This window comes from Mucilaginibacter sp. UYCu711, assembly GCF_050433825.1.
Taxonomy (GTDB): Bacteria; Bacteroidota; Bacteroidia; order Sphingobacteriales; family Sphingobacteriaceae; genus Mucilaginibacter.
In genome coordinates this window covers 57672-115342 of sequence record NZ_JBNPWM010000010.1, presented here as the reverse complement: position 1 = coordinate 115342, position 57671 = coordinate 57672, and the positions used below count along the sequence as shown (strand labels likewise).

Annotated in this window: 47 protein-coding genes and 1 riboswitch (2 of these 48 cut by a window edge); of the genes, 33 read left to right on the top strand and 14 right to left on the bottom strand. The window is 43.2% G+C overall.

What is annotated here, in order from left to right; translation table 11 throughout:
* Positions 1-1243, bottom strand: partial view of a DUF885 domain-containing protein gene (locus ABIB50_RS20325; protein WP_429382757.1) — the 5' portion only. It extends 509 nt beyond the left edge of the window; 1243 of the gene's 1752 nt are visible here — the first part of the coding sequence; its start codon is at positions 1241-1243; the stop codon falls past the left edge of the window.
* Positions 1244-1317: 74 nt separating this feature from the next.
* Here ABIB50_RS20325 and ABIB50_RS20320 point away from each other — a divergent pair, with 74 nt between their 5' ends.
* Positions 1318-1788 carry a DinB family protein gene (locus tag ABIB50_RS20320; RefSeq protein WP_429382756.1) on the top strand — a complete coding sequence of 157 codons (471 nt, stop codon included), beginning with the start codon at positions 1318-1320 and terminating at the stop codon, positions 1786-1788.
* An 82-nt stretch (positions 1789-1870) separates the two neighbouring features.
* Here ABIB50_RS20320 and ABIB50_RS20315 read toward each other — a convergent pair whose 3' ends face one another.
* Positions 1871-3163 (bottom strand): serine aminopeptidase domain-containing protein, encoded by a 1293-nt coding sequence (locus tag ABIB50_RS20315; RefSeq protein WP_429382755.1) that lies wholly within the window; start codon positions 3161-3163, stop codon positions 1871-1873.
* A gap of 227 nt (positions 3164-3390) precedes the next feature.
* Here ABIB50_RS20315 and ABIB50_RS20310 point away from each other — a divergent pair, with 227 nt between their 5' ends.
* The gene (locus ABIB50_RS20310; protein WP_429382754.1) at positions 3391-5817 is read left to right on the top strand and encodes an outer membrane beta-barrel protein; all 2427 of its coding nucleotides are present in this window, start codon (positions 3391-3393) and stop codon (positions 5815-5817) included.
* Here ABIB50_RS20310 and ABIB50_RS20305 read toward each other — a convergent pair.
* The 5 genes from ABIB50_RS20305 to ABIB50_RS20285 all read right to left on the bottom strand — a co-directional run bounded on the left by ABIB50_RS20305 (position 5814) and on the right by ABIB50_RS20285 (position 8276).
* Complete coding sequence (locus ABIB50_RS20305) at positions 5814-6191, bottom strand: DUF1634 domain-containing protein (RefSeq protein WP_429382752.1); 378 nt, start codon at positions 6189-6191, stop codon at positions 5814-5816. The genes ABIB50_RS20310 and ABIB50_RS20305 overlap by 4 nt on opposite strands.
* Positions 6191-7027: a sulfite exporter TauE/SafE family protein gene (locus ABIB50_RS20300; RefSeq protein ID WP_429382750.1), complete on the bottom strand. Its 837-nt coding sequence runs from the start codon at positions 7025-7027 to the stop codon at positions 6191-6193. The genes ABIB50_RS20305 and ABIB50_RS20300 overlap by 1 nt, the downstream gene beginning before the upstream one ends.
* Before the next feature lie 95 nt (positions 7028-7122).
* Positions 7123-7458, bottom strand: a complete 336-nt coding sequence (locus ABIB50_RS20295; RefSeq protein ID WP_429382748.1) for a HepT-like ribonuclease domain-containing protein — start codon at positions 7456-7458, stop codon at positions 7123-7125.
* Positions 7430-7756: a nucleotidyltransferase family protein gene (locus ABIB50_RS20290; protein ID WP_429382747.1), complete on the bottom strand. Its 327-nt coding sequence runs from the start codon at positions 7754-7756 to the stop codon at positions 7430-7432. Before ABIB50_RS20290 ends, ABIB50_RS20295 begins: the two co-directional genes overlap by 29 nt.
* A 67-nt stretch (positions 7757-7823) precedes the next feature.
* Complete coding sequence (locus ABIB50_RS20285) at positions 7824-8276, bottom strand: DoxX family protein (RefSeq protein ID WP_429382746.1); 453 nt, start codon at positions 8274-8276, stop codon at positions 7824-7826.
* 82 nt (positions 8277-8358) lie between these two features.
* On the opposite strand from ABIB50_RS20285, the gene ABIB50_RS20280 reads away from it, so the two are divergent.
* On the top strand, positions 8359-10191 hold the full coding sequence (locus ABIB50_RS20280) for a UbiD family decarboxylase (RefSeq protein WP_429382744.1): 1833 nt from the start codon (positions 8359-8361) through the stop codon (positions 10189-10191).
* Between the two features lie 7 nt (positions 10192-10198).
* Here ABIB50_RS20280 and ABIB50_RS20275 read toward each other — a convergent pair whose 3' ends face one another.
* Positions 10199-10765 (bottom strand): hypothetical protein, encoded by a 567-nt coding sequence (locus ABIB50_RS20275; RefSeq protein ID WP_429382743.1) that lies wholly within the window; start codon positions 10763-10765, stop codon positions 10199-10201.
* A 240-nt stretch (positions 10766-11005) separates the two neighbouring features.
* Here ABIB50_RS20275 and mraZ point away from each other — a divergent pair, with 240 nt between their 5' ends.
* The 17 genes from mraZ (at position 11006) to ABIB50_RS20190 (ending at position 32023) form a co-directional block, all read left to right on the top strand.
* Entirely contained in the window at positions 11006-11470 is a 465-nt protein-coding gene (mraZ, locus tag ABIB50_RS20270; protein WP_429382742.1) for a division/cell wall cluster transcriptional repressor MraZ, read from the top strand.
* On the top strand, positions 11460-12365 hold the full coding sequence (gene rsmH / locus ABIB50_RS20265; protein ID WP_429382740.1) for a 16S rRNA (cytosine(1402)-N(4))-methyltransferase RsmH: 906 nt from the start codon (positions 11460-11462) through the stop codon (positions 12363-12365). The genes mraZ and rsmH overlap by 11 nt, the downstream gene beginning before the upstream one ends.
* Position 12366: 1 nt before the next feature.
* Positions 12367-12771: an FtsL-like putative cell division protein gene (locus ABIB50_RS20260; protein ID WP_429382739.1), complete on the top strand. Its 405-nt coding sequence runs from the start codon at positions 12367-12369 to the stop codon at positions 12769-12771.
* A complete protein-coding gene (locus ABIB50_RS20255; protein ID WP_429382738.1) occupies positions 12768-14894 on the top strand; it encodes a penicillin-binding transpeptidase domain-containing protein in 2127 nt (708 codons plus the stop codon). The genes ABIB50_RS20260 and ABIB50_RS20255 overlap by 4 nt, the downstream gene beginning before the upstream one ends.
* Positions 14891-16351, top strand: coding sequence for a UDP-N-acetylmuramoyl-L-alanyl-D-glutamate--2,6-diaminopimelate ligase (locus tag ABIB50_RS20250; protein WP_429382736.1), 1461 nt, complete (start codon positions 14891-14893; stop codon positions 16349-16351). Before ABIB50_RS20255 ends, ABIB50_RS20250 begins: the two co-directional genes overlap by 4 nt.
* Complete coding sequence (gene mraY / locus ABIB50_RS20245; RefSeq protein WP_429382734.1) at positions 16352-17593, top strand: phospho-N-acetylmuramoyl-pentapeptide-transferase; 1242 nt, start codon at positions 16352-16354, stop codon at positions 17591-17593. It begins immediately after the preceding gene.
* A gap of 31 nt (positions 17594-17624) precedes the next feature.
* Positions 17625-19013 (top strand): UDP-N-acetylmuramoyl-L-alanine--D-glutamate ligase, encoded by a 1389-nt coding sequence (gene murD, locus ABIB50_RS20240; protein ID WP_429382732.1) that lies wholly within the window; start codon positions 17625-17627, stop codon positions 19011-19013.
* A gap of 99 nt (positions 19014-19112) precedes the next feature.
* Positions 19113-20276, top strand: a complete 1164-nt coding sequence (locus ABIB50_RS20235) for an FtsW/RodA/SpoVE family cell cycle protein (protein WP_429382730.1) — start codon at positions 19113-19115, stop codon at positions 20274-20276.
* 43 nt (positions 20277-20319) lie between these two features.
* Complete coding sequence (gene murG, locus ABIB50_RS20230) at positions 20320-21480, top strand: undecaprenyldiphospho-muramoylpentapeptide beta-N-acetylglucosaminyltransferase (protein WP_429382728.1); 1161 nt, start codon at positions 20320-20322, stop codon at positions 21478-21480.
* A gap of 46 nt (positions 21481-21526) precedes the next feature.
* Entirely contained in the window at positions 21527-22882 is a 1356-nt protein-coding gene (gene murC, locus ABIB50_RS20225; RefSeq protein WP_429382726.1) for a UDP-N-acetylmuramate--L-alanine ligase, read from the top strand.
* Complete coding sequence (locus ABIB50_RS20220; protein WP_429382724.1) at positions 22875-23747, top strand: cell division protein FtsQ/DivIB; 873 nt, start codon at positions 22875-22877, stop codon at positions 23745-23747. Before murC ends, ABIB50_RS20220 begins: the two co-directional genes overlap by 8 nt.
* 1 nt (position 23748) lies before the next feature.
* Positions 23749-25092, top strand: coding sequence for a cell division protein FtsA (ftsA, locus tag ABIB50_RS20215; RefSeq protein WP_429382722.1), 1344 nt, complete (start codon positions 23749-23751; stop codon positions 25090-25092).
* A 137-nt stretch (positions 25093-25229) separates the two neighbouring features.
* Entirely contained in the window at positions 25230-26855 is a 1626-nt protein-coding gene (gene ftsZ, locus ABIB50_RS20210; RefSeq protein WP_429382720.1) for a cell division protein FtsZ, read from the top strand.
* A 162-nt stretch (positions 26856-27017) separates the two neighbouring features.
* Positions 27018-28259, top strand: coding sequence for an aminotransferase class I/II-fold pyridoxal phosphate-dependent enzyme (locus tag ABIB50_RS20205; RefSeq protein WP_429382718.1), 1242 nt, complete (start codon positions 27018-27020; stop codon positions 28257-28259).
* A gap of 150 nt (positions 28260-28409) precedes the next feature.
* Entirely contained in the window at positions 28410-29936 is a 1527-nt protein-coding gene (locus tag ABIB50_RS20200; protein WP_429382716.1) for an FG-GAP repeat domain-containing protein, read from the top strand.
* A gap of 119 nt (positions 29937-30055) precedes the next feature.
* The gene (locus tag ABIB50_RS20195; RefSeq protein WP_429382714.1) at positions 30056-31573 is read left to right on the top strand and encodes an FG-GAP repeat domain-containing protein; all 1518 of its coding nucleotides are present in this window, start codon (positions 30056-30058) and stop codon (positions 31571-31573) included.
* Positions 31574-31846: 273 nt separating this feature from the next.
* Positions 31847-32023, top strand: coding sequence for a histone H1 (locus ABIB50_RS20190; protein WP_429382712.1), 177 nt, complete (start codon positions 31847-31849; stop codon positions 32021-32023).
* A 77-nt stretch (positions 32024-32100) separates the two neighbouring features.
* Here ABIB50_RS20190 and dapA read toward each other — a convergent pair whose 3' ends face one another.
* From dapA to ligA, 3 genes are all read right to left on the bottom strand, one after another.
* Positions 32101-32982, bottom strand: coding sequence for a 4-hydroxy-tetrahydrodipicolinate synthase (dapA, locus tag ABIB50_RS20185; protein ID WP_429382710.1), 882 nt, complete (start codon positions 32980-32982; stop codon positions 32101-32103).
* Between the two features lie 88 nt (positions 32983-33070).
* A complete protein-coding gene (locus ABIB50_RS20180; RefSeq protein WP_429382708.1) occupies positions 33071-35515 on the bottom strand; it encodes a DUF5686 and carboxypeptidase regulatory-like domain-containing protein in 2445 nt (814 codons plus the stop codon).
* 121 nt (positions 35516-35636) lie between these two features.
* On the bottom strand, positions 35637-37646 hold the full coding sequence (gene ligA / locus ABIB50_RS20175; RefSeq protein ID WP_429382706.1) for an NAD-dependent DNA ligase LigA: 2010 nt from the start codon (positions 37644-37646) through the stop codon (positions 35637-35639).
* A 180-nt stretch (positions 37647-37826) separates the two neighbouring features.
* On the opposite strand from ligA, the gene ABIB50_RS20170 reads away from it, so the two are divergent.
* The 9 genes from ABIB50_RS20170 (at position 37827) to ABIB50_RS20130 (ending at position 48263) form a co-directional block, all read left to right on the top strand.
* On the top strand, positions 37827-38132 hold the full coding sequence (locus ABIB50_RS20170; RefSeq protein WP_429382705.1) for a hypothetical protein: 306 nt from the start codon (positions 37827-37829) through the stop codon (positions 38130-38132).
* A gap of 761 nt (positions 38133-38893) precedes the next feature.
* Positions 38894-40132: a C4-dicarboxylate transporter DctA gene (gene dctA, locus ABIB50_RS20165; protein ID WP_429382703.1), complete on the top strand. Its 1239-nt coding sequence runs from the start codon at positions 38894-38896 to the stop codon at positions 40130-40132.
* Between the two features lie 154 nt (positions 40133-40286).
* Positions 40287-41162 carry a succinate--CoA ligase subunit alpha gene (sucD, locus tag ABIB50_RS20160; protein WP_429382701.1) on the top strand — a complete coding sequence of 292 codons (876 nt, stop codon included), beginning with the start codon at positions 40287-40289 and terminating at the stop codon, positions 41160-41162.
* Between the two features lie 225 nt (positions 41163-41387).
* A complete protein-coding gene (locus ABIB50_RS20155; protein ID WP_429382699.1) occupies positions 41388-42923 on the top strand; it encodes a serine hydrolase domain-containing protein in 1536 nt (511 codons plus the stop codon).
* Positions 42924-43045: 122 nt separating this feature from the next.
* Positions 43046-43456 (top strand): methionine-R-sulfoxide reductase, encoded by a 411-nt coding sequence (locus ABIB50_RS20150; protein WP_429383089.1) that lies wholly within the window; start codon positions 43046-43048, stop codon positions 43454-43456.
* 426 nt (positions 43457-43882) lie between these two features.
* Positions 43883-44860, top strand: a complete 978-nt coding sequence (locus ABIB50_RS20145) for a ribonucleoside-diphosphate reductase small subunit (RefSeq protein WP_429382697.1) — start codon at positions 43883-43885, stop codon at positions 44858-44860.
* Between the two features lie 172 nt (positions 44861-45032).
* Complete coding sequence (locus tag ABIB50_RS20140) at positions 45033-47411, top strand: ribonucleoside-diphosphate reductase subunit alpha (protein ID WP_429382695.1); 2379 nt, start codon at positions 45033-45035, stop codon at positions 47409-47411.
* 121 nt (positions 47412-47532) lie between these two features.
* Positions 47533-47745 (top strand): cysteine-rich CWC family protein, encoded by a 213-nt coding sequence (locus ABIB50_RS20135; RefSeq protein WP_429382693.1) that lies wholly within the window; start codon positions 47533-47535, stop codon positions 47743-47745.
* Between the two features lie 116 nt (positions 47746-47861).
* Entirely contained in the window at positions 47862-48263 is a 402-nt protein-coding gene (locus ABIB50_RS20130; RefSeq protein WP_429382691.1) for a hypothetical protein, read from the top strand.
* Positions 48264-48486: 223 nt separating this feature from the next.
* On the opposite strand, the gene metE is transcribed toward ABIB50_RS20130, so the two are convergent.
* A complete protein-coding gene (gene metE, locus ABIB50_RS20125) occupies positions 48487-50796 on the bottom strand; it encodes a 5-methyltetrahydropteroyltriglutamate--homocysteine S-methyltransferase (RefSeq protein WP_429383087.1) in 2310 nt (769 codons plus the stop codon).
* 170 nt (positions 50797-50966) lie between these two features.
* Positions 50967-51171, bottom strand: a riboswitch (cobalamin riboswitch).
* A 77-nt stretch (positions 51172-51248) separates the two neighbouring features.
* Here metE and ABIB50_RS20120 point away from each other — a divergent pair.
* Both ABIB50_RS20120 and ABIB50_RS20115 read left to right on the top strand, forming a co-directional pair.
* Positions 51249-51851: an RDD family protein gene (locus ABIB50_RS20120; RefSeq protein WP_429382689.1), complete on the top strand. Its 603-nt coding sequence runs from the start codon at positions 51249-51251 to the stop codon at positions 51849-51851.
* Between the two features lie 109 nt (positions 51852-51960).
* Positions 51961-52911: a glycoside hydrolase family 43 protein gene (locus ABIB50_RS20115; protein ID WP_429382687.1), complete on the top strand. Its 951-nt coding sequence runs from the start codon at positions 51961-51963 to the stop codon at positions 52909-52911.
* Here the strand turns inward: ABIB50_RS20115 and ABIB50_RS20110 are convergent, their stop codons facing one another.
* The gene (locus ABIB50_RS20110) at positions 52912-53859 is read right to left on the bottom strand and encodes a sugar phosphate isomerase/epimerase family protein (protein WP_429382685.1); all 948 of its coding nucleotides are present in this window, start codon (positions 53857-53859) and stop codon (positions 52912-52914) included.
* A gap of 618 nt (positions 53860-54477) precedes the next feature.
* Between ABIB50_RS20110 and ABIB50_RS20105 the strand changes: the two genes are divergently transcribed.
* Both ABIB50_RS20105 and ABIB50_RS20100 read left to right on the top strand, forming a co-directional pair.
* Complete coding sequence (locus ABIB50_RS20105; RefSeq protein ID WP_429382683.1) at positions 54478-55659, top strand: formimidoylglutamase; 1182 nt, start codon at positions 54478-54480, stop codon at positions 55657-55659.
* 53 nt (positions 55660-55712) lie between these two features.
* Positions 55713-56858 (top strand): redoxin domain-containing protein, encoded by a 1146-nt coding sequence (locus ABIB50_RS20100; protein ID WP_429382681.1) that lies wholly within the window; start codon positions 55713-55715, stop codon positions 56856-56858.
* A gap of 123 nt (positions 56859-56981) precedes the next feature.
* On the opposite strand, the gene ABIB50_RS20095 is transcribed toward ABIB50_RS20100, so the two are convergent.
* On the bottom strand, positions 56982-57671 hold the 3' end of the coding sequence (locus tag ABIB50_RS20095) for an NAD+ synthase (protein WP_429382679.1). Its footprint extends 960 nt past the window's final position; only the last 690 of its 1650 coding nucleotides appear in the window; the start codon falls outside the window, past its right edge — the gene reads right to left on this strand; its stop codon occupies positions 56982-56984.

The following is a 57671-nucleotide window of genomic DNA, read 5'->3' as shown; positions in this document are numbered from 1 at the left end:
TTAAGATCTGCAGCGTGTAGTTATTGTATTCGCGCAGCAGGCTTTCGGCTTTTTCGGGTGCCATGCCTACCAGGTTCATGATGTTATAGTAGGAGTTGCCGTTTTTGTCGTACGGGCCCGGCGCGCTTAACGAAGCACCCGCCACATTGCCAAAATAGGCAGGGTTGCTGCGAATTAATAATGGCTTGGTAGGGTCCAGTGTCAGTAAGTTTTTTTCGGTGACAAAGGCTGATAGCTTCGGTATCAGTTTCTCAATGTCCGGTTTTAAATTAGCGGCTGTGGTATGCGTTGCAGATAGCGTATCCAATACTTTCGCAATCAGTTCAAGCGAATCGGCAGGCATTGCTTTTTTACCGTAGTATTTGGGCCATAGCTGCCTGCTTAGCTTAGCCATTTCTCTATGAACGATCTTTTTACGCTCAAACGCCATGTTGTATAACTGCTGGGCGCCGTAAGCCGATTGGATCTCGTACTTAAATTTATCCTCATACAGGGTTTTACCTAACCTAAAGCTGCGCGGATTAGTGCTCTTGATATTTTTTAACCAGGCAACATGCGCACGTATAGCATCCGCGGCAAGCTTAGCCCTATCTGTCATTTTAGTTTGTTCGGCAGCCGGAATTTTGGTTTTCTTTAACGAGTCGGCAAAATCTTTTTCTAAGATGGGCAACCCGCCGTTTAGCTGGTCGATAGCCAGGTTGGTCAGTTCGGGCACCGGGTCTTTAATTTGTTTTTCGGCCTCTTTGTAGTAAGCAGGCAGGTCGGCCATTTTTTGGTAGAAATTGCGCAGGCGCTTATCCAAAGGTGCGTAATGCTCATTCAGGATATGGGCAAATGTTGATATGGCAACGTATTGGGTTGGGTTCCATTGCCAGGCTTTTAACATAGTTATTTGCCAGTTGGTATATTCTAACTGGTTTTGCAGGATCTGGTAATCCATCTTGTTTAATTCGGACAGGTCCTTGATCTCAAACCGGCTCAGCGAATCCTGCTGTACCTTTACAAAATTTAAAATGGCTTCGCGGCTTTTATCACCGGGAATAATTAGCAAGCTATCGTATTTATGGTAACCTTCGCCGGTCGCTTTATCAGGATTTACTTTCCACAAAGCATCCAGGAAATGGCCTTCGTATGCAGTAAACGCTTCATCGCCTTGGGCGCCTAACATAGCACCGGGGCCGTCTTTCTGGCATCCCAATATAAAAAGAGTAAAAGCTATTAAAACGGATAGTTTACGTATCATGTACTTGATTTTTGTTGGATAAACTTAGAACATTTACAACAAAAAAGCTATTAACTATTAAAAAAGTGACGATTATGAATAGCGAACATAAAATTATTATTGACGAGATAGTGAAACTGCTGCGTGGCGGCAGCGCGCATATTGGTTTAAGCGATGCGCTAAAAGGATTACCTGCAGCTGCCCGTGGCGAAAAACCCGAAAAGCTACCCTATAGCATCTGGCAATTGGTGGAGCATATCCGTATCGCGCAATTGGATATGGTGCAGTTTAGTTTGGATGCTAACCATAAGTCGCCAAAATGGCCCAATGAATATTGGGTAAAAGAAACTGCGCCGGCTGACGATGCTGCCTGGAAAAATTCATTAGAACAAATAGAAACCGACCTGGAAGAGTTTATCGAACTTTTTAAAAAAGCAGATATCTACAAACCACTGGGCCACGGCAGCGGCCAAACCATTTTACGCGAAGCGCTGCAAATTGCAGATCATACAGCATACCATATTAGCGAGATAATTGTAATAAGGCGATTACAGGGAAATTATTAGCCCCACCCAACCCTCCCCGGTAGGGAGGGCTAAAATAGTATAATCAAAAGTCTCCCCTTCCGGGGAAGATTAGAGGGGGCTACTATTTCAGTCCGCGGATAAACTCCAGCACACCGGTAACAAACTCAGGTTTTAAAGGCAGCTCGGGTTGTTTGTAGGTTGCCATGTTTTTTTCCCGGTCAATAGGTGCTTCTTTAAGTATATGGTTCATATTAGGCACAATTGTTAAAGTAGCTGCCGATTTTGCCTTTTTTAAATTGGTGGCATCGGCAAGGCCCACTTGCAGATCTGTGCTGCCTTGTATGATCAGTACAGGTACTTTTACTTTTCGTAGTTCTTCCTTAGGCTCAAACTTAAACCAGCTCATCAGGTAATTTTGTATGCCCGGCCTGGCTAAGGCGTATAATGACGGGTCGACCTTTTTTTGGATCCTACCGCGTTTTAATGAATCTAATACTTTTTCAAAACCCTCGGTGACATATGCAGGCTGTGCTTTTAACTGCTCTTTTATAACCTCGTCTGCACGGCGGCCTGCCCCGGCAACGGATATAAAAGCGTTAACATTGCCTTCGGCGGCAACGGTGGTAAGCATACCTACCAACGATCCCTCGCTATGGCCAAGCACAATAATTTTAGAAAAGCGTTGGTCGTCCTTTAATAAATTTACCAGGCCTAAGGCATCATCAACATAATCATCAAAACGCAGGCTTTCTTCTTTCTGGCCGGTAGCGCTTTCGCCAACCATACGTTTATCGTAGCGTAACGATGCTATATTATCTTTGCCCAACGCCTCGGCTATCATTTTATAACTGTTGGTTATAACTCCCGCACCTGGCGTATTGCCATTGCGGTCGGTTGGGCCCGAGCCGGCTATAATTAACACCACCGGTATTTTGCCGGTTAGGTTTGCCGGCGTTGTTAATGTACCTGCAATTGTACCTGTAAGGGTTTTCAACAATACCGGCGACTCGGTTAATGATGGGTCAAGCTTTGTTTGCGTATTTACCGGCTGCTGGTAAGCTGTTAATACCAGCCCGGCTATCTGGTCTTTATCATTTAATGACAGGTTAAGCGTAAAAACCCCGTTTTGAAAACTTGCTTTATAAACCCCAAGCCCAGGACTATATTTCTGAAAATCGATGCTTACCAACTGGCCAAGCTGGGATTTTAACTGCTGTGTGGTTGTTTTAAACTTATCAGCAGGGACAGCAGCCAGCATTTCGGGGCTAAAGTCCTTTGATATGCTATCCGGCATATCAGCGTTGTAAAACTTTTTAAACTTAATAGTGGCAGCCGTATACTTTGCAGGCTCGGCCTGTGAAAACAGTTTTGCCGAAAAAAAAATAGCTATTATAAAAAAACAAATCCTCATCATTTACCCGAATTAATACGATAGTAATATTAATGCCGAAAATTAATAAAAATCAGGCAATACTTTTTAACATCATCCTTATATAATAAGTATTAATAACTTTTATATAAATAAACCGTAAAAAACGGTATTAATTAACCTATTATAAGCATATTTATGCTTTAGTAGTTAACTGATATAAATTTTTACTGACAATATAATTAATGAGGTTTTTAACGGGATGCCTATTAATGGCATTCTTATTTTGTGCGTATACCTTTTCGTATGCACAAACAGATGTTTCCGGCCTACACGGCAAAGTTACTGATGAAAAACATATAGGTGCAGAAGCGGCTACTGTTATTTTATTGGCCGCAGCCGACTCATCTATCATACGGTCAACCGCTTGTGATGTTAGTGGAATGTTTAAGGTTAGCGCCGACCCGGGTAAGTACCTGCTTTTGATAAGTAAAATAGGGTTTGACCAATCATTAACCGGCCCGTATACCATAGCACCAGGCAAAGATGTAGATATTAAAGAAATTAGCCTGGTACTCCATCTCCCGCAATTAAAAGAAGTTTCTATAACCGCACAACGTTCGTACGTTGAAGTAAGGCCCGGTAAGGTTGTGCTAAATGTACAAAGCAGTATCATAGCCGATGGTAATTCTGTCGCCGAAATATTAAAGCAGGCACCAGGGGTACATATAGACGACAGGGGGAATTTAAGCATTATTGGCCGGCAGGGCGCCCTGGTAATAATTGATGGCAAGCAGGTAAATGTAAGCGGGCAGGATCTGAGCGACCTTTTGCAGAGCATACCGGGCAATACCGTGCAGCAAATAGAATTAATTACCAATCCCCCGGCAAAATATGAAGCATCCGGCGGCGGGGTAATCAATATCATACTAAGAAAAGGTGTTAATGCCGGTACAAATTTTACGTTAAACGGCAGTGCGGGCTATGGTACCTATTACAAAGCAAGTGCAGGGCTGGCTTTTAATAACCGCATGGGCGACATCAATATTTTTGGCAATTACAATTATCTTGAAGATAAAAACTTTCATGATTTTATAACCGACCGTAATATTAATTACAAAGGTTTTTTAAGTAAGTATTATGCTGATTACCATTCGATCAGGGTAAAGAAAACGCACACTTTTAGATTGGGTACCGATATCGCCATATCGCGTAATCATAGCATTGGCCTGTTAATAAGCGGCACGGTTGATGATTTTGATTATTCTAAAAATAACACCCTCAACATCACCAACCAGGGGCATTTAGATTCTGTTATTTCAACCACGGCAAAAACCAACCAGGGAAAAAGCAATGTAAGCTACGATATCGATTATTCGGGCAAATTGGATAAAAAAGGCACACTGCTGTCAGCCGACCTGGTTTTTAACAATATCAACCGCCACACGTTCGAATATATTGACAATTACTTTAATACCGCGGCGGGTACAAGCTATCGACCGGCTTTGTTTTTGCAAAATCTATCCCCCTCGAGCATCAATATATGGGCGGCAAAGGTTGACTATACTAACCCCCTTTCCAAAAACTCGCAATTAGATGTAGGTGTAAAGTACAGTAACGTAAAAAGCAATAACGATTTAATATTCGGGCCTAAAATTAACGGCGTTTACACAAGCTCGCCGCAGTTTAGTAATACGTTTATTTACACCGAGAATATTAATTCGGCGTATGCTACTTATACCAACAAAATAGGTGAGGTAAATTTAATGGCCGGCTTGCGTGCCGAGCAAACCATATCAAACGGAAATTCATTGACAACGATGAGCACCGTTAAAAAAAGCTATGTAGATTGGTTTCCGCACGTGCAGCTAAACTATACGGTTAATGATAAAAACCAGCTTAACTTTAGTTATGACCGTGGTATAAACCGCGCATTGTATGAGCAAATAAACCCCTTCAGACGTTATGTAGATCTGTATGACTATACCGAGGGTAATCCCAATTTGCTGCCGCAATACACCGATAAAATAGAGCTAACCCATACCTACAATAAAACTTTGGTAACCAGCTTATATGGTATGACCACTACAAATTATTATAATCTAAACAACCTGCTGCAAAACGACTCGACCAAAGTAAGTATTACCACTAACAGCAATTTTGGCACTTATTCTATATTGGGGATAAGAGTATCAACGCCACTTGTGTTTACTTCGTGGTGGGATGCAAGCTTCGCTGTAGATGCCTCCTACCAGCGTATTAAAGCCTACCCGCAATACGGCAATTTAAATAAGGGTACGCAGGATATTTTATTTTCGGGTACGCAAAATTTTAAGATAAGCAATACACTTACCGCGCAGCTTTTGGGTAAATATGAGTCGCCCACATTTTTTGGGATAGGGCAGTTTAGGGCTGTTTACCGCATTGATGCAGCTGTAAGCAAACAGCTTTTCAATAAAAAGGCAACCCTGCGTTTAAACGTAAATGATATTTTTAACACGCAGCGCGATTATGATGTTATAAAGTACCAAAACCTTAACACTATTATAATTGACAAGGCAGAAAGCCGGTGGTTTAAACTTAGCTTTAGTTATAAGTTTGGTAATAATTCGCTAAAGGGCAATGCAAGGCATAGCGCGGGCAATGAAGATGAACAAAACAGGGCGGGTGGCGTTGCCGGATTAGGCAATAATAATTAGGCAGAATGCCCGCTGAGCATGCTTATAAATATAATAAGCAACACCAATAAAGTGATACCGGTATACAGGTAATCTTTTTCAATTATAAACCCTATCGCCGAAAATACAACCCTTATTATAGGTGTAGCTATCAGTAAAATAATGCCTGCTTGTATAATTGCCCTACCCCTAAAAGTTAGTATTCCGTTTATTATACCGCCTGGTTGTGCAAAATCAGGCACACCGGTAAAAGTTCTGTAATCCGGGACCATATGGCCGTGTCCATAGATGTATATTATTCCACCTAATAAGACGATAGCAACCGATGCAAGTACTCCTGTCCGCAGTACCCAGCCAATTGCTGATTTTATATCAGTGTCTTTTACGTTTGCCATTATACCTTGCCTTTTATACCACTATATATCATTTGGATAGCAATAACGCTAACTATTACAGAAAACATAATTCTAACCCATTTAGACGATGTGCTGTTTACCAATATTTTTGAACCTGTCATAGCGCCAAACAAAACACCTACCACAACCGGCATAGACAGCCCGGGATCTATGTATCCCCGCTGCAGGTAAACCACAGCACTTGCCGCCGCTGTAACACCTATCATAAAATTACTGGTAGTGGTTGATACTTTAAAGGGGATCCGCATCAGTCCATCCATTGCCACAACTTTTAACGCGCCCGAGCCAATGCCCAGTAACCCTGATATCACCCCGGCAAAAAGCATCATAAAAAAACCGCCGACCACATTGGTAACACTATATTCAACAATGCCATCTGCTGTAGGATAGCTGCTGTTTAGCTTAAGTTTATTGCCTAAGTAGCTTGTATGTTTAACCAGGTTGTCTTTTTTCTCGTACAGCGACATTACTGCCGATGATATGAGTATCATCCCAAATAATATGGCTATGTAATGTGTAGATGTATATATGGCTAATATGGCGCCTGCCATAGCGCCTGCGGTGGTGGCAATTTCTAAAAACATGCCCAGCCGCATATTGGTAATCCCCTCTTTTACATAAGCGGCTGCCGAGCCGGACGAAGTAGCAATAACCGATATTAAAGACGCGCCGATTGCATAATGGATATCAACATGCAGCACAAGGGTAAGCAGCGGGATAATTATAAAGCCACCACCCAAGCCGGTTAGTGAACCAAGCAGGCCCGCGAAATAGGAGCCGATGAGTATAATAATGGTAAGCTCGATAACCGACATACTAACACAAAACGTTTAAGCGCTAAAAGTAATAATAACTTTTTTTAAGCACGTTGTTTAATGTTCATCTATGGATTTAATCGGGATTTAGGCGGTTAACCATTTTTTAGTTTCGCGGTTATTTCGTTTTTTAAAGGCTGTAAATGTTTTTTGATTATCGCCCATACCATTTCATCATTAATGCTATCATATGAGTGTACCAATATATTTCTGAATCCTATTATGCTTGAATGATAACTGATGAGTTCGTTACCGTCTATTTCTTTGATTTTTTTAATTGCTTCGCCAATTATGGCAAGTTGTCTTTCTACCGCACTTTTGGTTTTTCGGTCAACCTGGTATTGTGAGAATAGATCTATATCGCCAAGAAATTCATCAATTAATGAAATGGCGAAAAGAATATCATCGTAATACTTCTTCTTTCGATCCATCGTAAATTAGTCGCTTGGTATTATTTATGCTTTCTATAAGATATGGGTTTCTTAATGAGGAAGATGTTAATAGGTCTACTTTTCTATCGCTGTAAAGCTCTAATTTATCCCAAAAGGAAAGTAATAATTCACCCCGGATTAGCGGATCTGGTTCGTCTATCTCAACCAAAACATCCAAATCGCTTTTATCTGTAAAATTTCCGTTTACAGCCGATCCAAAAAGGTATAATTCTTTAACCTTATGTGCTTTACATATGGAAATAAAGTTTTTTGAATATAGATCGGCCTGACCTGTCATAATATAAAGTTAGTCAAAATAAATAAATTAACGTATAGACGCAATGTTTGCGTCTATACAACTTCCTTCAATTCAACACCGCAAAATACCAAGCCCAGGCAATAAAAAATAATTGTAACGGTATGCGGAACCATAGATAGGGCAACCCTTTTCCACTATAATCTGCCTTTTCTAAATTGATCTTGTTTTGCGCAGCGTAAATATTTGACGGGATAAGCAATACAAAAAATATGATCAGCGCTATAGCAACAGTATAATGAATGGAGATAAATAATAAACCTATACCGGCTGCTATCTCCAGTATCGCCGTAAAATAAACCATAAAACCTTTAAATGGTACATAAGGTGGTATAGTCATTACCATGCCGTTGTAAAAAGCAAAATGCGCCACAGATGTAAATGCCAGCATAAAAGCCATGGCTATGCGCCCGCTTAAAATAAAATTAGCATCATGCTGCATAGCATAAAATACCAGGCAGCTAAGTGCAAAAGTGGCTATTAATACTATCAAAGGTTTCATAATATAAAGATAGCAGGATTGACGTAGAGACGCAATGCTTTGCGTCTCCTTTTGTACATTTGCTGTAGTTCAAATAAATAATATGGGTTACCCAAGTTTACAAGCCTGCATCACCGACCTTGAAAAACACGGTCATTTAATACGTATAAAAGAAGAGGTTGACCCCTATCTGCAAATGGCGCAGATCCACCTGCGGGTATTTGAAAAAGGCGGACCGGCAATTTTATTCGAAAACGTAAAGGGCAGTAAATTTCCGGCGGTATCAAACCTGTTTGGCACGCTGGAGCGGTCCAAATTTATTTTCCGCGATTCGCTGGATAAGGTTAAAACCCTGGTTGATGTAAAAACCGACCCGTTGCAGGCCATCAAACATCCGTTTAAATATGCCAATGTCGCGCTTACGGCGCTATCGGCTTTGCCCATGAAAAGCGGCAATATCTCCAACTTCAGTAAATGTAATATCAGCGACCTGCCGCAAATTGTAAACTGGCCCAAAGATGGCGGCCCGTTTGTAACCATGCCGCAGGTGTATACCGAGGATAGCGACAAACCCGGTGTAATGAACGCCAACCTGGGTATGTACCGTATCCAAATGGCCGGTAATGATTATATCTTAAATAAAGAAATTGGTTTGCACTACCAATTGCACCGTGGCATTGGCGTACATCAAACCAAAGCCAATGCAAAGGGCCAACCTTTAAAGGTGAGCATATTTGTAGGCGGGCCACCATCGCACCCCGTAGCGGCGGTAATGCCGCTGCCCGAGGGACTGTCAGAAATGACCTTTGCCGGCGCGCTGGGTAACCGCCGTTTCCGTTATTTTTATGATGACGAGGGCTTTTGTATTTCAACCGATGCCGATTTTGTGATAACAGGCACAGTAGAGCCGCATGAAAATAAATCAGAGGGCCCCTTTGGCGATCATTTGGGTTATTATAGCCTGGCGCATCCGTTCCCATTATTAAAAGTGCATCATGTTTATCATCGTAAAGATGCTATCTGGTCGTTTACCGTAGTGGGCCGGCCACCGCAGGAAGATACCAGTTTTGGCGCTTTGATCCATGAGCTAACCGGATCGGCCCTCCCACGGGAAATTCCGGGCCTGCACGCCGTTAACGCGGTTGATGCTGCCGGTGTGCACCCGTTGCTTTTTGCTATCGGCAGCGAGCGTTATACGCCTTATATAAAAGAACGCAAACCGCAGGAGATACTAACTATTGCCAACCATATATTAGGTAAGAATCAACTTAGCCTGGCCAAGTATCTTTTTATAGCTGCGCAGGAAGATGATCCGAACCTGAACGTAAACGATATAGCTCCCTTCCTGACCCATATTTTACAACGCATAGATCTAACCCGCGATCTCCATTTCCATACCCGCACCACCATTGATACGTTGGATTATAGCGGCAGCGGGCTTAACTCGGGCAGTAAGGTAGCAGTTACAGCTGCCGGTGATATTAAGCGTGAGTTGTGGGCCGATGTACCCGCAGGCTTTACCCTACCTAAGCCATTTATGAAATATCAAATGGTGATGCCGGGTGTGCTGGCGCTTGAAGTGCCAGCCAATATCCGCACCAGTGATATGCCGCTAATGCTGGAGATACTGCAAGAGCATTTTGGTGAGGTCGACTTAACAGGCATCCCCTTAATTGTTTTATGTGATGATGCTGCTTTCACCGCCGAAAATATCAACAACTTTGTTTGGGTAACCTTTACCCGCAGCAACCCATCGCACGATATTTATGGTATCAACGAGTTTACCGAACATAAACACTGGGGCTGTTACGGTCCTATGATTATTGACGCGCGGATTAAGCCGCACCATGCACCGGTATTGGTGAAAGATGCTGAGGTGGAGAAGATAGTGGATAGAATGGGTGAAGTCGGTGGGGAGTTGTATGGGGTTATTTAATTCTCGCTCATTTCTGTTTTATCGGCTCCAACCTCGCATAAGTTAGATCTATAAAATTGGTGAGTATTGGATAGCGTTGCTCAAATAAGCCCTGTGCATAAACCTTTTTAGTATTGTTATTATTGGTGATGGTAAATGTGCAGTCACCGGTGTCCATAACTAAATCTCTTTTCTCATGATTTTTTTCGAGCTTGACTTTGCTGGCTGTTGCTAGCAACTTAAGCATTCCATCGTATTGATGGTCTGTCTTTAAATCAATAGTAACAGTAGTAGTATCAAATTTAGAATACTGATCATAATATGCATTCAGCTTAATTACTGAATATTCTGATCGGTTTTTTTTAAGGTTTACAAATCCCGTATCCTTTTGTAGTCCTTCCTTATCCATACTTGCCCAAGTTATAGAAGATATAATAACATTCTTTGATTTTTTTGAAACCTCCAAAAAACGAGTTCGCCCCCAAGTGTCATCAAAGCTGATATGTACAATCACATCGTTTTTGTTGGTGGCATTTTGAGAAAACAGCGCCAATGGGGTCAACAATAGGATAATGGAAAGTAATTTGTCTTTCATGCTTGATTCGCGGTTAAATATAGCCTAATCTCATCAATACTTCTCGGGAAACCAATTGAAATCTTTGTCATGGACAGTTTGATCGCTTAAAAACTACTAATCAGGCAATTAAATCGCTATAGTGCCAAAAGTGGGAAAAAAGTACTATTAAATAATGTTGAAAACTTTTAGTGGGAAAAAGTGTTTAAAAGTGGTAAAAGCTATTTACTTTTACGTTACAATAATTGCCGAAGTGTAACTATGTCTAATTTTTTAGGAGAGTTTGATTGTAAACTGGATGCCAAAGGACGCATGATGATCCCTGTTGGCCTCAAAAAACAGCTTCCCGAAGCTGTTAATGAGGGCCTTGTGATCAATCGCGGCTTCGAAAAGCATTTGGTAATCTACACCCGAAAAGAATGGAATAAGATAGTTGAGGACCTGAGCAAGCTTAATCAATACGAAAAAAAGACGCGCGAATTTATCAGGTATTTCACCCGTGGCGCGTCAGAATTGAGTTTGGATAGTGCCGGCAGGGTGCTTTTGCCGAAGTCGTTATTGGAATATGCGGGCATTAATGCCGATGTGGTGCTATCATGTCAGTTCAATAAAATAGAGGTTTGGGCCGAAGAAGCGTATAATGCGCAGCTGGATAACGAGCCTGAAAATTTTGCAAACCTTGCCGAAGAGGTAATGGGTAGCGCAGGAAGGGGGAATGATGAGTAATTACCATAACCCTGTAATGCTGCAGGAATGTATTGATGGCCTGGATATTAAGAAAGATGGCACTTATGTAGATGTGACCTTTGGCGGAGGTGGCCATTCTAAAGAGATCTTAAAGCATTTAGGCCCTGATGGCAAGCTGCTGGCTTTTGACCAGGATGCAGATGCGCAGCAAAATTTAATTGACGATGAACGCTTTGTGTTTATCGATCAAAATTTCCGTTACCTGAAAAACTTTTGCCGCCTGCATGGCGCTATCCCGGTTAATGGGATACTGGCTGATCTTGGTGTATCATCCTACCAGTTTGATCAGGCCGAGCGTGGCTTCTCTATTCGCTTTGACGCGGAGTTGGATATGCGCATGAACCAGTCGGCAGAGCTGAGCGCCAAAGAAGTAGTAAATAACTATACGGAAGCCGAGCTGCACCGCATTTTCGGTATTTATGGTGAGATACAAAACGCTAAATCGCTGGCAAATACAATTGTAACCGCCCGGTTAAACGCACCGATTATAACCGTTGCCGATCTGAAAAATGTGATCTCGGCACGCATCCCCAAAGGGAAAGAAAATAAATACCTGGCGCAGGTTTTCCAGGCGCTGCGTATTGAAGTTAACCAGGAGTTGGAAGCTTTAAAGGATTTTTTGATCCAGACGGACGAGGTATTGGAAACAGGCGGCAGGCTGGTGGTAATGTCTTACCACTCGTTGGAGGACAGGCTGGTAAAGAATTTCATCGCCAAAGGCAAATTTAGCGGCGAGGTAGAGAAGGATTTTTTTGGTAACGACCAAAAGCCGTTTGATGCGGTAAGCCGCGGCGCGATAACCGCATCAGAAGAAGAAATATTTAGCAATAACAGGGCACGCAGTGCAAAATTAAGGATAGCAATTAAAAAGTAAGATGAATCGTTTACGCACAGAGATTCCGGAGGAGATAGAAGAGAGCGAATTGATCGTGGAGGAAAAAGCCGTAAAGGAGATTCCTGAGAACTTTTTGACCAAATTTTTAACCAAGGGCTTTATTAGTACTGATGAGGCCACGCGCGCTTTACCGTTTGTATTGTTTTTGGGTTTGCTGGGCATGATATACATAGGCAACCGCCACCTGGCCGAAAAAAATATCCGAGATATAGATAAGTTAACTAAGGAAGTACACGAGTTGACCTGGGAATATAAGGTAACCAAAGCCGACCTGGCCTATAAAAGCACACTATCAGAGGTGGCTAAACGGGTAGATACTTTGGGGATAAAAGAATCATTACAACCGGCGCAAAAAATTACCATCAGGGAGGATGCTGCACAATGAGTATCAGAACCAACATATTGCTTCGTGTTTACCTGGCCTTTGGCCTGATAGTGCTGTTCTCAGTAGCGGTAATTGTACAGATGTACCGCCTGCAGTTTGTACAGGGTGAAAAATGGAAGGCAATGGCGTCTAAAATGTCAACCCGGTACGAAAACGTAGAGGCTTCGCGCGGTAATATCCTTTCCGTTGATGGGAGCTTACTGGCAACGTCGGTGCCTGAGTATGAACTGCACATGGATATGTTTGCCGGCGGTATTGAAGATGATAAATCTTTTTATGGTAAGGTAGATTCGCTGGCGATGAAGCTGGCCGAGTTATATCCTGATAAATCAGAAACCCAATACTCGCGCATGTTGCGCGATGCCCGTAAGGATAGCTCGCGCTACCAGTTGATCCGCCGCAGGGTGACTTTTACCGAGTTGAAAAAGATCCGTAAGTTTCCGATCTTCAGGATGGGTAAATACAAAGGCGGATTAATTGTGATCCAGCAAAATAAACGGATCCTGCCGTTTCAATCGTTAGCAGCGCGTACCATAGGTTATGTAAATGAGAATGTTAAAAACCCGGTTGGTTTAGAAGGTGCTTATGCCAGCTATATCAACGGAGAAAATGGCAAACGCTTAATGCAGCGTATTGCCGGCGGCGTTTATGTACCGGTAAATGATGACGAAGATGAAGTAACCGCTAAAGATGGCGCTGATATCATATCAACCATAAACGTAAACTTCCAGGACGTTGCGCAAAAAGCTTTAAAGAAACAATTAGATAGCATACAGGCAGATTTTGGCACCGTAGTACTGATGGAAGTAGCTACCGGCGAGATTCGCGCCATAGCCAACTTTACCCGTACCAAAGAAGGTGATTATAAAGAGAAATTTAACTACGCCATTGGTGCCGAGGCGGAGCCCGGTTCGACATTTAAACTGGCATCGTACATGGCGATGCTGGATGATAAGAAAATAGATACCAGTACCCGGGTTGATATCCAACATGGCAGGTATGAAATAATGAACCCGCGTAACGGCAAGGTTGCCTTAAAGATAAAAGATGCCGAAGATGCCGGTGGTGTGATCAGCGCGCGCCGGGCATTTGAAGAATCATCAAACGTAGGTGCAGTAAAGCTGGTTACCGCGAGTTATAGAAACGATCCAAAAGCTTTCACTGATAAATTATACAGTTATCATTTAAACGAAAAAAACCAACTGCAAATACCGGGCGAAGGCCAGCCGCTGATTAAGACCCCAAATTCAAAAAGCTGGAATAAGCTGCAAAGTTTGGCGCAGATAGCCTACGGTTATGAGTCTAAATTATCGCCATTGCAGATGCTCACCTTCTATAACTCGGTAGCCAACAACGGTAAAATGATAGCGCCGATTTTTGTGCGCGAAATCCGCAGCATGGGTAATACTATCGAGCGTTTCCAGGCAAGGGTTATCAATCCTAAAGTATGTTCGGACGAAGCGTTGGCTAAAGTTAAAGGCTTGTTAGAAGGCGTGGTGTTAGAGGGTACCGGCAAATTAGTCATCAAAAATAAACTATATAGCGTTGCCGGTAAAACCGGTACCGCTCAAATAGCAAACGGTGCGTTGGGTTATGGTGCGAAGGATTCGCACCAGGCATCGTTCTGCGGTTATTTCCCGGCAGATCATCCTAAATATTCCATGATCGTGGTTATCAGTAACCCGCAGGTAGGTTCGCATTTGGCGGCTTGGGTTGCAGGGCCGGTATTCAGGAAAATAGCGGATAGAGTTTATGCCAGCGATATCGAAATAAAACACAATGCGCCGGTGCATTTTGTGGGCAATACCACCATGCCAAAAGTAAAGCAAGGCAATTTAGCCGCTTTAAAACAGGTGTTTGGCAAATTGGGTGTTAAGCCGTTGTATGCATCAACAGCCGCCGCCGGTTTAGATACCAGCGCGGGATTGCCGTTTGAAGAAAGTAAATATAAAACCGGCACCGTGCCAACAGTAACAGGTATGGGCTTAAGCGATGCGCTATATGTATTGGGTAATGCCGGTTATAAAGTAAGTGTTAAAGGTAGCGGGGTTGTTGTTGCACAATCTGTAACAGGCGGAAGTGTTATACCTAAAAAATCAAGAATAACCATAGCGTTGCAATGAGAAACCTGAGCGACATATTAACCGGACTACCATTCACCGAGTTGCAAGGCGCGGCGGATGTGGAGATCAGCGCTGTGGTGTTTGATTCGCGCAAAGTTGTGCCCGGTTGTTTATTTGTTGCGGTAAAAGGTACGCAGGTCGACGGCCATACTTATATTGAAAAAGCTATAAAGGACGGTGCTGTAGCAATAATTTGCGAAGAGCTGCCTGGCCATACCGTTGGTGAAGTTAATTTTATTATGGTGAAAGATTCGGCGGTTGCCTTAGGGATTACGGCTGCTAATTTTTACGATAACCCATCTAATAAATTAAAGCTGGTGGGCGTAACCGGTACCAACGGCAAAACTACTATTGCTACTTTATTATACCAGTTGTTCCGCGACCTGGGTTATAAATGCGGGTTGTTATCAACTGTCGAGAACCAGATCAACGGAAAGGTTATCCCATCAACCCATACCACGCCCGACCAGTTGGAGCTTAACCGTTTGTTAGACGATATGGTAACGCAGGGCTGCGATTATTGCTTTATGGAAGTAAGCTCGCATGCGGTAGCACAACACCGTATTGAAGGTTTGGTATTTGCCGGCGGCATATTCTCGAACCTGACTCACGATCATTTAGATTATCATAAAACATTTGATAACTACCTGAAAGCTAAAAAGGCATTCTTTGATGGGTTGTCTAAAAACGCTTTTGCCCTAACTAATAACGACGATAAGAACGGCAGCGTAATGCTGCAAAATACCAAAGCGCATAAAAAAACCTATGCCCTAAAAAGCATGGCCGACTATAAAGGTAAGATCCTTGAAAATCAATTCGGCGGTTTATTGTTGCTGATAGATAACGACGAGGTTTGGTTTAAAATGGTGGGCAGTTTTAATGCCTACAACCTTTTAGCCGTTTATGCTGCCGCGATGCTGTTAGACCAGGACCGCGCCAAAGTTTTAACCAGTTTGAGCAAGTTACACGGCGCCGAAGGCAGGTTCGATTATGTGATATCGCCAAACAAAATAATTGGCATTGTTGATTACGCGCATACGCCAGATGCGGTGCAGAATGTGTTAAGTACAATTCATAATATCCGCAAGGGAACAGAAAAAGTAATAACGGTTATAGGCTGTGGTGGCGACAGGGATAAAACCAAACGCCCGGTGATGGCAAAAGTAGCTTGCGAGTGGAGCGATAAAGTTATACTGACATCAGATAACCCACGCTCTGAGGACCCTGCGCAGATCATAAAGGATATGGAGGCCGGAGTTACACCAACCGCGCAACGCAATACCGTTAGTATTACCGATAGGCACGAGGCAATTAAAACCGCCTGCATGTTGGCCCAACCGGGAGATATCATTTTGCTTGCCGGCAAGGGCCATGAAAAATACCAGGAAATAAAAGGTGTGAAAAATCACTTCGATGATAAGGAAGAGTTACTGAACCAATTTAAACTGATGGCGTAAATGTTATACTATCTATTTACCTATTTAAACAAGAACTATAGCATACCGGGAAGCGGGGTGTTTCAATACATCACGTTTAGGATGGCTATGGCAGTAATTACGTCATTAATTGTGACCACCGTTTACGGTCGCCGGTTAATTGATTATCTGCGTTACAAACAGGTTGGCGAAACAGTAAGGAACCTTGGTTTAGAGGGCCAGATGCAAAAAGCCGGTACACCTACCATGGGTGGTTTAATTATTATCCTGGGTATTTTGGTGCCAACATTGTTATTTGCCAAGTTGGGTAACGTTTACATCATTATGATGCTGATAACAACCGTATGGCTGGGCGCCATTGGTTTCCTTGATGATTATATTAAGATCTTTAAGAAGAATAAAGAAGGCTTAGCCGGCAGGTTTAAAATAGTGGGCCAGGTAGGTTTAGCATTGATTATTGGTTTTATTATGTACAACAATAGTAATGTATTGATCCAGCAGGAAGTAAAACTACCGGTACAATATGATACCAAGATAGATTTCCACATGAAAGGTAATAAGCCTGTTTTAACGCAGGATGTAAAATCTACCAAAACCACTATACCTTTTTACAAGAACAATGAGTTTGATTATGCCAAAGTGCTTAAGTTTTTAGGTCCGGGGTATGAGAAATACACACTTCTTGTGTTCCTGTTTTTTGTTATTGTCATCATCACTGCTATATCCAACGGCGCTAATATAACCGATGGTATTGATGGCCTGGCAACAGGTACATCGGCAATTATAGGGATTACGCTGATGATCCTGGCTTATGTATCCAGTAACTATATTATTTCTGATTACCTGAATATTATGTATATCCCTAAGTCGGAGGAGCTGGTAATTTTTGCCGGCGCATTTGTGGGGGCCTGCGTTGGTTTTTTATGGTACAACGCTTACCCGGCCCAGGTATTTATGGGCGATACCGGTAGTTTAACTATCGGAGGTATTATAGCCGTATTTGCTATTCTGATTCGTAAAGAATTATTGCTGCCATTGTTATGCGGCATATTCCTGGTAGAGAATGTATCGGTAATGCTGCAGGTAGGCTGGTTTAAATATACAAGGAAGAGATTTGGCGAAGGCAGGCGGATATTTTTAATGTCGCCATTGCATCACCATTACCAAAAAAAGGGTTTTCATGAAGCTAAGATCGTAACCCGTTTTTGGATCCTGGGTATAATGCTGGCCATTTTAACATTTATAACATTAAAGCTTCGCTAAGTTAATTAGTGATTAGAGATTAGTAAAAAGAATGAACGAAAACATTAACATATCTGCTGCATCTCCCTCTCCTTTGGAGAGGGCGGGGGCGAGGCTTGCGATCCTTGGTGCCGGCGAAAGCGGAGTGGGTGCGGCATACCTTGCCCAACAGCAGGGGTATGATGTTTTTGTATCAGATTTTGGTGCTATCGCTCCTCATTATAAAGAACAATTGCAAGGCTGGAATATTCGTTTTGAGGAAAACCAACATACCGAAAGCGAGATCTTATCGGCTATTGAAGTGATAAAAAGCCCGGGTATCCCTGATAAGGCGCCTATCATCAAAAAAATAAAGGAAAAAGGCATGCCGGTAATCTCAGAAATTGAATTTGCCGGCAGATACACTAATGCGAAAATTATAGGTATAACCGGATCGAACGGGAAAACCACTACTACCAGTCTTACACATTTCATTCTTAAAAACGCAGGATTAAATGTTGGCCTGGCAGGTAATATAGGCAAAAGCTTTGCCTACCAGGTGGCTACCGAAAAGCACGATTGCTATGTGTTAGAGCTAAGCAGCTTTATGCTGGATGACATGTACCAGTTTAAAACAGATGTGGCCGTGTTGCTAAACATCACGCCCGATCATTTAGACAGGTATGATTACAAACTGGATAATTACGCGGCATCGAAGTTCCGTATCACGCAAAATCAAACAGCCGATGACGTGTTCATTTACTGTGCAGATGACGCGGAGACAATTAAAGGGATGCAAAGCCGCCAGTTTAAAGCGAGGCAATTGCCTTTCTCGATAGAAAAAAAAATTGCAACGGGAGCAGATCTCGAAAACGACAATATTGTCATAAACACACCTCAAGAACATTTTGAAATGTCAATTACAGAACTGGCCCTGCAAGGCAAGCACAACATCTACAACTCTATGGCATCAGGCATAGTAGCAAAAGTGCTGGAATTACGCAGTGATACGCTGCGCGAAAGCCTTGCTACGTTCAAAAATATTGAACACAGGCTGGAGTCGGTAGGCAAAATATCAGGCATTAGTTTTATAAACGATTCAAAGGCTACCAACGTTAACTCTACCTGGTACGCTTTGGAGAGCATGACCAGCGATGTAGTGCTGATACTTGGTGGTGTAGATAAAGGCAACGACTATTCGATGTTGAAAGATTTGGTTAAACAAAAGGTGAAAGCAATAGTTTGCCTGGGTAAGGACAACCAACGCATACATGAAGCTTTTGAAGATGTGGTTGACATTATAGTAAATACAGCATCGGCAACAGAAGCAGCACAAGCGGCATATCATTTAGCTACAAAAGGCGATACGGTATTATTATCACCCGCCTGTGCAAGTTTTGACTTGTTTAAAAATTACGAAGATAGAGGTAATCAATTTAAAGCGGCTGTGAAAGAGTTGTAAGCCCCCCGGCCCCCTAAAGGGGGAGCAACGGAGGGTGACTATATAAAAGAGATAAATAATAAGCTATTAATATTCCCCCTTGAGGGGGTTAGGGGGCAAATGAACCAGATACTACACAACATTAAAGGAGATCGCTGGATATGGCTTATCGTCATATTGCTGTCGTTAATATCGCTGTTGTCGGTGTATAGCGCTATTGGATCATTGGCGTATAAACGCGGGGTAGGTGTCGAGTCGATATTGATGAAGCATTTGGCGATGATAGTAGGTGGTATTGTGCTGATGTATATTTCGCATAAGCTGGATTACCGTTATTACTCGGGCATCTCAAAGCTATTAATGTATATCACCATACCATTGTTGTTATACACGCTTTTGTTTGGTAACCATGTAAACGATGCGAGTAGATGGATAGCTATCCCGGGTACAGGCTTAAGTTTCCAGACATCCGATTTGGCCAAACTGGCGCTTATCACTTTCCTGGCAAGGTCACTGTCGCGCAAGCAGGAGAATATTAAAGATGTTAAGCAATCATTTATCCCGATAATGGGCGCTGTTTGCTCGGTATTTATTTTGATAGCCCTGGCAAACCTTTCGACCGCATTAATGCTTTTTGGTGTAAGTGTGCTGTTGTTAATCATTGGCCGTATCAGCATAAAACAAATAGCCATAACCTGTTTAGCGGGAGCGATATTATTAACGGGAGTTATCTTCCTGGGTCCGCGTCGTAAAACTTACACCTCGAGGATCCATACATACCTGCATCCCGAAGCTGCTAATCCGGATAAATCCTTCCAGGCAGATCATGCTAAGATAGCTATAGCTACCGGTGGAGTATTTGGCAAAGGCCCGGGCAAAAGCAGCGAGGTAAACTATTTGCCCGAGGCATATTCTGATGAGATCTACGCCATTATAGTAGAAGAATATGGTATGGTAGGTGGTATAGTATTAATATGCATTTACCTGTTCTTACTTTATCGATGTGTAAAAATTGTCACGAAGGCGCCCAAGGCATTTGGCGCACTGTTGGCGGCAGGCTTAAGCTTTAGTTTAACTATACAGGCATTTGCAAACATGGCGGTAGCTGTTGGCTTAGGGCCGGTAACGGGTGTGCCTTTACCGTTTGTGAGTATGGGGGGTACATCCATGTTATTTACCAGTATAGCGTTTGGTATTATACTATCAGTAAGCAGGGATATAGAAGATCCGAAGAAAATTGTAGTAGGCGAAATAAAAGAAGTGGGAAACTTAGCAACAGTTTAGGCCCCCTAGCCCCCTAAAGGGGGAAAAATATATAAAAATTAAAATGGCAGGAAATAAAAGCATAGCTAATCAAAAGCGCCCCCTTCAGGGGGCGGGGGGGGCTAAGCGCATTATCATTAGCGGCGGCGGCACAGGGGGGCATATCTTCCCAGCTATTGCTATTGCCAATGCTTTGAAAAAACTTGACCCTGCCACCGAGATCTTATTTGTTGGCGCTAATGGCCGCATGGAAATGGAGAAAGTGCCGGCTGCCGGTTATAAAATTATTGGTTTAAATATCCAGGGCATCCAGCGTAAGTCGGTTTGGAAAAACCTGATGTTCCCGGTAAAGTTGTTTAACAGCGTGAACAAAGCGCTGCAAATTATAAAAGATTTTAAACCCGACGCCGCTGTTGGTGTGGGTGGTTATGCTTCTGGTCCGTTATTGTACGCGGCGTCGTTAAAAGGAATCCCGTATCTGATCCAGGAGCAAAATTCGTATGCCGGTATCACCAACAAATGGCTGGGTAAAAAAGCCAGGAAAATCTGTGTGGCGTTTGATGGCATGGAGCAGTTTTTCCCCGCAGCAAAGCTGATAAAAACAGGTAACCCTATCCGCCGTGAATCGGTTGATGTGGCCGGTAAAAAAATGCAGGCATTGGAGCTTTATAAGCTATCAACCGAAAAGAAAACGATAATGGTTACAGGCGGTAGTTTAGGCGCACGAACTTTAAATAACAGCGTATTAGCCGCGCTGGATAAAATAATAGCTGCCGATGTGCAACTGATCTGGCAAACGGGAAAGTTTTATTATAAAACCATTATTGAACAACTGGGCGAAAATTATCACCCCAACATTAAGATAATGGAGTTTGTAAACCGTATGGACCTGGCTTATGCCGCTGCCGATGTGATTATATCGCGGGCAGGTGCGGGCACTATTGCCGAGCTGTGCGTAGTGAAAAAGCCGGTTATATTGGTGCCTTCGCCAAACGTGGCCGAGGATCATCAAACCAAAAACGCGCTGGCATTGGTTAACGAGCAGGCAGCCATTTTTGTGGCCGACCGGGATGCCGAAGAGAAATTAATAAATAAAGCTTTAGAGCTTTTAAATGATAAAGCATTACAAAAAAAATTAAGCGATAACATTGGCAAAATGGCACTGCCAAATGCTGATGAAGTGATCGCGAAAGAGGTTATACAAATAACAATTAATAACAATTAAATCTTAGCTCTGTCCAGATGTAATCGGGACAGGGCTTTTTAAAAAGATGGAATTACGCAACGTACAACGGGTTTATTTGATTGGCATTGGCGGCATCGGCATGAGTGGCCTTGCACGCTATTTCTGTCATTTGGGCTGTATTGTTTGCGGCTATGATAAAACACCTACCGACCTTACCGACGCGCTGCGCCATGAGGGTATCCAGGTTGTTTTTGAAGATAATTGTGAACTTGTGCTAAAAAGTTTCCGCGACCTGGATGATAGTACGCTGGTAATTTACACGCCGGCTATCCCGAAAGATTCGGAGATCTTAGGCTTTTTCCAGAAGAAGAACTTTGTATTGTGGAAACGATCGCAGGTATTGGGGCTGATTAGCAAAGGCAAGTTTACTATTGGCGTAGCAGGTACGCATGGTAAAACCACTACCTCGTGCATGGTAGCGCATATCCTGAAAGATTCAGGTAAAGATTGCTCGGCATTTTTGGGTGGCATTGCTTCAAATTATGATACCAATGTATTGTTTGGCAATAATGATATTGTGGTTGTTGAAGCTGATGAGTATGACCGTTCGTTCCTGACCTTATACCCGGATATTGCTATTATAACATCAATGGATGCAGATCACCTGGATATTTATGGCGACCATGCACAACTGACCGAATCATTTAAACTGTACGCATCGCAAATAAAACCGGGCGGAACATTGATACATCGCCAGGGCTTACCGTTGGATGGCGGCTTTACCTACAGCATCAGTGAAACTGCCGATGCAATGGCGCAAAACATCCGTATTGAGAATGGTGATTTTTATTTCGATTTTAAAAGCGCCGGTGTAAGCATTGCCAACATTAAACTGGGTATTGCCGGTTTGCATAATATCGAAAATTCGGTTGCTGCTATTAAAGCGGCATTGCTGGTGGGTGTTTCTGCAGATGCTGTAAAAAGCGCGTTGGAATCATTCAGGGGTGTAAAACGCAGGTTTGAATATATCGTTAAAAATGATAACCATATTTATATAGATGATTACGCGCATCATCCGGAAGAGTTGAGGGCGGCTATTACATCGGTTAAAAAATTATATCCAAATAAAAAACTCACAACAATTTTTCAACCTCATTTATTTACCCGTACCCGCGATTTCGTGGACGGGTTTGCCGAGGTGTTGGATATGAGCGATGAACTAATACTGCTTGATATTTACCCGGCGCGCGAGCTGCCTATTGAAGGCGTATCCTCGGCCATGATAATGGACCGGATGAAATTAGCCAACAAACAAATATTAGGCAAGGAGGAAGCGATAGATAAAGTAAGATCAGATATGCCCGAACTGCTGCTAACAGTAGGGGCCGGCGATATTGATCAGTTAGTACAACCGTTAAAAAGTGCTTTAGAAAATGTTTAAGAAACCAATATGGCGCATACTCTTACTAAGCTTTACCTGGCTGATTTGCCTGGGTGGTTTGGTGGTGCTGATGAGTTTTATTGAAATTAAAAAAGCCGAAGTGGTTTGTAAGGACGTGAAAATTTACATCCCCGGCAGCCAGTATTTTATTGATAAAAAAGAGGTAGAGAACATTTTGCAGCTAAGCAGCTTTACGCTGGTGGGCCGCAAGATTGACAATATCAACCTGCATACTTTGGAAAACAGGCTAAAGGCTAACCCATTTATTGAGTATGCCAAAGTATATGCCGATATGGACGGAGTAGTTATGATAGAGATATCGCAGCGCCAACCTATTATGCGGGTTATGAACCAGTTTGATCAGGACTTTTATATTGATAAAAACGGGTTAAAAATCCCCCTGTCTGACAATTTTACCGCAAGGGTATTGGCCGTAAACGGATTTATTGACGAGCCTTTTGGTAATAAGGTAGATACTTTACACACGGCATTAGCGAAGGATCTTTTTAAAACGGTTTCGTTCATCAGGCAGGACTCCCTTTGGGATGCGCAGATCGCACAGATCTACGTAAATGCTGGCCATGAAATTGAATTGATCCCACGAGTTGGTAACCAACGCATCCTGTTAGGTAGCGCCGATTCGCTGGAGCTTAAATTTCATAACCTGATGGCATTTTACAAACAGGCATTACCGCAGGTTGGATGGGATGCTTATAAGGTGATTAATATTAAATACGCTAATCAAATAATAGGCATAAAAAATTCAAAGGCCGATTCACTAAGAATGAAAATAGCCGCCGACTCGCTTAAAATGCGGGCCGATACATCAAAAATTAAAAAAGACACATCTCTAATAAAACATTAATATGGATAAGAGTTCAACACAAGAAAAAAGTTCGCCAATTGTAGTGGGATTGGATATTGGTACCACAAAAATTTGCGCAATTGTTGGCCGCCGCAGCAAAAACGGTAAGATCGAAGTCCTGGGCATTGGCAAGGCCGAGTCTGCGGGTGTAACCCGTGGGGTAGTTTCAAATATCGACAAAACCGTACAGGGCATTACCGCTGCAGTTGATATCGCGGGTACGCAATCAAACGTAGAAATAAGGGTAGTTAATGTAGGTATTGCCGGGCAGCACATTAAAAGCTTGCAGCACCGCGGCCTAATAACGCGCAGGGACCTGCAATCAGAAATAAGCCGCAAGGATATCGATAAGCTTATTGAAGATATGTACAACCTGGTAATGCCTCCGGGCGAGGAGATCATCCACGTTTTACCGCAGGAGTTTACGGTTGATAGCGAACCGGGTGTTAAAGATCCTATTGGCATGGCGGGTGTGCGCCTTGAAGCCAATTTCCATATTATATCGGGACAGGTAACTGCCATTAAAAATATTGTTAAATGTGTTAACAAAGCCAATTTAGAGAGCCAGGAGCTAATCCTGGAGCCATTGGCATCATCTGAGTCGGTATTGAGCGATGAGGAAAAAGAAGCCGGTGTGGTATTGGTTGATATTGGTGGTGGTACTACAGATGTGGCCATCTTCCACGAAGGTATTATCCGCCATACTGCCGTTATCCCGTTTGGTGGTAACAGTGTTACCGAGGATATCCGCGAAGGCTGCTCGGTTATGCGAAACATTGCAGAGCAATTGAAAGTAAGGTTTGGATCAGCCTTAGCTGAAGAAAATAAGGAGAACGAAATTGTTTGTGTACCGGGTTTACGCGGACGCGAGCCAAAAGAGATCTCGATAAAAAACCTGGCCTTTGTTATCCAGGCAAGGATGGAGGAGATTGTAGAGCATGTGTATTATGAGATCAAATCATCCGGGTACGAAAAGAAATTAATTGCCGGTGTAGTTATAACCGGTGGTGGCGCGCAGCTTAAACATTTGCCGCAAATGGTTGAGTTTGTTACCGGGCTTGATTGCCGCGTAGGGTATCCTAATGAGCACCTGGCTAAAAACGAGGTGTTGCCTAAAAACGTTTACGAAGAGCTGCAAAGCCCAACTTTTGCTACAGGTATAGGCCTGTTGATAAAAGGTATCCAAAAAATGGAATACAACGGCCAGGTACAGGTACCTGTTGAAGCCCAGGAAGTAAAAGTAAAATACGGTGAGGATAAAAAGTTTGGTTTATTTGGTAAAATACTGGAAAGCGGAAAGAAATTTATTAAAGACGATATTAAGGACGAGGATTTTTTGAAGTAAAATAGCGGTACTTATCAACAACCTCTAACTTTTCCACATTATACACATTTGTGGAAAAAGGTTGTTGAAAAAGTGCTAATATTACAATGGTGAAATGTAAAATTCGTCAAATCACATATAGCTGAAAAACAAGGATTATGCAATTTGAGATGTTAAAAGAAAAGTCGTCAATCATCAAAGTTATTGGTGTTGGTGGCGGTGGTGGTAATGCAGTAAACCACATGTACAAGCAAGGTATTACGGGCGTAGACTTTATAATCTGTAACACTGATGCGCAAGCTTTGGAGTTAAGCCCTATCCCTAACAAAGTACAATTAGGTGCAAGTTTAACAGAAGGTATGGGCGCAGGCTCTATACCCGAGGTTGGTGCAAATTCGGCTATTGAAAATATTGACGATATAAAACAAATGCTTGGTGTAAATACCAAAATGTTGTTCATTACAGCAGGCATGGGTGGTGGTACCGGTACAGGCGCAAGCCCTATCATAGCCAAAGCCGCCCGCGAAATGGATATCCTTACCGTTGGTATTATAACTACCCCATTCTCTTTCGAAGGTAAACGCCGTAAAATGCAGGCTGATGCAGGTATGGAAGAGTTGAAAAAATATGTTGATTCATTCCTGGTAATATCAAACGACAGGCTGCGCCAGATCTTCGGTAACTTAACCTTAGGATCGGCATTTGCACAGGCTGATGATATTTTAACTACGGCAGCCAAAGGTATTGCAGAGATCATCACCTTACCGGGCTATATAAACGTCGACTTTAAAGATGTGCGCACTGTGATGAAAGACAGTGGCGTATCTATCATGGGCAGCAGCGCTGCCGAGGGCGAGAATCGTGCTTTACGTGCTGTGGAAGGTGCTTTATCATCACCATTATTGAAAGATAATGAGATAGAAGGCGCACGCTATATCCTGTTAAACATCAGCTCGGGCGAGAAGGAAGTAACTATGGATGAGGTAAGTATTATTACTGACTACATCCAGGAAGAAGCCGGCCTTGCCGCAGACCTGATATGGGGTAACTGCCGCGACGAGAATTTGGGTGATAAGCTATCAGTAACTATTATCGCTACCGGTTTCCAAACTAAAGACGAGCGCGAAAAAGAATACAGCAGCAAGAAAATTGTTAACATGCTGGTTCCTGATGCGCCGTTGGTTAGGCCTGTAAATGAGTTTATCAATCCTGTAAGTGAAGGCACTGCTGCCGAGCCTTACATGAAGGGCCAGCAGCCACAACCAAAAGAAGAGCAAAAACAAACCGGCTTATTCGATCTGTTTGCTGCCACACGTCCTGAAGACGCCGACGCTGAACCGGCAATGGTAAAATATAATTTCCAGGAAATAGATGAGCAGCCTATAGGCGAGCTTGAAAATGATTTGCCTGAATTTACCTTCAAGTTATCAGAACCTGAAATTGAAACTATAATAAATTTTGAAGCCGAGGTAGAGGAAGAAATAGTTGAGCCAACACCAGAGCCCGTTAGCGCCGACGAACATAAGACTGATGAGTCTATCGAAGAGCAATTGCGCAAATCCCGCGAACGCATTATGCGCTTAAAGGATCTGAGCATGAAATTGCGCAGCGGCAACATCCAGGAATTAGAGAATGTGCCGGCCTATAAACGTAAAGAAGTAGCTTTACAGGAAACCCCTGCATCAGACGAAAGCCAGGTATCGCGCTTTACTTTATTGCCCGACAGTGAAGGTAAAATAGAGATCCGCGACAGCAATTCATTCTTACACGATAATGTAGATTAATATCTGAGAGATGGTTTAGCGCATAGTTCATTATAAAAAGGAGATTCCGTTTGGTATCTCCTTTTTTATAAGATCATATCATGAACAATGATCTTCATCACTTAAAAAATCGTATAAAACCTTATATTTGCAAATTCGATAACGATAAATAGAGATAGTAGTTTGGATTTATTTGACAAAATTACGAGTAGCATGGGTGGTCCGTTGGGCCAGCATCAAAAATGGTCACATGGCTATTTTTCATACCCAAAGCTTGAGGGCGAGATTGGTCCGCACATGCAATTTAATGGTAAAGAGCATTTAGTGTGGAGTTTGAATAATTATTTAGGATTGGCAAATCATCCTGAAGTTAGAGCGGCTGATACACAAGCTGCTGCCGATTACGGAATGGCTTATCCAATGGGCGCCCGTATGATGTCGGGCAACTCAATCCACCACGAAGAATTGGAAGCCGACCTTGGAGAATTTGTAGGCAAGGAAGATGCCTACCTGTTAAATTATGGTTACCAGGGCATGGTGTCAATTATTGATTCTTTGGTTAACCGTAATGACGTTATTGTTTATGATGCCGAATCGCACGCCTGTATTATTGACGGCTTGCGGATGCATATGGGTAAACGTTTTGTTTACCAGCATAATGATTTGGAAAGCTGCCAAAAGCAACTGGAGCATGCAACACGTTTGGTTGAACAAAGCGGTGGCGGTATACTATTAATTACCGAGGGCGTGTTTGGCATGTCAGGCGCACAAGGTAAGTTAAAAGAAATCATCGCGCTTAAAGATAAATTTGATTTTAGGATACTGGTTGATGATGCGCATGGTTTTGGTACCATGGGTAAAACAGGCGCCGGTACGCACGAGGAGCAGGATTGCATTGAAGGTGTAGACGTGTACTTTGGCACCTTCGCTAAATCAATGGCGGGTATTGGTGCATTTGTTGCCGGCGATAAAACGGTGATTGATTATTTGCGCTATAACATGCGCTCGCAGATATTTGCTAAGGCATTGCCTATGCCAATGGTATTGGGCCTTAAAAAACGGTTTGAGCTGCTTAAATCGCAACCGCAACTGCGCAAAAATCTATGGAAGATCACTAAGGCTTTGCAAGCCGGATTAAAAGAGCGTGGGTTTGACTTAGGCGTTACCAATACCATGGTTACCCCTGTATTTTTAAAAGGCGACTTATACGAAGCCACCGCATTAACCCGCGACCTGCGCGAAAACTATGGTATATTTTGCTCAATTGTAATTTACCCGGTTATCCCTAAGGGGCTAATATTGTTAAGGTTGATCCCAACAGCAGCACATTCATTAGAAGATGTACAGCGCACCTTAGACGCGTACAGCGAAATGGGCGAGAAATTGAAAGCCGGTCACTATCGCGAAAATTTAACAGCGGTTTAGTTAAAATATCTTAACCCAAATAACCAATGCCATCTCTTACGGAGGTGGCATTTTTGTTAATATATTTTAAATATATTTATAATCAATTTCAATCAGAACCAATTTATGCGCTTATCTATTAAAACAACCATTATTACATGCCTTGTCTTGATGGTTGTATTACTTGTTCAATGCAATAGCTCAACCAATGATTCATCTTCATCAAATGCGTCCGGCCAATATAGTGCGGATGATGTAAGCAAAGGGCAAGCGCTGGCAGCTAACTACTGCCAAACCTGTCATAAATTGCCGGATCCTTCTTTATTAAGCAAAGCCACCTGGGAAAGACATGTGCTGCCTATTATGGGGATATACCTGGGCATTCCATCTGCTGCGCCTGCCAGCCTGGTAAATTCGCCGGATATTAATAAAGATTACATCCCGGTTACCCCCGTCATGGATGCTGAAAAATGGAAGCAAATAGTGGCCTATTACGTTACAAAATCTCCGGCACATATGCCCACGGTAAACAGGGCGGAGCCAATACACCAATTGCCTTTCTTTAAGATAGAGCCCGCAGCTGCCGAATGGGTTGGACCAAGAGCATTAACATCATATGTTAAAATAGATGAAAGTGTAAGCCCACACCGGCTTATTGTATTCGATGGCTTGGATAACAAACTGATTATCTTAAATGACAAGGCGCAAAAGTTAAATGCATTTAACTTAAATTACGCCATAGTAAATATGCTGTTCAAAAATAACCGGATTATTACAACTGTTATAGGGCCCAATTTGCAGGCAAATGATTTTAAGTACGGCAATATAACTGACATAGATATTGATAAGAAAGGGGTAGTTAGTTCAAAAGGTAAAGCTCTTTTTGAAGGATTGAACCGCCCGTTATCAGTTGATATAGCCGATCTTAACCATGATGGCAAACAAGATTACCTAATTACGCAGTTTGGTAAAATGGCCGGCAAACTAAGCTGGTTCGAGAAATCAGGAGATAAAATTGAGGAGCATGTATTAAGAAATAAGCCGGGGAGTTTAAAAACCATTTTTGATTATAGCAATAAGCTGGGCCCTGATATCTGGGCGCTTTTTGGCCAGGGTGATGAGGGTATTTTCTTATATACAAATGATGGCAAAGGCAACTTTGCCGAAAAAAAAGTATTAAGTTTCCCGCCATCATACGGCTCAATATCTTTTGATTTGGTTGATTTTAACGGCGACGGCTTTAAAGATATAATTTATGCTTGCGGCGATAATGCGGATTATAGCCAGATCTTAAAACCTTACCACGGTGTATATATTTATTTAAATGATGGCAAGAATAACTTTACCCAAAAGTATTTCTATCCAATTCGTGGGTGTAATAAAGTTATTGCTAAAGACTTTGACGGTGATGGAGACCCGGATATAGCTGCCATTAGCGAATACCCGGGCCACAAAACCCAGTGGGAGGCATTTGTGTACTTAGAGAATAAAGGAAACTTAAACTTCCAGGCTTATACCTTACCTAATGGTACTCCGTTTGCACGGGGGATGACTATGGATGCCGGGGATATAGACGGCGATGGAAAAACCGACCTGTTGCTGGGCGCCGGCTTTGCTGCCATGGATCCGGGTGATCCGCCTAAGCAGCCGTTATTTATAGTTTTAAAGAACATAAGCGGCAAGGCAAATAAAAAATAACAGGCAGAGCGCTAATAGCCCGGCTCAATTTGGTATCACTAACATATCAACCTAATAAAAGCAATATGCTATCATCTAATAAAGCAAACGTTATAGCATTACTTGTTTTGATGTGTATAATGCTTGTTCAATGCAATAGCTCAACTAATACATCCTCTTCACAAGGTACTTCCGGGCAATATAGTGCGGATGATATAAGTAAAGGGGAGGCGCTGGCCGCTACCTACTGTCAAACCTGCCATCAATTACCAAATCCTTCTTTATTAGGTAAAAACACCTGGCGAAATAGCGTATTGCCGCTTATGGGTTTATACCTGGGGGCTAAATACCATATCCCCGACAGTATTTTAACTTCTCAAACAGGTAATATGAGCTATCTGCCTCAAAAGCCTGGTATCGATTCTGTTGGGTGGCGGCAAATAGTTAGTTATTACGTTAGCAAAGCTCCCGAAAATTTACCTGTCCCGGATCGAGCTGAACCTAAAAGTGGATTGCCTTTTTTTAAGGTACTGCCTACACCTGCCGAATGGGTTTCTGGAAAATCATTAGCCTCATGTGTTAAAATTGACGAGAGCGTTACCCCCCACCGGCTTTTTGTAGCTGATGGTGTGCGCAACCGGTTAATAGTTTTAAATGATAAAATAAAAACAGTTAATTCATCGCTTATGGATGGCGCTATTGTAGATATGATGTTTAATAACAATAATATCACTGCAACATCTATTGGGGACGACTTATGGTCGACCAACGCGAAAAAAGGAACGGTTAAAGAAATCAACGTAGATAAAACCGGTAAGGTTGCAATGCAGGAAAGGCTTATTTTGGATAGGTTGGGCCGTCCGTTATCTACTGACATCGTAGATCTGAATATGGATGGAAAACTGGATTATCTGGTTACACAATTTGGTAAAATGACGGGCAGGCTAAGTTGGTTTGAAGAGCTGGGTGATAAGCATAAAGAACATATATTAAGAGAAAAGCCCGGTGCTATTCGTACGATCATTGATAATACTAACCCGGGCAAAATTCCATATATATGGGCGCTTTTTGCGCAGGGAGATGAGGGGATTTTTCAATATATAAACGATGGTAAGGGCAATTTTAAAGAAAAGCGGATATTAAGTTTCCCGCCATCATACGGTTCAAGCTATTTTGATATGATCGATTTTAATGGTGACGGATATAAAGATATTATTTACACCTGTGGCGACAATGGCGATTACAGCCAGACACCCAAACCCTATCACGGTATATATATCTATTTAAATGACGGGAAGGGCAATTTCGTAAATAAATTCTTCTATCCAATAAATGGATGCTACAAGGCTATAGCTAAAGATTTTGATGGTGACGGCGACCTTGATATAGCCACCATCAGCGCTTTCCCGGCAAGCAAATCAACCTGGGAGGCTTTTGTATATTTAGAAAATAAGGGAGGATTTAATTTTCAGGCTTATAAATTACCGCCCGGTACACCTTTCACCAAAGCATTAACGATGGATGCCGGGGATATAGATGGAGATGGAAAGACAGACCTGGTGCTGGGTAGCGGTTTTATCGCACCAGAGCCAGTTGGTGCCGCCCGGCAACCATTATTTATAGTTTTAAAGAACGTAAGTAAGGGCGGCAAAAAATAATGACTGTCGATTTTTATCATGATCGGTTGCCAATTATAACAGGCATTCTGTTAATTTAATAATATTATTTTTCAAGAAATTCTATTATAATATCAACAGGATAATAACCCTTAATCTTGTCCAAATGAGGGAATTATAAGTTTAACAGAAGTAGAAAAATGTGGAAAAAAACTCTGTTTAAACTATTTATAGGTATTTTTTTTTAAGCAAAAACATTTTAGCTTAGCTTTCGTATAACAATCACCCTAATAAAATATTAAAAGGAGCAATTAAATGAAAAAATTCAACGAAGTAAAATCTCTTATCGCGTCGCTTGAGGCGGATGCCGATAAGTTTTACAACAAGGGTAACAGTGCAGCCGGTACCCGCGTTCGCAAAGGGATGCAAGACCTTAAAAATCTGGCACAATCTATCCGCCTGGAAGTTCAGGAAGCTAAAAACAAAGCGTAGAGGCGTAGGCATTGCGTCTTTTACTACGCATGCAATATCTCTATTCATAAAACCCGGCTGCACGCAGCAGGGTTTTTTTATGCCGTAAATTTTTGGATCTCTTTAATAATTTGGCCGGCTGTATATTCGCTAACCTGTACCAATGGCAGGCGCACCGTATCTCCACAAATACCTAATTGTTTTAAGGCGGTTTTTACACCCGCGGGGCTGCTTTCAACAAAGCATAGGCGGGTAATGTCAATCAGGTCGAAGTGGCCTTTCTCTGCACCTTTAAAATCATGGTTTAAGCACTTGCGAATTACATCCGACGTTTGACGCGGCAAAGCGTTACCAACTACTGATATCACACCAACAGCGCCCAAAGCTATCATAGGCAAACTTATAGGGTCATCGCCTGATATCATCAGGAAATCCTGCGGCTTGTCGCGCATGATCTGGTTGATCTGGTCGAAATTGCCCGATGCTTCTTTGATGCCGATAATGTTTTTAAAATCGCGGGCCAGTCTAACCGTAGTATCGGCGCTTACGTTGCTGCCCGTACGGCTGGGCACGTTATAAAGTATAACAGGCAGTTTGGCATTTTGCGCAATGGCTTTATAATGCTGGTAAATACCTTCCTGCGTTGGTTTGTTATATTGCGGGCTTGCTGATAGTATAGCATTATAGCCGGGTATATCAAAAGCTTTAACCTGCTCAACTACCTCGGCGGTATTATTGCCGGCAATGCCGGCAACTAAATTTATACGGCCATTTACTACTTCGGCAGTAAATGCTAAAACCTTCTTCTTTTCGTCCTGACTTAATGTGGCGCTTTCGCCGGTTGTACCTAACGACACGATGTACTCCACACCGCCATCAATTAAATAATTGATCAGGGTTTTAAGCCCGTCATAATCCACTTGTCCGTCTGCAAGAAAAGGGGTAACAATAGCTATCCCGGTTCCGTAAAATTTGTTCATGTTTGTAGTAAAAGGCGCTAAGATAATATTTTTGGTCCATAGTCCATAGCCGATGGGCCGTAGCTGTTGGCAGCCGAGCCTGAATTATCTAAAACCCTATCCCCAATCTTATAGCCGAACGTACATTGTTACCGCTGTTATATGATTGACCGTAAAGTAGTTTTAAATTAAGATACTTAACGCCCACACCCATTTCATAATAATTTTTCAACTCTGGCGAGCTCAGGTAATTCAGATGAAAAATTTCCTGTAATTTAAGTTTCCTGAGCAATGGTATCTTGTTGGCAATAAAGCCCGAAAAATTGTGCTCGAAATGGGCCTCTATATATTCGGTACGGGTGCTGTAGGTATAATAATCAAGCAATAAGAAACTGGTTATACCACTACTGTAGAAAAGGCCCTCGTTGCCTTTAAAGTGGTTGTAATCTGTAAAATACAAACTATTACTGTTGATGAACTTACCTGCGCCAACATAGAACGAGGTGCGCCCGTACAACCCCATTGAGATATCTGTTTTGGAAATATCGGCAGAGATCTTGTCATAGTCCACATCCGATCCTAATACATTTTTTATACCCTTGGTGTAGGTAAAGCTAATGGTTGGATATTCTGACGGTAAGTAACGCCTGCCATTAGGGTAAGTCTCATAACGGTTGCTGAAATCATAGCTGCCATGCAAGCCTATTTTAAATGCCTGGTTTTGCTGAAACAAAGGCACATCTGCCGAAGGCACTAACGGGTTATTTGAGCTATAAGCCTTTGGGTTGTCCGAAAAACTATAAGACGACGTATTAGGCAACCAGTTACGGTTAGCGTATTCAACGCCGGCACTGGCCTTTAACCCGCCCGATATACGGCCCGATAATGACATCGATACAAATTGCTTTTGATATAGCTTTTGATAATTTTGCTTTGAAAACAAACTATGAACAGTGTTTGCCAGGGTGGTGATAGGCTGCAGGTTGTTCATATCCAATACTTCTGATCCCGCGTTAAAGCCAAATTGAAATTGTTTAACTGGGGCAATGATATTAATATCGCCGCTAAAAATATGGTTCGAAAAACCGTAACCGGCATTAGCTGCTAACCTAAAGAAACGGTTGTTTACCGTATCTATCATTTTGGTGAAGGCGGTTTTGTAGTAAAAAGCAAAACCCTGCACCGTGTTAAAGAAAATGTCGCTCAGCACCGGGTCTAAATGATAGTATTCCTTTTTATAACGATATCTTAGATCAACGCCGCCAAGCACCAGCGTAATAGGTTTAAACTTATTATTCACTTTATCTACCGAGTCGATATATTGCTTCGATTCTCGCTTTGCGGCCAGTACCTCTTTCTTTTTATAATCGGTTTTTTCTTCGGCGGTTAGCGGCACGGGGCGCTCCTGCTCCCAATAGGTGCTGTCTTTTTTGTTTACACCTTTACTGATACGCAGCACCTCGTTAAAATCCTTTTTGTTGAGCGTGGGCTCCAAGTTGTAATTTTTGTAAACCGATATAAAATAGCCACCAAACTTAAACCCCAAAAATCCCCCATTAAAATCAAAGCGAATGGTAGATGTCATCCACGCTTTATCGTTAACCGGTACAAACTGCTGGTTTATCCTTACGGTATCAACAATGCTGATATTAGCCTTTTTGGTGATGTATAAATTAAGGCCAACCAGGCGCCAGCTATCCTCCTGAATATAAATATACCCTTCGAAACAAGGATCATGCGCACGGCGTGGGATTACCTGAATCTTGTTAACCGTTTTGCCATTCTCCACACTCTCGCCTAACCATTTATAGTTGTAATAGAAAAAGGCATTTTCTGATAGCGGCGATATCAACGGCCTAAGGCTAATCTGGCCCCAGTCCTGGTAATTCTCATAAAAATTAACCTTCAGATCTGTAGCCCGGTTAAAGCTAAAGGCCCGGTTACTGCCCGATACTTTTGACGAGATCATTTCCTCGTGCACCTTATCAGGTGCCATGAAACTGTACTTTGATTGAGACTCTGACAGGTAAATTATCCCCCTGCGGTTCGAGTCGAGCCCCAGTTGTTTGCCTATCGAATTCATATCCCGCCCCAGGAATTTCCTGGGTGCATCCAATAGCTTTTGCAGACCCTTTATATAAACGTCAGCAGTATAAGCTTGTACTTCGTTAAGGTAAGTTTTACGCTTTTTTATAGCTTTGCGCATAATGGCAAAAGCAGGGTCCTTGCCGCCTATAACAACGGTTTGCAGCTGGTAAAACTCTATATTTAAAGTAACGTTTATGGTTTTAGACTGGCTGACATCAACCGTGCGGCTTTCCTGCTTATAACCAACGGCCTTGTATTGCAACACATATTTACCGGGTTTTAAGTTGATGGCATACTCGCCATCGCTGTTAGCCGATGCGCCCTGGGTAGTGTTTTGAATATACACGCTGGCAAACGGAACAGGCTTACCTACATCATCAATAACTTTACCGCTAACGGTAAATTGCTGTGCAAACGCACTGATATTAAAAGAGAGGAATAAGAGCCAGGTTAAAGCTAATCGCATACAGGAAACATGTTTGTACGAAGATGCATTTAATTAACAAAAGGTTGCAGGGCGATGATGTTAATTATTGTTAAAGTGTCCGTCCGCTAAGTAACCGGCACAAAACGGTAGACCAGACAAACTATCCAATCATCCCCATCAACTCTTCATCACTAATAATAGGGATGTTAAGCTTCTGCGCTTTCTCCAGCTTGGCCGGGCCCATATTGTCACCTGCTACAAGGTAGTTTAGCTTGGCTGATATACTGCTTAGTATCTTGCCACCGTTTTGCTCAATGATGTCTTTCAACTCATCGCGCGAGCGTTCAAAAGTGCCTGATATAACGAAGGTCTTGCCTGATAATGCTTCACTGGCTAATATAACCTCTTTTTCTTCGGCTACAAATTGAAGGCCCGAGGCTTTAAGCTTCTCTATCTCTTCGCGGTGTTGCGGGGTAGCAAAGTATTCGATTAAGCTGTGGGCAATACGTTCGCCAATTTCTTCGGCAACAATCAGCTCGTCAAGCGTGGCTGCCATCAGGTTGTCAATGGTTTTAAAATGGATGGTTAGCTTTTTGGCGACTGTTTCGCCAATATAGCGGATACCTAAGCCAAACAGCACTTTTTCGAAAGGCATTTGTTTAGATTTTTCTATACCCTCCAGCATATTGGTGATGGATTTCTCGCCGAATCGCTCCATCTGCTTCAACTCATCAATATGGTCGGCAAGTTTGTATAGGTCGCTTATATGGCGGATAAAGCCGCGTTGATATAAGGTTTCGATTGTCTCATCACCCAAACCATCAATATTCATGGCTTTGCGGCCAATGAAGTGCTGCATCTTGCCGGTTATCTGTGGCGGGCAGCCCTCATCGTTAGGGCAATAGAAAGCGGCTTCGCCTTCCTGGCGTTTAAGTGGTGTACCACAGGCAGGGCATTCGGTTATATAATCTATGGTAGCCGCTCCGGGTACGCGTTTCTCTAAATTTACCTCGATGATCTTTGGGATGATCTCGCCGCCTTTTTCAACAAAAACCCAGTCGCCTTTGTGCAGGTCAAGCCGCAGCATTTCGTTGGCGTTGTGCAGTGTGGCACGTTTTACGGTAGTGCCAGCAAGCAGTACGGGTTTAAGATTAGCTACAGGGGTAACCGCGCCGGTGCGGCCCACCTGGTAGGTTACGGCTAACAGCTCGGTTTGTACCTGCTCGGCTTTAAATTTATACGATATGGCCCAGCGTGGCGATTTGGCTGTGAAGCCCAATTCCTGCTGCTGGTTATAGCTGTTTACCTTAATAACAATGCCGTCTATATCATAGCTTAAGTGATGGCGCTTTTTATCCCACTCGGCTATAAAGCTTAATACGCAGTCTATATCGTTACACAGCCGGCTATGGTCATCAACATGGAAGCCCCATTGTTTAACGGCTTGCAGGCTCTCCCAATGCGTTTTAAACAAGGTCTTTTCGGTATATAAGCCGTATAGGAAGCAATCCAGCGGGCGCTTAGCTACCTCGGCGCTATCCTGCAGTTTAATGGTGCCCGATGCAAAGTTCCTCGGGTTGGCATAGGCAGGCTCGCCGTTATCTACGCGTTCCTGGTTCAGGCGTTCAAACGCTTTAAGGTGCATAAATACCTCGCCGCGGATCTCGAATTCGGCGGGGTAACCGCCGCCCTTTAGTTGTTTGGGGATGCTTTGTATGGTGCGTACGTTGGTGGTCACCTCGTCGCCCTGCACACCGTCACCACGGGTAACGGCGCGGGCAAGCTTACCGTCCTGGTACGTAAGGCTCATGGACAGGCCATCGAACTTCAGCTCACACACATACTCAAAATTGTCGCCTATAGCTTTGCGGATGCGTTGGTCGAAATCCAGCAGCTCCTGCTCGTTATAGGTATTACCTAACGATAACATGGGCCAGCGGTGCTTAACCGTTTTAAATTCTTTAGTGATAAAGCCGCCTACTTTTTGGGTGGGCGAATCAGGGTCCAGAAACTCGGGGAACTCTTTTTCGAGCGCCGTAAGGGCCTCTAATTTTTTATCGAACTCGAAATCAGATATAGCGGGCATAGCCAGTACATAGTAGTTGTAGCTATGCTGTTTAAGCGCTGCCGATAGGGTTTCTATTTGTTTTTTTGCTTCAGCCGGTGACATGCAACGAAGATAATAATTTGATTAATCTGCATAGCCCATTAGGCTAATATTATTATCGGTGGAAATTTTTTAGCCGAGATTTTAAACTTTTTTTATTTAAGGCTGTCTTTAGATTATAATTAACAGATACCATAGCGGCGGGTTTTAAACCCCATCGTTATAACTAAAACAAACACTATTATGAAAACATTAAGAAGAATTTTATTTGCATCGGCAGCATTAGTGCTGTTTGCAGCTGCCGACACCAGTGCACAAGTTGTAGTAAGAAGCCGTATGGTACATCACCGTACTGTAGTAACCACCCGCCCGGCACGCCCATCGGCCAATCATGTTTGGGTTGAAGGCGAATGGACCCCACAAGGCCGTACGTATGTTGAAAGCCGTGGCCATTGGGAACGTGCACCACGCCCGCGTGCGGTTTGGGTTGCCGGCCATTGGGACCGCCGCCCACGTGGTTATGTTTGGGTAGCCGGTCATTGGAATTAATAGACTGATTAATATTTAATAGAAGTGTCCGTCCGCTTCTGGAGCCTATGTGCTTCGGAGGGCGGACATTTTTTTTGTGGGTAACTTAATGATAGCTTATTAATGTTTGTCCGTTTTTCAAAACCTGTCCTGCCCCTTAGCGGACGGACAGATTTTTTAATAAGGGGATGTAAGCTAGAGTGTCCGACTGTTATTTTGGTGTCTGGGTCCCTTGCGGACGGACAAGCTTAATATATTAATTATTTGATAATCAATATATTATATGTATATTTGTATATAATTATTCTCACTTCCCGGTAATACAGCATTGCACAGCTAACCCTATATATAGTTATATAAGAAGGGGTGAAGGGGGGAGTGTATTTAAATTTCAAGATAAATTTAAAGTTTGAATTTTACCAGTGGGATGTATGGTTGATAGTTTTTACCACATAAAATACCACGTGGTAGGGAGTTATGATGGTAGACCTTGCGTTAAGGATGGAAGCGGATACTCCGAAGGAGTCCTTTGGACCGGCCTTGCGCTTAATGCCTGTGGCGTATAAGCGTACAGCCTGACCCGACAACGGAGGGTAACGCCCATGAAACCTTGTCCGTCCGCTAAGTTGCTGAACGCTAAAAAACGGATGGACAAGAGCTGGTAACCTTAAAAAGCATTTAAAAGTTTGTCTACTTGTCCTAACCTACAGCGGATACCTAACAGACGGACACCCACCATTATTAACTTATGAAATGTTTTTAATAATCGTATTATTGTTATAATGAAACGATTACTATCCAACCTAACCGTACAGGTTTTAATTGCAATTGTACTGGGCGTTATTGTAGGGCTTTATTTTAAGCCTTTTGCACCTACAGCGCAAATGATCAGCAAAATATTCATCAGCCTGATAACGATGCTGATCCCGTTTATCATATTCTTCACTATTGTGCTGGGTGTTGCCGGCATGAGCGATATGAAAAAGGTTGGCCGGGTAGGGGGTAAAGCGCTGCTTTACTTCGAGATAGTAACCACGTTTGCCTTGATAATTGGTGTAACCGTTGCCAACCTGGTTAAACCCGGCGCTGGCTTTAAGGCTACTGTTGCGTTTGATGACGCTAAACTGGCTACTTACCAAAAAGCGGCCTCTGAAATGCATTGGGGCGACTTTATCACCCACATTGTACCCAGCAATGCCATGAAAGCTTTTGCCGACGGCGATATTTTGCAGGTGCTTTTCTTCGCGATATTGTTTGGCTTCGGGCTAAGTAAAATGGGCGATAGCGGAAAGGTGGTTATTGATTTGTTTGATAAGATCTCGAAGGTATTCTTTAACATTATGCACATCGTAATGAAGGCTGCTCCTATAGGCGCCTTTGGCGGGATGGCGTATACCATAAGTACCTATGGCATAAAAACCCTGCAACCGCTGGCGTTGTTGATGGCATCGGTTTATATCACCATGGCGCTGTTTATTTTTGTGGTGCTTAACCTGGTATGCCGCATGTACAAATTTAGCTTATGGCAGTACTTAAAGCATATTAAGGAAGAGATACTGATCGTACTGGGTACCTCATCGTCTGAGCCTGCCCTGCCGGCCATGATGGAGAAGCTGGAGAAGTTTGGCTGCTCTAAGTCGGTAGTGGGGTTGGTTATTCCGGCAGGGTACTCGTTTAATTTGGATGGGACGACGATCTACCTGTCTATGTCGGTTATATTTTTGGCGCAGGTATTTAATATCCCGCTATCGTTAGGCCAGGAGCTAAGTATTATAGGTATATTAATGATAACCAGTAAAGGTGCGGCAGGTGTAACCGGCAGTGGCTTTATTGTACTAACATCAACCCTTGCCGCCATAAAGGTTATCCCGGTTGAGGGTGTGGCGATATTATTAGGGGTGGATAGGTTTATGTCGGAAGCAAGGGCGATTACTAACGTGATTGGGAATGGGGTGGCCACTATTGTTATTGCGAAGAGCGAGGGGGAGTTTAGCGCCCCTAACCCCCTAAAGGGGGAATAATAGTTTATTATTTAATAAGCGTATAAAAACTTTCGCTTTAAGCGGTTGGAGGAGCGAATTGTAAATTTTTTATAATAACTTAAAAAATTCCCCTTTAGAGGGTTAGGGGGCGAAAAATAATTTTAGCTTTGCGATATAAAAGAAAATCAAACCAATGAGTGTTCTCGTAAATAAAGATTCTAAAGTTATAGTTCAGGGTTTTACAGGTAATGAAGGTAGCTACCATGCATCGCAAATGATTGAGTATGGTACCCAGCTTGTTGGCGGTGTTACACCGGGCAAAGGTGGCCAAACTCACCTGGACCGCCCTGTATTTAACACCGTGGCCGATGCTGTTGCAAAAACCGGTGCCGATGTATCTATTATTTTCGTTCCGCCTGCATTTGCTGCCGACGCGATTATGGAAGCTGCCGAAGCGGGTATTAAAGTTATTGTATGTATCACCGAAGGTATCCCTACAAAGGATATGATAGCGGTTAAAGAATATTTGACAGACAAGGATAGCCGCTTAATAGGCCCTAACTGTCCGGGCATTATCACTGCCGACGAAAGCAAAATTGGTATTATGCCGGGCTTTATCTTTAAAAAAGGTAATGTGGGTGTAGTTTCAAAATCGGGCACGCTTACTTATGAGGCGGTTGACCAGGTTGTTAAAGCAGGTTTAGGTATCACCACTGCCATTGGTATAGGTGGCGACCCGATCATAGGCACGCCAACCAAAGAAGCGGTTGAACTGTTAATGAACGATCCTGAAACGCATGGCATTATTATGATAGGCGAGATAGGCGGCGGCATGGAAGCCGAAGCTGCACATTGGATTAAAGCAAATGGTACCAAACCTGTTGTGGGTTTCATCGCCGGCCAGACAGCGCCTCCGGGCCGCCGTATGGGCCACGCTGGTGCAATTGTTGGCGGTGCCGATGATACTGCCGCTGCAAAAATGAAGATCATGCGCGAGTGTGGTATCCGCGTTGTTGAGTCGCCAGCCGAGATAGGTGCTGCAATGGCAGAAGAACTGGCGAAGTTATAGTATGTCCCCTAACCCCTAAAGGGGAAAACCATATATATCATATATAAATCCTGGTCAGTTTGGCCGGGATTTTTTGTTGGCGGGAGATGAGGTAAGGTGTCCGTTGTTTCAAACTGTTTCATTCCCCGTGCGAACGAACACCCTTGTGATATTTTTTATTCACTTATTCACTTATTCAAAATCACTCATTAATTCCGTATCTTGGGTTATCCCAAACATGCAATCATGATCGCCAAAAAAATATCGCTCTATATCGCTTTATCAACCCTAAGTTGCTTAGCCTCTGCACAGTCTTACAGGCCCGCAAACTTTACGGACGCGGACAGGCTGGAAAAGATCGAATCGACCTACACTATAATAGATAAACTGTATAAAGACTTCGCCGAAGAAAACCACTGGCCGGGCATGGCTTATGGTATTGTGGTTGATGGTAAGCTGGTGCATAGCGGTGGCGTTGGCTATACCGATATCGCTGCTAAAATCCCGGCAGATAAGAGTTCTGATTTCCGGATAGCATCCATGACCAAAAGCTTAACCGCTATGGCTATATTAAAGCTGCGCGATGAAGGTAAATTAAAACTGGATGATCCGGCATATCTCTATATCCCCGAAATGAAGGGAATGAAATATTTAACTAAAGATGCTACCCCGGTTACCATTAAAAACCTGCTTACCCATACCGCAGGCTACCCCGAAGATAACCCCTGGGGCGACAGGCAACTGGCCGTTAGCGATGATGAATTGATAGCACTCTATAAAAAGGGGGTATCATTCTCTAATAATCCGGGGTTAAAATACGAGTACAGTAATTTAGGCTTCGCGACGCTGGGCTATATTATTAAAAAGGTATCGGGCAAAACTTACCAGGATTATATCACCCAATACATCTTAAACCCGCTGGGGATGACCCATACCTATTGGGAATATACCAAAGTGCCCAAAAATAAATTGGCTTTAGGCTATCGCTGGCTGGATGGCAAATGGGTTGAGCAGCCTTTACTGCACGACGGCGCTTATGGTGCCATGGGCGGCTTAATAACCACGATTGAGGATTTTAGTAAATACATGGCAGCGCATATGGATGCCTGGCCACCACGGGACGACGCGGAAACCCTACCTATAAAGCGCAGCTCTATCCGTGAAATGCAGTACCCGTGGGATGTAAATTATTTATCAGCTAATGCCAAAACCCCTACCGGCAGGCCATGCCCTAATGTTAGTGCCTATTGCTATGGTTTACGCTGGGCTAAAGATTGCGACAACCGAGTTTATGTAGGCCATACCGGTGGCTTACCGGGCTTTGGCAGCCAATGGAACATTATGCCCGATTATGGGGTAGGTGTAGTTGTTTTCGGTAATTTAACTTATGCCAATGCTGGTGCTATTAATAACCGGGTACTGGATACGCTGCTGGTGCTATCAGCTGTTAAGCCGCGCGCGCTGCCCGCATCAGCAATATTAAACCAACGCAAAGCCGACCTGCTGAAGGTGATCAGCAATTGGGATACGGCCAAGGCCAGCGGTATTTTTGCTGATAACTTCTTTATGGATTATTTCCCGGATAAGCTAAAAGCGGCTACCACAGAGGCTTTTGCCAAAGCAGGAAAGATAATAGCCGTAAGCGCTGTAGTTGCCGAGAACCAAATGCGTGGTTTCTTTATAATGCAGGGCGAAAGCGCCAACATTAAAGTAGCATTTACCCTGACGCCGGAAAGCCCGGGATTGATACAGGAATATCATTTGGATGGGGTGGTAAAATAGGTGGTTTCTTAACTTTTTGTAAAGACTTTTTCGGGTTGGTCAAACCTATGTAAACATCCATCTTCAAAACAAAATGTCCAGCCGTTTTGTCGTATCTTGTAGATAAGCGGACGGACAAAAGCATCCATCTGTGCAATCATAATAAAATCTGTGAAATCCAAACAATCATGAGCAACTACAATCAATTAACACCCGAAGAAGAATATATCATATTAAATAAAGGCACCGAGCGCCCTTTTACCGGCGAATTATTAAACAATAAAGCCGAAGGTTTATACGTTTGTAAACGCTGCGATACGCCGCTGTATACATCCGAAACTAAATTCGAATCGCATTGCGGCTGGCCAAGTTTTGATGACGAAATACCCGGTGCAGTAAAGCGCGTACCTGATGCGGACGGACACCGTGTTGAAATTGTGTGCAACAATTGCGGCGCCCACCTGGGCCACGTGTTTGAAGGCGAATATCTGACCCCAAAAAACACCCGCCACTGCGTTAATTCGTTATCGATGAAATTTGTCCCAAGGCCATAACAAAATTTTTCCCGATAAATTTAATTATTCGGCAATCTTGATTTAATGTGCTCTTAATCACCTATTTCTAATCTCCACAAAAAATTTGTTTATAACTTATAGGTGATGTGTATAACTATCACTAACAACCAAATTTTTCAAATCATATCTTTGAATTATAAGTTCTTTAAAGCTATCCAAATTATCGGCGATCCTTGTCGGTAAGAGCAAAAAAGAAGCCATTTACCAGCAGGTAAAAGGTGGATATATACACTGTTAAAAGTAGTCAAGTAGGGATTTGTGAGGGTGATTGTTTAGAGTAGTTAAGGTGATAATAATTTTTTATCATTCTTTAATAACAACTGCTCGGCGGCATTGTCGGCTAAAATTACCAGGGCAGCAAAAGAAAAAAAAGAAGAGTTAAAACAATAAAAGTTAATAAAACGCATGGCAGAAGAAACAGAATTATTATTAAAAGAGAACAAGGATCGTTTTGTTATTCTACCTATTAAGTATCCCGAAATTTGGGAGATGTATAAAAAATGCGAAGCAAGTTTCTGGACAGCCGAAGAAATTGACCTTTCTGATGATTTAAAACATTGGGAAGGCCTTAACCCGGGCGAAAAACATTTTATATCTCACATCCTGGCTTTCTTTGCTGCGAGTGACGGTATTGTAAATGAGAACCTTGCTGTGAACTTTATGAGCGAGGTGCAATTGCCTGAGGCCCGTTGCTTCTACGGTTTCCAGATCATGATGGAGAATATCCACTCTGAAACTTACGCTTTATTAATAGATACTTATATTAAAGATCCAACCGAAAAAGATCGTTTGTTCCACGCTATTGATACCGTGCCATGTGTAGGTAAAAAAGCGGAGTGGGCCTTACGCTGGATAAACAACGGATCGTTCGCCGAGCGCTTAATTGCTTTCGCGGCGGTTGAAGGGATCTTCTTCTCTGGCAGTTTCTGCTCTATCTTTTGGTTAAAGAAACGCGGCTTAATGCCGGGCTTAACTTTCAGCAACGAGTTAATATCCCGCGACGAAGGTATGCACTGCGAATTTGCCTGCTTGTTATACAGAATGTTGGATAACAAACTATCAAAAGAAGCTGCAACAGCTATCATTACCGATGCGGTTGAAATTGAAAAAGAATTTATCAGCGACGCGTTGCCGGTTAGTTTGATCGGGATGAATGCGAAGCTAATGAGCCAATATATTGAGTTTGTGGCCGACCGCTGGTTAGGCGAGCTGGGTTATGATAAAGTATACGGCGCAAGCAATCCGTTCGACTTTATGGAGATGATATCCCTGCAGGGCAAAACCAACTTCTTCGAGAAGCGGGTAGGTGATTACCAAAAAAGCGGTGTGTTAAACACAGGCGGGGGCGATAATAAAGGATTCTCGTTAGACGAAGATTTTTAGAAGAAGTATCAAGTAGTTAGTATCAAGTAACAAGAGTGATATTGCTACAACAGAACAAACAGCTAATGTCTTACTACTTGATCCTAGCTACTAAATACTAAAAGATAATATCCAGTTAAGTAAATAAATATTAAACCGGTTGGTTCCAGTCCAGCCATTAAATGCCAAAATTATGTTCGTAGTAAAAAGAGACGGTAAGCAAGAAACTGTAAAATTTGACAAAATAACCGCACGGATCGAGAAACTGTGCTATGGTTTAAATCCCGCGTTGGTTGACCCGGTTGATGTAGCTAAAAAAGTAATTGAAGGTTTATTTGATGGGGTAACCACATCAGAGCTGGATAACCTTGCTGCCGAGACGGCCGCGTCATTAACTACCAAGCACCCTGATTACGCGTTACTGGCATCGCGTATAGCTGTTTCTAATTTACATAAAAACACCATCAAATCGTTTTCAGAAACGATGCGCAACCTGCATCAATATGTCGACCCTAAAACCGGCAAAAATGCTGCTTTACTGGCTGACGATGTTTACGATATAATTCAAAGAAATGCTGAAGAACTGGATAGCAGCATTATTTACGATCGCGACTTTGGTTTTGATTATTTTGGCTTTAAAACCTTAGAGAAATCATACTTATTAAAACTGGATGGTAAAATTGCCGAACGCCCGCAGCATTTGTTTATGCGTGTATCGGTAGGTATCCATAAAGAAGATATTGCCAGCGCAATAAAAACTTATAACCTGATGAGCGAGCGTTGGTTCACCCACGCTACACCTACATTGTTTAACGCAGGTACGCCAAAACCACAAATGTCATCATGCTTTCTGTTAACCATGAAGGATGACAGCATCGATGGTATCTATGATACATTAAAACAAACTGCTAAAATTTCACAAAGCGCAGGTGGTATCGGCTTAAGTATCCACAATGTGCGTGCTACAGGTTCATACATCAGCGGTACTAATGGCACCAGCAATGGTATCATCCCAATGCTGCGTGTGTTTAATGATACTGCACGTTATGTAGACCAGGGCGGTGGCAAGCGTAAAGGCGCTTTCGCTATCTACTTAGAGCCTTGGCATGCTGATATATTCGAGTTCCTTGACCTGCGTAAAAACCACGGTAAAGAAGAAATGCGCGCACGCGATTTGTTCTACGCACTTTGGGTAAGCGATTTGTTTATGCAACGCGTTGAAGCTAACGAGGACTGGAGCTTATTCTGCCCACATGAAGCACCGGGATTAGCTGATTGCCATGGTAAAGAATTTGAAAAACTATACAAACGTTACGAGAAAGAGGGCCGTGCCCGCAAGGTGATAAAAGCACAGGAGCTTTGGTTTGCTGTACTGGACGCCCAGGTAGAAACCGGTACACCGTACTTGTTGTATAAAGATGCTGCCAACGCAAAATCGAACCAGCAAAACCTGGGTACTATAAAAAGTTCAAACTTATGTACCGAGATCCTGGAGTACACATCTAAGGATGAGATAGCTGTTTGTAATTTGGCATCATTAGCATTGCCACGTTATGTACGTGACGGCTCTTTTGATCACGAGAAATTGTATGAAGTAACTTACCAGGCTACTTTAAACCTGAACAAGATCATCGATAATAACTACTACCCGGTTAAAGAGGCTGAGTACTCAAACCTGCGTCACCGCCCTATTGGTTTAGGTGTACAAGGTTTGGCTGATGCTTTCATACTATTGCGTATGCCGTTTGAAAGCCCAGAGGCTAAACAACTGAACATAGAGATCTTTGAAACCATTTACTTTGCTGCCATGACCGCGTCTAAAGACCTGGCTATTGCAGAAGGTGCTTACGAAACCTTTAAAGGTTCACCACTATCAAAAGGACAATTTCAGTTTGATTTATGGAAAGTAAAACCTACAAGCGGCCGTTGGGATTGGGAAAACCTGCGCTTAGATGTAATGAACCATGGCGTGCGTAACTCGTTATTAGTAGCGCCTATGCCAACTGCATCAACTTCACAGATATTGGGTAACAACGAGTGCTTTGAGCCATATACCTCAAACATTTACACCCGCCGTGTATTAAGCGGCGAGTTTGTGATTGTAAACAAACACTTGCTGCGCGATTTAGTAAACCTTGGTTTATGGGATGGCAGCATGAAAGATAAGATCATCACTGCAAATGGTTCGGTACAAGACATTGCCGAAATTCCGCAGGAATTGAAGGACCTGTACAAAACTGTTTGGGAGATCAAGATGCGCGATATCATTGATATGGCTGCTGATCGTGGCGCTTACATTTGCCAGTCGCAATCGCTTAACCTGTTCATCAACTCGCCAAATGCTTCTAAATTGACTTCAATGCACTTCTACGCATGGAAAAAAGGTTTAAAAACAGGCATGTACTATCTGCGTACACAAGCAGCATCGCAAGCGGTTAAATTTACAGTTGAGAACCAGGGCGGTAAAAACATGGATGCAGTAATACCGGAAATAGTTAACCAGGTAGCGGACGAAATACCTGCCGGCCCATCTTGCTCAATGGAAGAAGGCTGCGTTACTTGCTCGGCATAAGTCGGGAAGTCCGAAAGACCGGAAGTCCGAAAGTTTGACATTGTGTCAAGCTTTCGGACTTTTTTATTTTCTACCTTTATGCTTTCGGACTTCCGGTCTTCCCGACTTCCGGACTATAAAAATGAACACCAAACACGAAATAATATCCTGCGACCGCTGCGGTACCGGCATTGAATGTAAGGCAAATTCTTACACCAAATGCCAGTGCAGCGTAGTACAGTTGAGTTTAAACGAGGTGCAATACATCAGCGAGAATTATGAAGGTTGTATGTGTGCCAAGTGTTTGTTGGAATTGCAGGGGGAATATAGGGAAGCGATGGGGATAAGCGCTTAACAAACCCAACCCCGCCTTGTCATCTCGACGAGGAACGAGGAGAGATCCATACACGCGTTTCGCCTTGCATATGTATAGATTTCTCACTATGTTCGAAATGACAACTAATAAAACCTATGTCAACATTTTCTTTACAAGTACCCTGCGAGTTTGACCGCCATTACTCCGTAGTAATAAAAGACGACGGCCGTGTAGCTTACGCCTATTTATATGAGGGCGAAGACGTCATTGGCGATGTATGGCTCTATAACCAACAACAAGCACCGGCCACCTCTTTCTGGCGTACCGAAGACATGCCTTTTTTAAACCCAACCGAATACCTGGCAAAAGACGCGACCATAAAACCCATAGCCGACGAAAGCGATATCAGATGCGAATGGACAGAATCAAAAGATGATGGTTTGATAGAAGTTGGGATTTATATCCGCGATAAATTTATTGCTGCTGTAGCTTCGGGGTCCAAGCCTGGTTGGTCGGTATTGGTAGCTAAGGACGGGCCTTTGGCTTATGTGTATTAAAATTAATTAATGAGAACCAACCTATCAACCCGTCATCGCGAGGAACGAAGCGATCTCTGCGTAGGACATTCAAAAAGATAATTCTCATTTGGCGATAGCCAGCACGATCAATCTGCACATTGATTTGCAAGTGAAGAGATCGTTTCGTTCCTCGCGATGACGGGTGGAATAATAAAAAAGCCGCACGGATCTCTCCGTACGGCCTCCTATTAACTTGCAATTATTAACTAACAGGCTGCTTGCTAAAAATTTCGCGGGCGGCTTTGGCGGCGTCAACCATGTTTTGCAAGGCGACCTTAGTTTCGGGCCATTTGCGGGTCTTCAATCCGCAATCCGGGTTAACCCAGATATTACCTACCGGTAACAGGTCGGCAGCTTTTTCAAGCAGGCTAACCATTTCTTCGGTAGTAGGCACGCGTGGCGAGTGGATATCATAAACACCCGGGCCAATTTCGGCAGGGTATTTAAAGTCAGCAAAAGCTTCCAACAGTTCCATTTGCGAGCGCGAAGTTTCAATGGTGATCACATCGGCATCCATATCGGCAATGTGCTTGATGATGTCATTAAACTCGCTGTAGCACATGTGGGTGTGGATCTGTGTTTCGTCCTTTACGCCTGCGGCCGAGATGCGGAACGCTTTAACCGCCCAGTCTAAATAGGTAGCCCAATCCGCTTTGCGTAAAGGTAAACCCTCTCGTATGGCAGGCTCATCAATTTGGATCACTTTAATGCCTGCCTGCTCCAGCGCAACCACCTCGTCGCGGATAGCCAAAGCTATCTGGTTGGTTGTAACAGACCGCGGCTGATCATCGCGCACAAAGCTCCATTGCAGTATAGTAACCGGGCCGGTTAACATGCCCTTCATCAATTTGCCGGTGTTGGCTTGCGCGAAGCTGGTCCATTTAACGGTCATATCTGCCGGGCGGCTTACATCGCCATAAATAACCGGCGGTTTAACGCAACGGCTGCCATAGCTTTGCACCCAACCGTTTTTGGTGAACAGGAACCCATCCAGCAATTCGCCGAAATACTCCACCATATCATTGCGTTCAAACTCGCCATGTACCAACACATCCAGGCCAATTTCTTCCTGCCAGCGGATGGCGTCGATGGTGGCTTTTGCTATTTCGGTATCATATTGATCCTGGTCAAGGTCGCCTTTTTTTAGTTTGGCACGTAGCTGGCGGATATCATCCGTTTGCGGGAAAGACCCAATGGTAGTTGTAGGGAAGAGTGGCAGCCCAAAAGTTTGCTGCTGTATTTTCTGTCTTTCGGCAAATTTGCTAACGCGATCGGCATCCGCAGCAGTAATAGCAGCGGTGCGCTGTTTAACCTCTTGTTTGTGGATGAGCTGAGAAACATTACGGCTTGATATGGCTTTTAAATTTTCAAGGAGCAAGTCGTTATTATTACCCTCAATTATCCCGGCCAGTTCATTTATCTCGTTCAGTTTTTGTTTAGCAAACGCCATCCAGCTTTTGATGAAAGGGTTGATGGCGGTTTCCAGGTCGAGGTCGAAAGGCGTATGTAATAACGAGCAACTCGGTGCTATCATTACCCTGTCGCTGCCAATAGCTGCAATTACGTTTTTGATATAGCCTATAGACCTCACGTAATCGTTCTTCCAGATGTTCCGGCCGTCAACCACACCTAATGATAAGATCAGGTTATCAGGGATCAAACTCAACACCTTGTCCAGCTGCTGCGGCGCGCGCACCAGGTCAATATGTAAAGCATTAATTGGAAGACTTAAAGCCAGCGGTGTGTTTTCATGCAGGCTCTCAAAATAAGTTGCCACCATCAGGTTTAAGCCGGCAGTCGCTTTCCTTATCTCTTTATACGCATAGGTATAGGCATCCTTTTCCTTTTGGGTCAAATCCAACGCCAGGAAAGGCTCGTCTAACTGCACCCATTCGGCACCATAGCTTTTAAGTTTTTTAAGGATTTCGATATAAACCGGTACCAGGTTTTTAATAAGGTCGATCTTTTCAAAACCCTGCTCTTTTTCTTTGCCTAAAAGCAGGTAAGTAACCGGGCCCAGCAATACTGTCTTAGGGCTTTTGCCGATAGCCTTTTTAGCTAAATGAAATTCTTCGAATACGTTTTCAGAGAATACTTTAAACTGCTGGTTAGCTGTAAACTCGGGCACAATGTAATGGTAATTGGTGTCAAACCACTTGGTCATTTCCATGGCGGTAATGTCCAGCCCATCTTTTTGGTAACCGCGGGCCATGGCGAAGTACAGGTCGATCTCCGAGTTGTCCGGGTTCTTGCTTAGCACCTGGGTGTACCGTTGCGGGATAACACCCAGCATTAACGAGGTATCCAGCACCTGGTCATAATAACTGAAATCATTGCAGGGGATAAGGTCGATACCGGCCTCTTGCTGCAGTTTCCAGTTTTGCCCGCGGATAGCGTGGGCAGCTGCAAATAATTCTTGTTTACCGGTTTTGCCGGCCCAGTATTGTTCACTGGCTTTTTTGAGTTCACGATTGGCGCCCACACGTGGGTAGCCGAGATTGTTTTTGAGCATACGCATAAAACTTTTTTGGTTAAACATTAATTTGACTTAATGCTCCTTACGGTTTTCGGTATGCTTTCGTGGGAATGGTAATAAAAGACACGCGCAGCAAAATATACGGGCATACAACACCCATATAAATTCCTTTTTTGTGCTCTGACTACTGCTTCATTACGCGAAAGCATTGTCTTAAACAAATGGCAAGTATCCTGGCTTGTAACGTTAATGCCGTCCTTCTCATCCCTGCTGCGGACAATGGACATATTTTGGAGTTAAGGCATCAACTTTGGTGTGTTACTTACAGTTGCGCGACAGCCCGTGATTTACACACGGTTCCTTTTTAATCGCGGTCATCATAACCGCGAACCTATCTGTTGAAATAAAGTAAAGAACTTAGGCAAATATATGGAAGTTGAGACTAATCCTAATCAGGTATTAAAGATTAATCTTAATTTTAAGTCGCGATGAGCATGTACACCCTGGTAATAAACGGTAAACCCGAAGGCCCTTATACTTTAGATGAGCTAAAAGCACTAAAGATAAAACCAGGCGATTTTGTGAAAACCGACGCGATGGACGACTACAAAGAGGTCCATGAGGTTGCAGAATTGCGCCAGCTTTTCGGTTTCCAGAAACAGGCTTTGCTGCAATACTTTGGCAGTTTTGACCAGCGCGCCACTGCAGCGGTTATAGATTGGTTCCTGGTGTCGACAGCTTGTGCCGTACTGGCATTTATAGTAACCATATTTTTAAGTAATAAGATAGCCTTAATAGCCGTAGCATTGAGCTTATTGGTTATCATACCAATTGTAAACCTGGTTTATCATATTGTTATGGAAAGCTCGGCAAAGCAAGGTACCTACGGTAAGCAAATACTAAAGATCAGGGTTTGCGATATGCAGGGCGATCGGATCTCGACGAGCCATGCCGCCGGGAGGAATTTCGCCAAGGTATTGTCCGTGCTTACGTTGGGTATTGGCTACCTGTATTGCTTTTTCAATAAACAGCAGCAATGCCTGCATGATAGAGTTGCCGAAACACTGGTGATTAAGGATAGGATTGATTAGGTTGTCATTCTGCGCGCGATAAGCCGACAGGCTACCTGTCAATTTTAGAAGATCCTGAGCGTAGAGAAGGATGACAAAAAACTATATCTTAGTTTCAAATTATAAACCAATGAAATACCTGTACCTGCTCTGCGCATTGCTAACTGCAATAGCTGTAAAAGCGCAAACCAAAGACACCCTTTTATTAGCCGACCCAACTATGTTTTATGAGGACGGGCAATACTATGTTTATGGCACAGGCAGCAATAAAGGCTTCCCCGTTTATCAATCATCCGATCTGGTAAACTGGCGCAGTAATGTAGGCAAAGCCGCGGACGGGCTTGCTTTAGCAATGGGTGATAGCTATGGTACCAATAAGTTTTGGGCACCACAGGTATTTAAAAATAAAGGTAAATACTATATGGCCTATGCTGCTAACGAATATGTAGCTATTGCCGAAGGCGATAGTCCGCTTGGGCCATTTAAGCAGCAAACAATTAAAGCCATATCCGGGCCGGTACACCAGATAGACCCTTATATTTTTAAAGATACCGATGGTAAACTGTACCTGTACTTTGTACGGCTGCAAAAAGGTAACCGTATATTTGTGGCACCGCTAAAAGACGACCTGTCGGATATTGACACAGCCGCTGCCAAAGAATGTGTAAACTCGATCCTCCCATGGGAGAATACCGCTAACAGCCGCTGGCTGGTATGCGAGGGTCCAACCGTAGTTAAACATGGTAACTTATACTACCTGCTTTACTCAAGCAATGACTATCAGAATATTGATTACGCCATAGGTTATGCCACTGCTACCTCGCCTATGGGGCCATGGACAAAAAACCCAACCAACCCTATTATAGACCGCCACCTGGTGGGCTTTAACGGTACCGGCCATGGCGATGTATTTACGGGTAAGGACGGGCAGTTATATTACGTAATGCATACCCACAACAGTAATACCAAAGTGCAGCGGCGCAAAACGGCCGTCATCAAACTAAACTTTACCAAAACAAAACCGGCCACATTAGTGGCCGATAAGGATAGTTTCCGTTTTTTAACTATTGATCAAAAATAATTAGGCGCTTAGTATCGCCGCCATATACTCGCGGCATTTGGCAACCTCTTTTACGTCGGTCGAGTCGGCCGGCACTTTGTATTCCAGCTCGATAGTCGCGGGGAACTTGTACCTGTTTTTCTTCATCAACTGCAGTACATCTTTTATTGGCGTATCGCCTAATCCAAACTCGGTGTTAGGCCCGTTGTTTACTTTACGGTCCTTAATGTGCATGCTGGTAATACGGGCATGGTTTTTCTCAATAAACTCGATAGTGTTGGTGTTATTACCGGCTATATAGTGGCCAATATCCAGGTTTATGCAATTATATTCAGACTGTGCCATCGCAGTATCCCATAATTGCGGGGTAGCCTGGGTATGGGCATGATAACCTACCCGGATTTTATGTTTGGTGGCTATATCGCCGATACGTTGGGTTTGAGCATCGTTATGCTCGGGCATTTCGCAGTTACAATGGTTTGCACCTAATGCTTTGGCTGCTTTAAAAGCGTAGTTTATCTCTTCGTCGGTATTACCTGTGCCAAACACTACCGGCTTATAGGCATATATGGTAACGCCGGCATCTTTAAACATTTTACCTATCTCTTTAAATTTATCTATGGGGAAATTTGCGCGCCACTCGGCCATTGCCTTGTTAAAATCAGCCGCGGATTGTCCCGCTACCTTTTTTGGAGCGCCTGCCGATAATTCGGTAGCATCACCACGTAACTCAACTCCACTAATGTTATCCTGTAAACAATATTGCAGCATATCCTCGGCAGTAACATTCTTCATGTGGCCGTACGAGTAAGTGGTAACACCTATCAGCACCCCGCCAACAACCGAATTTGGTTTATCAGCCTTAAAAAAAGAATTAGCTAATGCCATTTTAGGCAGAATTAATGCCCCTGCTGCGGCAATTGCACTGCTGCCGATAAATCCGCGGCGCGATAGGTTATTAATGTTCATAATGCGTTGTTATAATGGTTGATGCCAAATTAGTAAAATTTAATAAGATAAAAACCTGCTTATAAAATTGTTACAGGATGGTTCCGCTTTGATGTGCGGGAGTGGCTGGATTTTGATGGCGAGGATGCGCGCCGTTGACTCACCCGATCATCGCTGCGCTCGACCACCCTCTCTTCACCTTCGGTGGAAAGAGGGTTAATCAAAAGAAAAGAAACAACCCTCTTTCCGCGCAGCGAAGAGAGGGTCGCGCACGAAGTGCCGCGGGGTGAGTCGACGGCGCGCGTTATTGCCATTATCGATGCTGACTGCTGTTGTTTCATTTTTGTTTCATAAGTGTGTTTTATCGCTGCTAAAACACGAAAATTGTAATTGATTGATAAACAAGATGATAATTAAGATTTATTCAGAAAAACACCTACTGATAAGTTGTTTCATTTTGTTTCACTCTTTTTTGTAAATTATTATTTTTTAGATAGTTAACCAAAAATCCTGTTTCACTTGTTTCATCTGGTTCATGTTTTTGTGAAACAAACATTATTTATCATCTGCTTATTCACACACTTGCACATCTGCATAGCTATCTGCATATTTGCACATCCACATATTTGCACATCAAAAATGTCCTTATCCGATTTCTTTACGCCTGTTGATCTGAATACTATCGCCCCAAAAAACGGCTATTACAGCAGTCATTTCGGTAGTAAGATAGCGTGCTATACCGATAGTTTCCCGGACCTGGACCAACCCGCAGATATCGCCATAATTGGTGTGCAGGAAGACCGTAATGCCGTAAACAATCCGGGTTGTGCATTAGCTCCTGATTATGTCAGGGAGAAACTATACCAGCTGCATGAAGGCGCGTACACCACAAAAATTGTCGACCTTGGCAATATCAAACAGGGGCAGACCGTAACAGATACCTATTACGCGCTTAAAACTGTAGTTGCCGAGCTGATCAAAAAGGATATCATCCCGGTAATTATTGGTGGCGGGCAGGACCTTACCTACGCGCAATACCTGGGTTATGAAACTTTAGAGCAAAAGGTGGACCTGGTGGTGGTAGACTCGCACTTTGACCTGGAGGATGATGACAATACCGAAACTATTGAAACTACCTCGGCATCCTACCTCAATAAAATATTTCTGCATGAGCCTAATTACCTGTTTAATTACAGCAACCTTGGCTACCAAACTTTTTTTGCCAGCCAGGATAGTCTGCGCGTAATGGAGAAGCTATATTTTGACGTGAACCGGCTGGGTAACTTAAGCAGCAATATAGCTGTAGCCGAACCTACCATCCGCAATGCCAATATGGTAAGCTTTGATATCAGCGCCATCCGCTCGGCCGACGCGGTGGCTAATGCCAACGCCACACCAAATGGCTTGTACGGCGAAGAAGCCTGCCAGATATGCCGCTACGCGGGATTTAACGACAAGCTAACCTCGATAGGTTTTTACGAGTTTAACCCGGCTTATGACAGCAACGGGCAAACCGCCATGCTGCTATCGCAAATGATCTGGTATTTTATTGATGGCGTATATAACCGTAAAAAAGATTTTCCGCTCCATCCAAAATCACAGTACCTTATTTATAAAACCAGCTTAAAGCACGATGACCATGAACTGGTGTTTGTAAAAAGCAAAAAATCAGACCGTTGGTGGATGCAGGTGCCTTACCCAACCGGCGGCTCAAAAAACGAACGCTTCCATTTAGTACCCTGCCAGTACGAAGATTATAAAACTGCGGTAAGCGGCGAAATGCCTGATCTTTGGTGGCGCACTTATCAAAAATTAACTTAGATACAATTGCAGCAGCTATTATCCGTTATAACTCCTGTATCTTTTAAAAATAAATGAAGAAATTACTTTTTATCCTATCGGCATTATTGCCGGCACTTGCATTTGCACAGGCACCTGCTACTAACTTTACTATAAATGGAAAGGTGGGCAAAGTTGGCCCGCCGGCATGGGCCTATTTATTTTACCAGGTTGGTGCCAATAAGGTTGTAGATTCTGCCCAGGTTACTAACGGTAGTTTTTTGATCAGTGGCTTCCTTGCCGATCCATCATACGCCATGTTGGTTATAGATCACCAGGGAACCGGCGTTGCCAAATTGGGGAACACACCTGATATGGTAACTTTTTTCCTGGACAAAGGCAGTATTAATGTAACCACTACTAAAGACTCCGTTAAAACCGCAGCCGTTACCGGTTCGGTCATGAATGATGATAATAAGGCGCTAACCTTACAATTAAAGCCTATTAATGACGATGCTAAAAAATTAAACGACGAAAAAAACGCAGCGACAACAACTCAGCAGGCATCGGCCGAGTACCAGCACGACTTACAAGGCAAGTACAAAGCTTTGCAGGACAGGCAACGCAACGTTTTTATAACTTTTATAAAGGGCCACCCGGCAAGCTATTTAAGTTTAATGGTTTTGGGGCAGATGAGTAAACAGGGCATTGACCCGGTAGAATTAGATAAACTATTTGTCGGCTTAGATGCCACTGTGCAAAATATGGAGGTTGCAAAAATCCTGAAAAAATCGCTCGACGAACTGCGTGCCACAGCTGTTGGCAGTATGGCACCTGATTTTACACAGAATGATGTAAATGGCACCCCGGTTAAATTATCCTCATTCAGGGGTAAGTACGTGTTGCTTGATTTTTGGGCATCATGGTGTGGCCCTTGCAGGCAAGAGAACCCAAATGTTGTAAGGGCTTACAATAAATATAAAGATAAAAACTTTACCATACTCGGGGTTTCATTAGACAGGCCCGATGGTAAGGCCGACTGGCAAAAGGCCATAAAAACAGACGGCTTAACCTGGACACAGGTATCCGACCTTAAATATGGCGACAACGAGGCCGCGATTTTATATTATGTACAAGCAATACCGGCTAACTTTTTACTGGACCCGTCAGGTAAAATAATAGCCAAAAACCTTCGTGGCAGTGATCTGGATGATAAGCTGGCAGAGTTGCTTGGGAAATAAAATTCTTAAACAAACATGTCATTTCGAAACGAGGAACGAGTGAGAAATCTTATACGCTTTGCTAATTCGCTCGTATAAGATTTCTCGCTACGCTTCGAAATGACAACGTTTATTAATATATTCCTACTGCAAATACTTTCCAACTATAGGCATCCTTCTGCCCATGCCAAATGCTTTTGGCGATACCCGTAATATTGGTGGTGTTTGATAGCGCTTATGCTCGGCAAGGTTTATCAGTTTTATAGCACGATGTACCGTTGCTTCGTCATAACCCATTTTAATGATCTGGGCAGCCGAGCAGCGATGCTCAATATATTCGGCTAAGATCTTATCCAGTATATCGTACTCAGGTAATGAGTCTGAATCTTTTTGTCCCGGCCTTAATTCGGCTGAGGGTGGTTTGACGATGGAATTTTCAGGGATGACCTCTTTATCGCGGTTAATATATCGCGCCAGCTCAAAAACCTGCGTTTTATAAACATCGCCAATAACAGAAATACCGCCGCACATATCGCCATATAAAGTACCATACCCTACCGCAGCCTCACTTTTGTTTGAAGTGTTGAGCAGGATAAACCCGAATTTATTACACATCGCCATCAGTAATATGGCGCGGCTACGCGATTGTATATTCTCTTCGGCTATATTAAATGGCAGATCTTTAAATTGCGGGTGCAGTGCCGTTTCAAATGCTTCGGTAATATTTTTTATGGCGATGGTTTCGCTCATGCAGCCCAGGTTAGCTACCAGGTCCTCAGCATCCTTTAGCGAGTGGTCGCTTGAGAATTTTGATGGCAACAGTACCGCCATCAC

Excerpts from the sequence above, each read along its gene's own strand:
- ABIB50_RS20200 (WP_429382716.1), top strand. The coding sequence starts at position 28,410 with ATGGTTGTATTACTTGTTCAATGCAATAGCTCAACCAATGATTCATCT.
- ABIB50_RS20315 (WP_429382755.1), bottom strand. The coding sequence starts at position 3,163 with ATGATGAGGATTTGTTTTTTTATAATAGCTATTTTTTTTTCGGCAAAA.
- ABIB50_RS20115 (WP_429382687.1), top strand. The coding sequence starts at position 51,961 with ATGAAATACCTGTACCTGCTCTGCGCATTGCTAACTGCAATAGCTGTA.
- ABIB50_RS20130 (WP_429382691.1), top strand. The coding sequence starts at position 47,862 with ATGTCAACATTTTCTTTACAAGTACCCTGCGAGTTTGACCGCCATTAC.
- rsmH (WP_429382740.1), top strand. The coding sequence starts at position 11,460 with ATGATGAGTAATTACCATAACCCTGTAATGCTGCAGGAATGTATTGAT.
- ABIB50_RS20290 (WP_429382747.1), bottom strand. The coding sequence starts at position 7,756 with ATGACAGGTCAGGCCGATCTATATTCAAAAAACTTTATTTCCATATGT.
- ABIB50_RS20140 (WP_429382695.1), top strand. The coding sequence starts at position 45,033 with ATGTTCGTAGTAAAAAGAGACGGTAAGCAAGAAACTGTAAAATTTGAC.
- ABIB50_RS20300 (WP_429382750.1), bottom strand. The coding sequence starts at position 7,027 with ATGTCGGTTATCGAGCTTACCATTATTATACTCATCGGCTCCTATTTC.
- ABIB50_RS20105 (WP_429382683.1), top strand. The coding sequence starts at position 54,478 with ATGTCCTTATCCGATTTCTTTACGCCTGTTGATCTGAATACTATCGCC.
- ABIB50_RS20280 (WP_429382744.1), top strand. The coding sequence starts at position 8,359 with ATGGGTTACCCAAGTTTACAAGCCTGCATCACCGACCTTGAAAAACAC.
- ABIB50_RS20220 (WP_429382724.1), top strand. The coding sequence starts at position 22,875 with ATGTTTAAGAAACCAATATGGCGCATACTCTTACTAAGCTTTACCTGG.
- mraZ (WP_429382742.1), top strand. The coding sequence starts at position 11,006 with ATGTCTAATTTTTTAGGAGAGTTTGATTGTAAACTGGATGCCAAAGGA.
- ABIB50_RS20135 (WP_429382693.1), top strand. The coding sequence starts at position 47,533 with ATGAACACCAAACACGAAATAATATCCTGCGACCGCTGCGGTACCGGC.
- ABIB50_RS20145 (WP_429382697.1), top strand. The coding sequence starts at position 43,883 with ATGGCAGAAGAAACAGAATTATTATTAAAAGAGAACAAGGATCGTTTT.
- ABIB50_RS20320 (WP_429382756.1), top strand. The coding sequence starts at position 1,318 with ATGAATAGCGAACATAAAATTATTATTGACGAGATAGTGAAACTGCTG.
- ABIB50_RS20250 (WP_429382736.1), top strand. The coding sequence starts at position 14,891 with ATGAGAAACCTGAGCGACATATTAACCGGACTACCATTCACCGAGTTG.
- murG (WP_429382728.1), top strand. The coding sequence starts at position 20,320 with ATGGCAGGAAATAAAAGCATAGCTAATCAAAAGCGCCCCCTTCAGGGG.
- ABIB50_RS20100 (WP_429382681.1), top strand. The coding sequence starts at position 55,713 with ATGAAGAAATTACTTTTTATCCTATCGGCATTATTGCCGGCACTTGCA.
- dctA (WP_429382703.1), top strand. The coding sequence starts at position 38,894 with ATGAAACGATTACTATCCAACCTAACCGTACAGGTTTTAATTGCAATT.
- ABIB50_RS20190 (WP_429382712.1), top strand. The coding sequence starts at position 31,847 with ATGAAAAAATTCAACGAAGTAAAATCTCTTATCGCGTCGCTTGAGGCG.
- ftsA (WP_429382722.1), top strand. The coding sequence starts at position 23,749 with ATGGATAAGAGTTCAACACAAGAAAAAAGTTCGCCAATTGTAGTGGGA.
- ABIB50_RS20155 (WP_429382699.1), top strand. The coding sequence starts at position 41,388 with ATGATCGCCAAAAAAATATCGCTCTATATCGCTTTATCAACCCTAAGT.
- metE (WP_429383087.1), bottom strand. The coding sequence starts at position 50,796 with ATGCTCAAAAACAATCTCGGCTACCCACGTGTGGGCGCCAATCGTGAA.
- ABIB50_RS20305 (WP_429382752.1), bottom strand. The coding sequence starts at position 6,191 with ATGGCAAACGTAAAAGACACTGATATAAAATCAGCAATTGGCTGGGTA.
- ABIB50_RS20260 (WP_429382739.1), top strand. The coding sequence starts at position 12,367 with ATGAATCGTTTACGCACAGAGATTCCGGAGGAGATAGAAGAGAGCGAA.
- ABIB50_RS20310 (WP_429382754.1), top strand. The coding sequence starts at position 3,391 with ATGGCATTCTTATTTTGTGCGTATACCTTTTCGTATGCACAAACAGAT.
- ABIB50_RS20235 (WP_429382730.1), top strand. The coding sequence starts at position 19,113 with ATGAACCAGATACTACACAACATTAAAGGAGATCGCTGGATATGGCTT.
- sucD (WP_429382701.1), top strand. The coding sequence starts at position 40,287 with ATGAGTGTTCTCGTAAATAAAGATTCTAAAGTTATAGTTCAGGGTTTT.
- murC (WP_429382726.1), top strand. The coding sequence starts at position 21,527 with ATGGAATTACGCAACGTACAACGGGTTTATTTGATTGGCATTGGCGGC.
- dapA (WP_429382710.1), bottom strand. The coding sequence starts at position 32,982 with ATGAACAAATTTTACGGAACCGGGATAGCTATTGTTACCCCTTTTCTT.
- ABIB50_RS20120 (WP_429382689.1), top strand. The coding sequence starts at position 51,249 with ATGAGCATGTACACCCTGGTAATAAACGGTAAACCCGAAGGCCCTTAT.
- ABIB50_RS20110 (WP_429382685.1), bottom strand. The coding sequence starts at position 53,859 with ATGAACATTAATAACCTATCGCGCCGCGGATTTATCGGCAGCAGTGCA.
- ABIB50_RS20170 (WP_429382705.1), top strand. The coding sequence starts at position 37,827 with ATGAAAACATTAAGAAGAATTTTATTTGCATCGGCAGCATTAGTGCTG.
- ABIB50_RS20195 (WP_429382714.1), top strand. The coding sequence starts at position 30,056 with ATGCTTGTTCAATGCAATAGCTCAACTAATACATCCTCTTCACAAGGT.
- ABIB50_RS20285 (WP_429382746.1), bottom strand. The coding sequence starts at position 8,276 with ATGAAACCTTTGATAGTATTAATAGCCACTTTTGCACTTAGCTGCCTG.
- ABIB50_RS20295 (WP_429382748.1), bottom strand. The coding sequence starts at position 7,458 with ATGGATCGAAAGAAGAAGTATTACGATGATATTCTTTTCGCCATTTCA.
- ftsZ (WP_429382720.1), top strand. The coding sequence starts at position 25,230 with ATGCAATTTGAGATGTTAAAAGAAAAGTCGTCAATCATCAAAGTTATT.
- ABIB50_RS20255 (WP_429382738.1), top strand. The coding sequence starts at position 12,768 with ATGAGTATCAGAACCAACATATTGCTTCGTGTTTACCTGGCCTTTGGC.
- ABIB50_RS20275 (WP_429382743.1), bottom strand. The coding sequence starts at position 10,765 with ATGAAAGACAAATTACTTTCCATTATCCTATTGTTGACCCCATTGGCG.
- murD (WP_429382732.1), top strand. The coding sequence starts at position 17,625 with ATGAACGAAAACATTAACATATCTGCTGCATCTCCCTCTCCTTTGGAG.
- mraY (WP_429382734.1), top strand. The coding sequence starts at position 16,352 with ATGTTATACTATCTATTTACCTATTTAAACAAGAACTATAGCATACCG.
- ligA (WP_429382706.1), bottom strand. The coding sequence starts at position 37,646 with ATGTCACCGGCTGAAGCAAAAAAACAAATAGAAACCCTATCGGCAGCG.
- ABIB50_RS20180 (WP_429382708.1), bottom strand. The coding sequence starts at position 35,515 with ATGCGATTAGCTTTAACCTGGCTCTTATTCCTCTCTTTTAATATCAGT.